A 53199-nucleotide genomic window follows, 5' to 3' on the forward strand; every position below is an offset into this window, starting at 1 on the left:
TCTTCTTCCAGGAGCTCGACATCCCCACCCCGGAGTACAACCTCGGGGTCGTCGGCCTCGATCGCGTCGAGCAGACCGGCGGTGAACTCGCGGTTGACCTTCTCCCGCTTGCGTCGTTTCGGGCTCGTCGGCATCACCAGCGGGCCGAGACCCGGGATCGCCATCCCCGGCGGCGGCGAGGAGACCACCCGGAGTCCCGCGACGCGGCGAACGAACAGGGGGATCATCCCCACGAGCTGTTCGCCGCGGTAGCCGCCGACGAGGAGTCGGTCGCCCGCGGCGTGGCGGTCGAGGACGTCGAGGGCTTCGGGGGTGTGAAAGACCTCGAAGCCCGAGGCGGGGAGTCCCGATTCCCAGCTGTCGAGGTCGAGCCGCTCGAATCTCATGGCCGGATCGGAGCGAGGGAGCTACTGTTCATCGTGGAATTTTCACTCCGGCGGCCCGATAAAGGGTTTCCCTTTCGCCGCTCAGTCGGTGAGTTCCGGTGTGGCGTCGCCCGGTGTCGTATCGTCGGAAGCTCCGTTCACACGATCGAGATACGCACCCGGCGAACCGACCCAGGCGTCCATCTCCAGGGCGCGCTCGATGAGGCGCTCGTAGAGCTCGCGGTAACCCGGGAAGTCGGGGCCGACGTAGCGCGGATGCCAGAGCACCGTCATCACGGCGTCGTTCGCGGCCGCCTCCTCCAGCAGCCGCTCGCACTCCCGCCACGCCGCATCGAAACTCTCGGTCCCCTCGACAAGCGCGACCTCCATGACCGTCAGCGGGAAGACGGCGAACTCGTCGTCGAACGGGTGGTGGAGGTCGTAGCCGTGTTCGAAGCCGTAGGTGGTGCTCGACCCGAGCGAGCTGTCGTACTCCAGCCCGAGCGCACGGTAGTGGGCCCAGGTGTCGGGGCCGCGGCGCAGGAAGTGCTGTCGGCCGCCCCGCACCGGATGGCCGACGACGCCCTCGATACGCTCCTTTTCCACTCGCAATCGCTCGCGGTCGTCGGCGGTGTCGTAGGAGCCGTGGAGGCCGACCTCCCACCCGCCCTCGTCGAGCGCGTTGATGACGTTCGCCATCCGTGGGGCCTCGACGTCGTACCGGCCGAGGTGTTCGAGCCAGTAGCGGGGTCGGAGCCGTTTCGAGGGGGCGTGCGCCCCGAGACCGGGTTCCGAGAGGAAGTAGAACGCGGAGCGCACATCGAAGTCCTCCTCGATCCCCATCAGCGTCTCGAACTGCCAGTAGGGGTCGTTGCCGGGCCGGAGCGCGCCGAGACGGCTCGGGTCACGTTCGCGGATCGCGTCGTAGACGGCCTGATAGGTCTTGTACGGTCGGTCGACGTCGTGGGTGAGACAGAGCGCGAACTCAGCCATCCGCGCCGTCCGTCGACCCCGCGTCGCGCTCGATCAGCTCGACCATCCGCTCGGCGGCGTCGCCGTCGCCGTAGAGCTCGGGCTTTTCGGGCAACGACACCGGTGCGGTGAGCTCACGGATGATGGCCTCGCGGTCGGCCCCGACGAGGACGTTCCAGCCCGCGTCGATGGTCTCGACCCACTCGGTCTCCTCCCGGAGGGTCACACAGTGGGTGTCGAGGAAGAACGCCTCCTTCTGGACGCCACCGGAGTCGGTGGCGACGCGCTCGGCCCCGTCGAGCAGCCGGACGAAGTCGAGATAGCCCACGGGGTCGATCAGGGTTATCGACGACTCGACCCGCTCGCGCAGGCCGTACTCGTCGAGACACTCCATCGTCCGCGGGTGGATCGGGAAGACGACCTCCCGGTCGAGCTCACAGAGCGCGCCCATGATCGCCCTCAATCGGTCCGGGTCGTCGGTGTTGCCCGCGCGGTGGACGGTCGCGAGGACGTACTCGTCGTCCGCGAGGTCGTTCGCCGCGAGCACCGCGGAGTGTTCGGCGGCGCGCGACCGCGCCCAGCGGATGGCGTCGTACATCACGTCGCCCGTGAGGTGGACGTTCCCGACGCCCTCCTTCCGGAGGTTCTCGACGCCGCGGCGGGTCGGTGCGAACAGCAGGTCGGAGACGTGGTCGGTGAGCTCGCGGTTGACCTCCTCGGGCATCTCGCGGTTGTAGCTCCGCAGGCCCGCCTCGACGTGGGCCAGCCGGGCGTCGGTCTTGGCGGTCACGACCGCGCTCGCGAGCGTGGAGTTGGTGTCGCCGTAGACCACGACCGTGTCGGGGTCCTCGCGCTCGACGAGCTCGCCGAACCGGGTCACGATCCGGCCGGTCTGCTCGCCCTGGGTGCCCGAGCCGACCCCGAGGTTGTACTCCGGGGTGGGGATGTCGAGCTCCTGGAAGAAGACGTCCGACATCGACTCGGAGTAGTGCTGGCCGGTGTGGACCAGCACCTCCTCGTGGCGTTCACGGAGCACGCGCGAGACCGGGAAGGCCTTCACGAACTGCGGGCGCGCGCCCACCACCGAGACGACCTTCATCGTTCGACCTCGGTTCGTCGCGGGTCGTCGTCGGCGAACCGGTCCTCGTGCATCACTTCGAGCCCCGCGTTGGCCTGGAGGTCGTAGGCCATCGCCACCGAGACGGCGATGCCGCCGACGACGAGCAGGAGCATCGAGAGCCCGCCCCGGAGGAAGACCTCCCCGGGACCGAACGCGCTCGCGAGCGTCACGAGGACGCCGAGCAACCCGGTGAGCCCGCTCACGATACCGAAGAAGTAGAGCAGGACCAGCGGGTGGAAGCTGTAGATGACGTACTGCAACACCAGCCGCCGGACGAAGTTGCGGGCGAGCAGCGTCGAGAGCTTCGGGATGAAGGTCGAGTAGCGGATACCGCTCTGTTCGTCACCGTAGACCGCGGGGTGAGAGACGTCCGCGACCCGGAAGTCGTGTACGTTGAGGGTCGTGAGCATGTCGTTGAGGAACCCGTAGTCGTCGTAGAGCGAATCGAGGTCGATCCGCGAGAGCGCCTCGTAGGAGACGGCGGTGAAGCCGTTCTGGGGGTCGCTCATCCGCCAGTAACCGCTGGATATCTTGGTGAGGTACGTCAGCAGCGAGTTGCCGAAGAAGCGCCAGTTCGACATCTCCGAGCGGTCGCGATGGAGGAGTCGAGTTCCCTTCGCGTAGTCGGCTCGGCCGTCGGCGACGGGTTCGATGATCCGGCTCAGCATGTCGGGGTTCATCTGGCCGTCGGCGTCCATCACCGCGATGATATCGAGGCCGTCCTCGAGGGCGTGGCGATAGCCCGTCTTGACCGCGCCGCCGCGGCCCCGGTTGGTGTCGTGGCGGATCGCCTCGACGACGGTGTCGGCGTACGCGCCGCCGTCGGTGAGCGGCATCCCGCCGGCGCGTTCGCGGTTGGCGCGCTCGGCGTGGCGTTGGATCTCCGCCCAGGTTCCGTCGGTCGAACGGTCGTCGACGGCGTAGACCCGGTCGACGAACGCGGGCATCGTCTCGATGACGCGACCGACGAACGTCTCCTCGTTGTGGGCGGGTACCACGACGCCGACTGTTTTCCCGTTATACATCGAGTCCGCTCCCTATCGTATACATCCTGTGGGGTGTCCGGGATAAATCAAGCGTTCCGCGACCGTCGATGACGACGATCCCCGACTCGAAGCCCTGCCAGTCGACCGCGTCGAACGCCTCGTGCGGGGTCACCATCACCGCCGCGTCGAGGTCGTGGTCAGGGAGGTCGTCGATCCCGATCGGGGTGGCGTCGAAACGCGAGAAGTCGTCGAGCAGTGGGTCGACGCAGAACACCTCGGCACCGGCCTCGCCGAGGCCGTCGATGATCGGTTCGGCCGGCGTCTTCGCGAGTTCGTTCACCCCGGGTCGGTAGGTCAGCCCGAGCACGGCGACGCGTGCGCCGTCGAGGCTCCGGCCCTCGGCCTCGAACTCCTCGTCGAGTTTTCCGACCACGAACCCCGGCATCGAGTCGTTGACGGCGCGGGCGGTCCGCAGGAGCGGCGCGTCCTCGGTCCGGCCGTGGGCGAGGAAGTACGGGTAGTAGGGGATGCAGTGGCCGCCGACGCCCGGGCCGGGGTCGTGGATCTCACAGAAGGGCTGTGTGTTCGCGGTCGCGATGGCCTCGGTCACGTCGATCCCGAGGTCGTCGGTGAACCGCGCGAGTTCGTTCGCCAGCGCGATGTTCACGTCGCGATAGACACCCTCGAATAATTTGACTGCTTCGGCCGTCGCCGCGTCGGAGACCGCGAGCACGCCCTTGGCGTTGATCGCCTCGTATATCGCGGTCGCGGCACGCGTGCTCGCCTCGTCGACCCCGCCGACGACCTTGGGGTAGGCTCCGCGGATGTCCTCGAGGGCGCGCCCGCTCGACGTCCGTTCGGGACAGAACGCGAGACCGAACTCGCCCATCGAGAGGCCCGTCTCGCGTTCGAGCAGGGGGCCAACCACCTCGCGGCAGGTCTTCGGCGGCACCGTACACTCCACGACCACGAGGTCGCCCGCCGCGAGACCGGTCGCGACGTCCTCGACGACCGATTCGAGGATCGAGAGGTCGGGCGCGTTCCCGGCGTCGAGCTTCGTCGGCACGATGAGGACGTGGACGTTCGCCATCGCCGCGGCCTCCTGGTTGCTGGTCGCCCGGAGCGCGCCGTCGGCGACGAGGTCCGTGACGAGGTCGTCGAGCCCCGGTTCGCCCGTGACGTGACACTCGCCGCGGTTCACCGACTCGACCACGGTCTCGTCGACGTCCGCCCCGACGACGGCCCCGGAGGTCTCGGCGTAGACCGCCGCGAGCGGCAGCCCCATCTTCCCCAGCCCGTAGACCGCGACCGGGAGGTCGCCGTTCTCGAACGCCGTCCGGCGGTGCTCGACGGACGCGTCGTCGCCGTAGGCGGCGGGCGAGCCGGACGAGCTCATCGGGGGTCGGCCTCTACCGGGTTCGGCTCGGCGAGGCGGTCGATCCGTTTGGCGATCCGGAGGGCGCGGAGCCCGTCCGCAGCGGAGACCACCGGCTCGCGCCCGGTGCGGGCGCACTCGACGAACGAGGCGATCTCCTTTTTGAGCGGTTCGCCGTCGCCGACCACCGGCTGTTCGATGATCCCCTCGTTGCTGTCGATACCGCGCCGCCACACCCCCGACCGGAACTCCGTGTACGGCGCGTCGTCGGGTTCCGGCGGGGACTGTCGGTGGACGTCGATCGATCGGTGGATGTAGTCCACGACTATCCAGCAGTCCCGGGCGGTGATCGTGAGTTCGCGGATCTTGCGCTGGGTCACCCGGCTGGCCGTCAGGCTCCCGACGGCCCCCTCGGCGAAGCCGAGCTGGGCGTCGACGTACCGCCCGCCCTCGGTGCTGACCGCGTTGACGCGGTCGATCTCGTCGTCGACGAGCGAGCAGACCACGTCGATGTCGTGGATCATGAGGTCCATCACCGCGCCGTCCTTGATGTCGCGCTCGCGGGGCGCGCCGAGCCGACGGGCGTCGAACGCGAGGATCTCCTCGTCGGCGAGCACGCTCGCGACCGCCTCGACGGCGGGGTTGAACCGCTCGATGTGACCCACCTGGAGCGTCACGTCACGTTCGTCGGCGAGGTCACAGAGCTCGCGGCCGTCCTCGGGGTCGGCCACGAACGGCTTCTCGACGAGGACGGCGACGTCCGCCTCGATGCACTCGCGCGCCAGGTCGTAGTGGTAGGCGGTCGGCACCGCGATCGAGACCACGTCGACCGCCGTGAGGAGGTCGGTGCGCGCCCTCGCGTCCGTGTCGTGTCGCGTGGCGACCTCGTTCGCCCGCTGCTCGTCGGTGTCCGCGACGCCGACGAGTTCGACGTCGGGGAGTTCGGCGTAGACCCGCGCGTGGTTCTGTCCCATGCTCCCGACGCCGATGACGCCGGCCCGTGTGGTCGCCGTGGCGCTCACGCCTCGACCCCCGCCGCGGCGACCGCGGCGACGATCTCGTCGATGTCGGTCGACGAGAGGGCGGGGTGGACCGGCAGCGAGAGCACCTCCCGCGCCGCTCGTTCGGCGACCGGCACGTCGGGGTCGACGTCGTCGTAGACGGGCTGTTCGTGTATCGGAACGGGGTAGTAAACCCCGGTACCGACCCCCCTGGCTTCGAGGTGGTCGGCGAGCGCGTCGCGGTCGTCGGTACGGATCGTGTACTGGTGATAGACGTGCCGCCGTCCCGCGGGTTCGACCGGGGTGTCGACCCACTCGGGGAGCTCCGCGGTGAGCCGGGCGGCGTTCGCGCGCCGCGCCTCGTTGTGCTCGGGGAGGTCGCCGATCTGGACCCGCCCGATGGCGGCCAGCAGGCTCGTCATCCGGTAGTTCTGGCCGAGCCTCGTGTGTTCGTAGGCCGCGCCATCGGCGGTCCGACCGTGGTTGATGAAACTCCGTGCGCGGGCGGCCGCATCGGGGTCGTCGGTGAGCACCATGCCGCCCTCGCCGGTGGTCATGTTCTTCGTCGGGTAGAAGGAGAAACACGCGACGTCGCCGAAGGTGCCGACGCGCTCGCCGTCGATCGCGGCCCCGTGGGCCTGGGCGGCGTCCTCGATCACGAGGAGGTCGTGCTCGTCGGCGATCGCCCGCAGACGAGGCATATCGGCGGGGAGGCCGAACAGGTGGACCGGGAGGATCGCGTCCACGTCCTGTTCGCGAACGACCCGCTCGACGGCGTCGGGGTCGAGGTTGAACGTCTCGGGGTCGATGTCGGCGAAGACGGGTTCGGCACCCGCGAGCCGTATCGAGTTGGCGCTCGCGATCATCGAGAACGGGGTCGTGACCACGCGGTCGCCGGGCCCGAGGCCGAGCGCCTCGACCGCGGTGTGGAGGGCGGTCGTGCCGTTGGTGGTTGCGATACCGTGTGTCGCGCCGCAGAAGTCCGCAAACTCGTCTTCGAACGCGCGGACCTCTGGACCGTCGGCGAGCTGACCGGAATCGATCACCTCGCCGATACGTGCTTTCTCGCGGTCGCCGAGCTGTGGGTTGGCTATCGGAATCATATGGAGTTCTCACCGGAAAGGGAGTCGGGGAGCGGTTCGTGGCGTGCGGGGACGCCGAGTGCGAGGGTCTCGGGCGGGACGTCGCGGGTGACGACCGCGCCGGCGGCGACGAATGACCCCGACCCGACCGAGACGCCGGGGAGGATGGTGGCGTTCGCACCGACCGAGACGCCGTCTTCGAGCGTCGGGCCGGCGAGGTCGGCCTCGCGGCGCACGGGATGGGGGTCGTTCGTGAGGACGGCTCGCGGGCCGACGAACACCTGAGACCCTATCGTGGTGTTCGTCGGGAGGTAGACGCCGGTCTGGAGGCTGACGTGCGAGCCGATCGTAGTGGTGCCGTCGACCACGGCGTCGGTGCCAACGAGGACGTCGTCGCCGATGCGGGTGGCCTCGCGGACGAGGGCGTTGTGGCCCGTAGAGAAGCCGTCGCCGACTTCGACATCGGCGTAGACGATGGTGCCGGCGCGAACGGTCGCGTCGTCGCCGAGTCGGGCCGGCGGGGCGTCGGGGTCGTGTGAGTAGCCGACGGTCGCGCCGTCGTCGATGGTCGCGTTCCGCCCGGTGTGCGCGCGTGTCTCGCCTGTCACGGCCGTACACCTCGGTCGGAGGCCGTGCGAACCGGGTCGGCGATCCGTGCGGGGACACGTGGCTCCACCGGGACGAGTACCGTCGTTGGAGGGGGTGAGTGGTCGGTCATCGGTGGGCGGATTCGGTCAGGACGATCGGATGACTATCACTGCGTGTGGTCTCATCCGGGTAGAGTCCGTTCTCACATATGTGTTTTCCCATCCGATAGCCGGCACCGACCGGTTCGGGGCACCGAGACGGCGCGGACCCGCCGGGGAGCGGCGGTTCGGTTCGACGGGTCGTTCCCGTCGGATCGGTAGATTCACGGCCGGCGACCGGATTAGGGCGCACAACCGACGCATGGCCACGGACCACACCCCGACCGACCCCGCCGGCGGACGGACCGACGGATGAAGACGCTGCTCGTCGGGCTGGACGCGGCGTGCGAGCCGGTGTTCGAGACGCTCGCGGCGAGCGGTGCCGACCTCCCCGCGATCGACGGGATCCGCGCCGACGGCGCGAGCGGGCCGCTCGAATCCCAGATCCCGCCGTGGACCCCGAGCGCGTGGCCGTCGCTCTACACCGGCGCGAACCCGGGCAAACATGGCGTCTACGGCTTTCTCGACTTCGAGGGCTACGACTGGGACGTCGTCAACGCGACCCACGTCCGCGAGCGCGCGCTCTGGGAGCTCCTCGATATGGAGGGAACGAGCAGCGTGGTCGTCAACGTGCCCGTGACGCATCCCCCACGGGCGTTCGACGGGGCGTTGATCCCCGGCTACACCGCCCCCGACTCGCCGACGTGCCAGCCCGAGGGACTCCTCGACGAGGTTCGAGACGAGGTCGGCGGCTATCGGGTCTACCCGCGCCACACCGGCGGCGGGGAGACCACCACCGACGAGAAGGTCGCGGAGTACCGCGAGACGGTTCGAATGCGCGGCGAGGCGTTCCGGTACCTCGCGAACCGGTTCAACCCCGAGTTCGGCTTCGTCCAGTTTCAAAATACGGACACCGTCTTCCACGAGTGTCCGGGCGACCGCGACGCGCTTCGAGCCGTCTACGAGGCGGTCGACGACCAGATCGGCGCGACCCTCGAATCCTGCGACCCCGACGTCGTGGTGCTGGCGAGCGACCACGGCATCGGCCGGTACGAGGGCTACGACGTGCGGGTGAACACCCTCCTCCGTGAGGAGGGGTTCGTCGAGACGACGCGCGGCGGCGGGATGCCGTCGTGGGACGTCATCCGGAACGAGGAGTTCCTCGACGACCGCGGCGAGAGCGCCGACGGGAACGCGCTCCTCGAACGCGCGATGGGGCTGGCGACCCGTGCGGGGGTCACCAGCCAGCGAGTCAATAGCGTGCTCTCGCGTCTCGGCCTCGCGGAGTTCGTCGTGCGTCACGTCCCGAAGTCGATGGTCCGTGCCGGGACCGAAGGGGTCGACTTCCCGCGTTCGACCGCCTACGCTCGCTCACACATCGAGTGCGGCGTCCGACTCAACGTCGCCGGACGCGACCCCGAGGGCGTGGTGGCTCCCGAGGAGTACGACGCGGTTCGGGAGCGGCTGATCGAGCTGCTGTCGGGGATCGAGACACCGGACGGAGAGCCCGCCTTCGACGACGTCGCGCCGCGCGAGGCGTACTTCGAGGGGCCGCACGTCGAGCACGCGGTCGACATCGTGCTCGTCCCTCACGAGTTCGACAACTTCCTCTCGACGGGGCTCCGCGAGTCGGCGTTCGGGCCGCCGACCGAACCCTACAACCACAAACGCGACGGCTTCGTGGCCATCTCGGGGGCGGGTGTCGATCCCGACGCGTCGCTCGACGGGGCCCACCTCTTCGACGTCGCCCCGACGGTGCTCGCGGCGCTCGGCCGCCCGCGCGGCGAGCACATGGATGGCAAAGTGCTGCCGGTGGTCGACCCCGTCGGGGAGCGGACGTACCCGGAAGCCGAACCACGGACGCGCGAATCGACCGACGAGCGGGCCGTCGAAGCACGACTCTCGGATTTAGGATACCTCGAATGAGCATCACCATCAGAAACGCGACGGACGACGAGCTGGAACAGTGGGATTCGTACGTGGACCGGTCGCCGGGGACCAACCCCTTCCACTACCGGGGGAGCCTCGCGGCGCTCGCGGAGTACGCGAACGCCGACTGTCACCACCTGGTCGGCTACAAGGGCCAGGAAGTCGTAGGGATCTTCCCCGTCTTCGAGGTGACACGGTTCGGGGTTTCGACCGCCTTCTCGCCCCCACCGAGTCTCCTCGTTCCCTATCTCGGTCCCGCCCTCCTCAACATGGGGAAGCTCAAGCAACGCAAACGCGAGCGCCGCCACGAGCGCTTCGTCGACGGCTGTTTCGAGTGGATCGACGAGGTGATCGAGCCGCGCTACACCCACGTCCGGAGCGACTACCGCTACACCGACCTCCGGCCGCTCGAGTGGAACGGCATGCGGGTCTCGCTCGGGCACACCTACACGGTGGACCTCTCCGTCGGTGAAGACGCGCTGTTGAAGCGGTTCAGCTCCGACGCGCGAAGCAACGTCCGCGACGGCCCGCCCGAGAACTGCGTGGTCGAGGAGGGCGGCGAGCGCGCGGTCCGTCGGATCGTCACCCAGGTCTACCGGCGCTACGAGTCCCAGGGCAAGTCCTACGGCGTCACACCGGGGCTCGTGCTCGCCCTCCGTGACGGGCTCGACGAGGGTCGCCTCCGGCCCTACGTCTGCCGGGTCGACGGCCGATTCGCGGGCGGGATGATCACCCTCGAAGACGACGACACGATCTACCGGTGGCAGGGCGGCGCGAAACACGACGCGGGCGTCCCGGTGAACGACCTCGTCGACTGGCACATCATGCGCGACGCGATGGACCGCGGGATCGAGTCCTACGACCTCGTGGGGGCCGACGAACGCCGGTTGAACCGGTACAAAGCGAAGTTCGACCCCGAACTCCGGACTTACCACGAAGCCGAGCGCGCGGGCCCCGCGATGGCGCTGGTGCGCGAAGCGTACACTCGGTTGCAGTAACGCGGTCGCTGGGGGACTGACGAGTGTTCAGTAGCGCTACGAATCGTCGTCGTCCGTGCCGTCCTCAACTTGTACTGTTATATGGCTAAAAACGCCCTGTTGGTTCGGTATGAGCGATTCGAGGAGAGGATTCAGGAACTCCCGCCTCTCCAACGTGGTTTCACATTGGGCAGTGTCTGGTTTCTCGTTTGGTTTGGAATGAGTCTCTGGTTCGGTGGCTCTCCGCTCTGGTCCGCAATACTTCAGGCAATAATTGGTGCAGTCATGTTTGGTGGCATAGAATACTGGCGGCACCGATAGCCTCCTTCGCTCGTTTTGCACATGGGGCCAAAAGCGTCTCTAAGTGGGTGACTCGCTCGGAACATTACATAATGAGCATCGGTGCTGGATCGTTCGTGGCCCAATTCAGCGTGAGTTAGCACCCTTGAGCGAGAAATCTTGCGTACGGTTTCGTCGATCCTGTGTGCAAGACGAGGATCGGCGCTCTGTGTTCATGCAACCCCGAGTAGTTGCCCTAGACCCATGTTGTCTCGCGCTAATATCACCCATTCCAATAGATATCACTCGGAAAAAGTGTGCTTCGCACTGACTACACCGGAGCGTTGTTTGTACTATAACGTCGCGCACATCCTTATAGCCACAAGGGGGCAATTTCTAGGAGTACGATTGAAAAGGATGGCTAGAATTGCAGAACTATGGCTCCTACGAGGACTGCGATAGATCTTGCTCCGTTTGAAAAGCCTCGTACATATAGACCGTACAGCAGACTTGCACCGGTCCAACTAGGATAGATTGGATAACACTGCCATAGGCAATTTGCTGTGAGAGCCTCTGCAAAACCTCGCCAGTTGGCCCGGTCGGAACACCGCCAGTCGCAAGAATCGAACCGCCCCAACAGACCAGCGAGACAACGAAAAACACAGATCCAACACCGAAAATCGTCCAGAGGTTCCCCTCGCTGATCGCCAAACTCCGGCGCAGACCACCGAATGGCCCTTGCTCTTCAAGCATGACTGCCGCCGTCGTGAACTGGAATCTGAGCGTGAGGTAGATGCCGGGGATCACCAGCATAAAAATACCAACTAGACCGAGAAAGTCTGCGATCAACCCTGCCAGATACGCGTACACAACGAGGACTACTAGTGATCTCTCTGTGTCGATGTCCTTCCCCATCCCCCTGTAAACGACCAGGGTTCCAAGTGCTGTGACGATGAGTGAGACAACTCCACCCACCGAACCCCAGATCACGAATCCGAGACCTATCATCAGGTAGAGCCCATACAGGACTGGGAGGTCAATTGCAAGCGAAACTCCCTCTCTAAGAACCTCAGCAACTCCAGGATTCCGCACGCTCCCTTTCTCATCCTCCGACACGTTCGACATGCTCATAGCATACGATTTCTTCTCGGATCAATCTCATAAATACATCAGGGTTTCTCGATTTCCGGCATGATAGGAATCGCTCCCTGTAGGCAATCAAGAGTCTACCTACAGGGCGAGATGAATTTGAGAATCCACAGAACTAGTACTTGGAGAGACGTCACGAGCTGTTCTACGCGTTGAGAGCGCCAGTCTCAACGTCCGAGATCCTACGACAATCGTTTCGGTACTCGATTTGCTGAGGTACGGCTCTGAAGTCTGTAATTTCCCGTCACCGATCTTCGTTCCGACACGGAGATTTATTCGCTGGCGAACGAAGCACGAACGGGCGAAATACCGCCGGACTCGGCGTACTCACTGATCAGGTAGACGAGCGTGAGCGGATACGTGAAAAATTGGAGCAGCAGTCGTGTTCAGCCGAACATCTGCCGCATCACGGGATGCATCTCCATCAACTGCTCTTCGGCGATCTCCTCGTAGAGCTTATAGGTGATCGACACCGTGAGCAGGAGCCCCGTTCCCGAGACGAGCCCGATGGTGCCGAGCATGTTCGCGCCGACCGCGAGCACGCCCACGAGCGCCCCGCCGATCACGGTGACCTGCGGGATGTAGCGTTCGAGCACCTTCTCGATCACGCCGGGGTTCTGGCGGAAGCCGGGGATCTGCATCCCGGAGTTCTGGATCTGCTTCGCGGTGGATTCCGGGCCCATGTCCGCGGTTTCGACCCAGAAGATCGCGAAGATCGCGCCGCCGACCACCATGAACGTGAGGTCGACGCCGACGCGAATGAGCACCTGCCAGACCTCGGCACTCACGCTGCCGGCCCACCACTGCCAGTCCTGTGGCTGGTAGATCGGCGCGAGATAGTAGAACAGCCCGCCCGTGGGCTGACCCTGGCTCCCGTAGACCCCGAGCCACGGTGGCAGACCGACCTGGGAGTTGAGGATGCGCCCGATGAACTGGATGTTGGCCTGGAGCGCCCGCACGAGGATCATCGGCAGGACGCTCGCGTAGATCAGCTTCACCGGGAAGCGCCCCCGCGCGCCCTTGACGCGGGCGTGCGAGAGGGGGATCTCCACCCGGACGCTCTCGGCGTAGACGACCACCACGAAGATCAACACCGTGGTGAGGAGCGCGACGATCTGTCCCTGACCGAAGAGGATCGTCTGGAGCCCGTCGGCCGTCAGCGGCGAGGCCTCGATCGACCCGGTGAGGATCCCGAACCAGCCGGCGAGGAGCTGTCCCTGGCCGAAGATCCCGAGCATCAGCTGCTCGCTGATGCCCGCGATGATGAACAGCCCGATCCCCGAACCGACACCCCACTTCGAGACGACCTCGTCCATGAACAGGATCAGGACGCCGCCGACGAAGATCTGGGCGAACAACAGGAGTTGAACGCCGAACGTGCCGATACCGAGCGAGGCGGCGACGTCGCCACTCGGGGGCAGAAAGCCCGAGAAGACGATCGGGAGGCCGGTGATACAGATCATCACCACCACGAGGAACTTCTGGAGCCCCTGATAGAGCACCTGGTCGCGTGGGTCGTTGGTGTCGAGACCGAGCAGGTTGGCACCGCCGAGGAGCTGGAGCACGATGCTCGCGGTCACGATCGGCCCGATCCCGAGCTGGAGGACCGTCCCCTGACTCAGCGCGAGGATCGACCCGAACTGGCCGAACGGGTTGCTCCCGGTGCCCTGGAGCCCGTACAGCGTGACGTTCGTCAGGAAGAAATACAGTACGAGCACGCCCGCGGTCCACGCGAGCTTGCGTCTGAACGGGATGTGACCCTCGGGCTGTGTGACCGAGGGCATCCGCGTCAGAACCGGTTCGGCGGTCTCCTTCCAACCCATTTAGCGATTACTCGGACTCCGCGTTTGTAGCTTCTTCGTCCGAGTCCTCGTCGGCCTCGTCCTCCGCGTTGCGTTCCTCGCCGCGCTCGCTCAGGGTCGCTTCCCCGCCCGCGTCGGCGAGCAGGTCGCGCGCGCTCTCGGAGAACGCGTCGGCGGTCACGTCGAGCGACTGGCGGACCTGCCCGCCGCCGAGCACCTTTACCACGTCGGCGTCGTGGCCGTCCTCGACGATGTCGCGGGCGTCGAGCGCGAACCCGTCACCCGTCTCCTCGGCGAGACCGTCGGCGGCGTAGAGCGCCGCGTCCTCGTCGAGCTCGCGGACGTCGACCGTCCGGACGTCCTCGGTGGTCTTCTCGGGCCGGCTGAAACCATGTTTGCCGAGCGGCCCGTAGTTGTGCTTTTCGTGCTTGTCGCGTCCCGCACGACCGCGCCCGCCACGGTGGCCGGCCCCACGTCGGTTCTTGTGGGTGCCGCCGCTGTGGGTGCGCGAGCCGCGCTGGCGTCGTTTTTTGGAAGTCATCGTCGTGTGGTCACCGCATCGCGCTCAACAGCGCGTCGATCTCGTCCGAACTGTGCTTGCCGAGTTCGCCGCCCTCGACGGCCGGGTGTTTCACGCCGTTGTGCCCGCCGCGCGGCGGGTGGAGCCGGAGCGAGGGCGAGAGCCCGGCGTCCTGGAGCGTGGTCTCCTCGGCGAGCAGCGCCTCCGCGAGCGCCGAGACGTCGTCGTAGTCGGTGTTCTCGCCGACCCACTCGTCGTCGACGTCCCCGTCGCCCTCGGCGGGTTCGCCACGGGTTTCGAGCACCGTCGCGAGCACGCCCGGGCTGGGTTCGCCGTAGGCCACGTAGTCGTTGACCTTCGTGATCATGCCGCGGTAGGTGTCCGTCTCAGGGACGAACGTACAGTGGTTGGTGCTGTGGATGTTGAGCATCGAGAGGGTGTCCCGAACGCCCTGTTCCATGTTGACCTCGCCGCGGACCTGCACGAGCGCTTGCATCACTCGACCACCTCGCGTCGCTTCTCGCGGGCACGCTGTGGCATCCGTGACTGCGACCCGTTCCGGAGCGCGTTGTACGTCGCCTTCGCGAGGTTGACCGTCGTCCGGGTGTTGCCGTTCGACTTCGTCCAGGCGTCCTGGACGCCGGCGAGTTCGAGGATGTGCCGAACCGTTTCGGCGGCCGCGAGACCGAGCCCCTGCGGAGCGGGGATGACCTCGACGGTGACCGAACCGGCCTTGCCCTTGGTGCGACGGGTCAGGGAGTTCACCCCGCCCGCGCGGTCCTCCCAGGAGCCCGAGCCGCGGTCGACGCTGATGATGTTGAGCTTCGCGACCTCGATGGCCTTCTGGATCGCCGAGCCGACCTGGTCGTCGCGGCCCTCGGCGTAGCCCACGTAGCCGTTCCGGTCGCCGATCACGACCACACACCGGAACTTCACCCGCCGACCGGAGTCGGTCATCCGCTGGACCATGTTGATGTCGAGGACCTCGTCCTCGAGCGAGAGCAGCTGGTCCGTGATCTCCGGTTCCTTCAGGGGGAGCCCCGAGTTGAGGGCGTCCTCCATCGTGGTGATCTCCTCCTCGGCGACCAGCTTGCCGAGCCGTGTGCGCGGCTCCCAGCCGCGTCTACTCATCGTCGCCTCCGAGTTCGTGGTCGAATTCGTCCATGATGGTCTGTCGTGTCTCCTCGAAGTGCTCGGGGAGGTCGGTCGCGTCGAACTCGCCCGAGTAGAGCGGCTCGTCACGCGATTCGGCGTAGTCGGCGATGTGCTCGCCGCTGGTGCGCTCCCAGTCGGCGAACACCGATTCGTTGTGCGGCACGTCGAGGCCGGCGTCGATCGCGCCCTCCTGCATCGCGAACAGCTTGTTGCCGGGCGTCGCGGTGTTGAGGCCGATGTCGAGCACCGCCTCGCTCACGTCGTTCTCTCGCGCGCGCAGCCCGGCGAGCAACCCCGTGAGGTACGCGCTCGGGAGGTTCCCCGTGGGGGCCTCCCAGCCGTACTCGGCGAGGTCCGCCGAGCTCGCGCCCGCGTGCGTTTCGTCACCGTCGGGACTGGGGCTCACCAGCTGCGCCCTGACGTGGCGGTTGCTCTTGCGCGCAACCAGTCGGGGTTTGCCTGATTTCAACAGGCGCAACCGCTGATGGTAGTCCGTCCGGACCTCGCGCCGGCGGCGCATCGGTACGTTGTATCGTGGTCCTGTGGCCATTAGTCGTCCTCCGTCTCGATGTCGATGTCGTAGCTGTTCTCGGCGAAGGCTTCGAGCCGCGCCACGCTGTCGAACTCGCCCCCGCCCGCCTTGTCGTAGAGCGCGCGGTACTGGGTTCGGTCGAGCGTGCCGTCCGCTCGAAGCTCCTTCAGCCGGCGGCGCTGGGCGCGGATCCGCGAGACCCACGCGTCCTTCGCGTTCTGCCGTGCGCCGGCGGTCCCGCGTCGCGTACCGGGGCCGCTGCGGTGGCCGGCGGCACGCTGTGCGTTGCGCTCGCGCGCTCGCCCGCGGGAGTTCGTCTTCGCGTCCTTCGATTCTATCGTGCCGTCGGCGACCAGCTCGCGGACGTCCTCGCGGGTGATCGCTTCCGCGATCTCGCCCTGGCTCTCGGGGTCGAACCAGACGCGGTTCTCCCCGACGTCGAGGACGTCGGCGGCGAGCCGGCGCTGTGCGCTGAGGTCACTCATCTGTTTCCACCTCGACTTCGACGTAGGTCGGGTTCAGCACCCGGATCCCGTCGCTCTCGGCCTGCTCCTCGATACGTTCGCGCTTCCGACCGCCGACCGACGACCCGATCCGCACGGCCTGGGTGTCGCCGTCGACACCCTCCAGGTCGTCGGTGTTCTCGACGCGAACCTCCTCGAACCCGCTTGGGTGGAGACCGCGAACGGCCTCGGTGGTTCGGTAACCCGCCGAGACCTTCGCGCCCTTGCCCTTGATACCGCGGCGCTGTTTCGAGAGCGTTCCGCGCGGTCGTCGCCACGAGGTCCCCACTCGTTTCTTCTTGTGGTGGTCCTGGCGGTTGAACTGCGGCTTCGACTTCCGGCGACGCCGCGTCAGCAGCCGCCCGGTCTCGTCGTCGAGGTCGGGCGTCTTGTCCACGAGCCCGCGCGGTTCGAGTTCGGTCTCGACCGCTTCGTCCTCCGTGGTGTCGGTTTCGTCCTCGACGTCCGCCTCGGTCTCCTCCTCGACTTCGAGCCCGCCGACGTCGGCCTTGATCCGGGCCGCGAGCGCGTTGCCCACGCCCTCGACCGCGGTGAGGTCCGACTGCTCGGCCTCGCGGAGGTCCGCGACCGTCTCGAAGCCCGCCGCGCGCAGGGCGTCGGCCTTCTCCTCGCCGACACCGCTGACGTCGGCGAGGTCGTCGGGGGTCTCCTCGGACGCCTCGTCCTCGGCGTCGGCGGACTCGTCGTCCGCGTCCTCGTCGACGTCGAGGTCGTCGACGTCGGCCTTGATCCGCGCGGCGAGCGCGTCGCCGATGCCCTCGACCGCGGCGAGGTCGTCCTGGTCGGCGTCCTCGAGGTCCGCGACCGTCTCGTAGCCCGCGTCGACGAGCGCTTCGGCTTTCTCCTCGCCGACGCCGTCGACCTCGGTGAGCTCCTCAGCTGCCACCGGCGGTCACCTCCCGCTGGGGTTTCTCAGTGATGTAGACGCCATCCTGGAACACCCGGACATCCTTGCCGCTGACGCGGGTGAGCTGTTCGATGTCCGCGGCGGTCTGGCCGACGTCGTCCTTGCTGGGACCCGAGAGCGTGAGCTGCTCGTCGTCGACGTCCACAGTCGTGTCGCCGTGGATCTTCGTCCGGCGTGGTGCGCGCTCGCCGAGGAAGTTCTGGATCACAACCTCATCGTCCTCGACACGCACCTGCATCGGAAAGTGCGAGTAGAACACTTCCATCTCGTAGGTCCAGCCCTCGCTGACACCGTGGAAGGCGTTCCGGATGTGGCTGGTGAACGTGCCGACGATGGCGTTGGTCTTCGCGTCCTCGGCGGCGGTCTCGATGACCACTTCGTCGCCGTCGACGTCGACGGTGACGTTCGGGTACCAGAGTCGCCGCGTGACGGAACCGTTCTCGCCGGAGATGGTGAGGTCGAAGCGCTCCGTCTCGGCGCTTGCCCCCTCCGGTATCGTGAATCGTTCTTCTGTCATTGGTCTAGTAGACGTAGGCGAGCACCTGCCCGCCGAGTCCCGCTTCGCGGGCCTCGTAGTGGCTCATCACGCCGTGGCTCGTCGTGACGATCAGGGTGCCGTAGTCCCGTGCCGGGAGGAACCGCTTCTCCCACTTCTCGTAGCCGTCGGCCCCGGTGGAGTACCGGGGCTTGACGACGCCGCACTGGTTGATGGCACCGTTGAGTTCGACCTCGAACGTCCCGGCCTTGCCGTCGTCGACGAACTCGAAGCCGGAGATGTAGCCCCGGTCGTAGATGACTTCGAGCACCGAGCCGATGGTGTTCGAGGCGGGTCGGACGGTCAGATCGAGCTTCCCGACGCTCTCGGCGTTGTCGAGACCGCTGAGGGCGTCGGCGAGTGGGTCGTTGTCGGTCATTGGTATTTCTCGAACCCCATGCCGCGGGCGATCTCGCGGAAACACTGCCGGCAGAGCCAGATGTTGTACTTCCCGACGAGGCCCTGCTTGCGGCCGCACCGCTGGCAGGCCTCGAGCTGGCCCGTTCGTTTCCCCGTGTGCTCGCCCGTTTCGACGTCGTTCCCGCTGTCGGTTTCGCTTTCGCTCATTGTACCTCCATGTCGTACTCGGCTTCGAGGAACGCCACCGCGTCCTCGGTGTCGAGCCGGTGACGGCTCGGCAGCTTCCGCGTGACCTTGGTTCGTTTCGCGACGCGCGAGCCCGGTCGTGTGAGGTTGACGGTCACGTCGAGACCGTAGATCCCGATGTTCGGGTCGTACTCCTGACTCGGGAACTCGGTGTGCTCCTCGATGCCGAAGCTGAAGTTGCCGGTCTGGTCGAACTGCGAACGCGAGACCGACGCGAGCCCCAGCGCGGTGTCGAGGAACGTCTCGGCGGGCTCACCACGGAGGGTGACCTTCGCGCCGATCGGATCGCCCTGCCGGATGCCGAACTCGGGCTCGGTGGCGTTCGCGCGCGTCCGGACGCCCTCCTGGCCCGTGATGGCTTCGAGGATGTCCTCGGCGTTCGCGAGCTCGCGCCCGCCCTGGCCGACGCCCATGTGGACGACGACCTTCTCGACGACGGGTTCGCGCATCTCGTGGAACTCCGCCTCGCTCATTCGTCCTCACCTCCGTCGGTGGCCTCGTCGGCGTCGGATTCGGGTTCCGGCTGGTCCTCGCCGGTCGTGGTGACGGTCTCCTCGTCGTCCTCCTCGACGAAGTTCTCGTCGATGACGACCACGTAGTCGGCGATCGTCTCGAAGCCCTCGCCGTCGTCCTGGCTCACCAGGACGTTGTTCGGGGAGCTCCCGGGGGTGACCTGGATCTCGTCGATCTCGCCGATCTCGCCAGCGTGCTGGCCGCGAACCGCCGTGACCAGCGCGCCCTCCTCGTAGGGGAAGTGCGCGAGGATCTCGTTGTCGGTGTCGACGACGATCGAGTCGTTGCCGGCGTAGTCGCCCTCGGCGATCTCGAGGGTGCGACCGTCGTGGAGCGAGAGCTGCGTGTTGCCGCCCGGCACCTGTCGCTTGCCCTCGATCTTGCCGAGCTTCGAGTCGGCGTCCGCGGCGTCGATCGGGGTGAGCGCCAGCCGGCCGCCCTCGTCGGGGAACACCCGATAGTGCTCGTCGCGCTCGGCGAACTCGACGATGTCGAACATCCCGATCGGCCGCTGTTCGTCGCTGAGGGTCTCGTTGTTGACCAGCACGGAGCCCTGGTTCAGCGCGTAGCGCGCCTCCTTCCGGGAGTCGACGTAGCCGAGGACATCCCGGAGCAGGATGAGGAGCGGCACCCCGTCCTCGCCGTGCGGGCCGGCGGTGGCCTTCACGGTGAAGGTGGCGGTCTTTCGCTCGACCGGCCAGGAGTTCGGCACCGAGAGCCGCTTTTGGTGCTTACTCATCGTCGTCGGCCTCCAGTCGGTCCTCGCGACGCGAGTCGTCGAGGTCGAGGTCGGTGATCCGGAGGTTGCTCGCGTCGAGCGAACGCGGAACGTCCTCGCCGTCGGCGGTCTCGACGGTGACGTCCTCGACGTCGACGGTCGTGTTCCGAAGGTCGACGCTCATGACTTCGCCCTCCTCGCCGGCGAAGTCCCCGCGCATGACCTCCACGGTGTCGCCCGCGTTGACGCGGGCGCTCCGTTTGCCGTACTCGTCACGGAGGTCGCCCGAGAGCGTCGCACGGACCTGTCGGTGCTTCTCGTGGAGCGGCGCGCGCTCCGTTCGTGTGCGTTGTTTGTGTGGTTGCTTGCTCATGGTTGTCTCAGACGATCATCGTTGCCGCGCTCGCGATCGAGCCGAACCGTTCGGCGACCTCGCGCGCGATCGGCCCACGGAGTTCGGTCCCCCGAGGGTCCTCGTTCTCGTCGACGATGACCGCGGCGTTGTCCTCGAACTTCAATCGAGTGCCGTCGGGTCGTCGGATCGGCTTTCGCTGGCGGATCACGACGGCTTCGAGCACCTGGCGACGCATCTCGGGCGTCCCCTTCGTCACCGACACCGTGATCTTGTCGCCGATCCCGGCCTTCGGGTGGCGGTTCTTGGTGCCGTGGTAGCCCGAGACGCTGATCACGCGGAGCTGGCGTGCGCCGGTGTTGTCGGCACACGTCACCAGCGAGCCCTTCTCGAGGCCCTGACTGACGTCGGCCGAGAGGGCTTCCATCAGGCCTCACCTCCGTCCTCGGCCTCGGCGACGCTCTCCTCGATGTCGCTCATCGCGGCCTCGCTCTCGGCGTCCGAGGGCCCCGAGAGGCTGGTCGCGCCGAGGTCGCGGTCGGTGTCGATCCGACCGACCACGACGTGGGATTTCGTCTTCGAGAGCGGGCGGGTCTCGGCGATCCGCACCGGCTCGCCCACCTCGATCTCGAGGCACTCGGGCGCGTGCGCGGGCGTCCGCGAGCGCCGTTTCATCGCCCGGTCGTACTTCGGGACCGCCACGTCGTATTCGCGTTCGACGACGGCCGATCTGTCCATGTCCGTCGAGACGACCACGCCGTCGACCGTCCCGCCGCGCACGGACAGCGTGCCGTGGAACGGACAGTTCGGGTCGTCGCAGGTCGCCTCGGGTTCGTCTACGTTGAGTCCTAACGCCATTTCGAATCACTGCTCCGTTCGGTCCGCCGTGCCGGCGGGGCGACCAGCCGTTCGCCCTCGACGGTGACGAACGCCGAGTCGGTCGACTCGGCCCCGTCCGTGAGGTCGAACTCGAAGGTCGCACCGGCCTTCGGCACCTGTTTCGTCCGCGTCGAGTCGGTCTCGACTCGGAGGGTGGATCGCGTTTCGCTCACGACACGACCGGCGGTCCCGACGAGCGACGGGTCGTCCGCCGCCGCCACTCGCGCGGGGAGCCCGCAGAGTTCGTGTCGTGCGACCGTCTCCGGCGTCACCGCCATCAGGAAGCCTCCTCGTCCTCGTTCTCGTCGAGGTCGCCTTCCTCGTTCCGGATGGTCTTGAGCCGCGCGATGGTCCGCCGGAGCTCCCCGATACGGCCGGGGTCCTCGGGCGCGCCACCCGCCGCCTGCACCGCACGCGAGTTGAGCAGCTCGGTTTCGAGCTCCTCGAGTTCGGCCTCGCGCTCGGCCGGCGTCATGTCGCGGATCTCCGCGGCGTAGAGGATGGCCATCAGTTCTCCGCCTCCACGAGGTCGTCGGCACCCTGCTTGATGCGTTCGGCGAACGCCGCGCCGATGCCCTCGGCCTCGGCGAGGTCGTCCTCGCTCGCGGCCTGGACGTCCTCGACCGACTCGAAGCCGGCCTCGCGAAGCGCGTCGGCCTTCGCGTCGCCGACGCCGTCGATGGCGGTCAGGCCTTCGACCGACTCCATCTCGTCGAGGAGCGCCTCGGCGTCGGCCTCGGTCTCCTCGGAGAGGTCCTCGTCGACGTCGGGTTCGGCCGCCGAATCCGGCGGCGACGTCTCGGACGCACCCTCCTCGTTCTCGACGGCCTCTTCGAGGATCTCCTCCTCGGCGAGGTCGTCGGTCTCGGGGGCCTCCTCGTCGGTGAGCTCGAACTCCTCCTCGGAGTCGGACTCCTCGGGGCCCGCGACGGGTTCGCCCTCGCCCTCGTCGAGCAGGGCGTCGACCTCGTCGCCGGACTCGATGTCCTCGGGCACGAGGTCGGAGACGTCGACGTCCTCCCGGATGCGGAAGTCGTCGGGGAGCTCGGCGTTCGGCGGGATGATACGCACCGTGACGCCGATCGTCCCGAGCTTCATCACCGCGACGCCGTTGCCGCGGTCGACGATGTCCTTCGAGGGCTCGCCGTTGTGCTTGATGTAGCCCCGGTTGAACTTCTCGTCGCGCGAGCGCGCGCCCGTCACCTTCCCGTTGAGGGTGATCTCCGCACCGCGTGCGCCCGCGTCCATGATCCGGTCGATCGTGGTGTGGCCGGCCTTCCGGAAGTACCAGCCACGTTCGAGGGCGTTCGCGAGGCGGTCGGCGACGATCTGGGCGTTGAGGTCGGGTTCGTCGACCTCCTGAACGTCGATCTGGGGGTCGTCGAGATTGAAACGGTCCTCGAGTTCCGCCGTGACCTTCCGGATGTTCTTGCCGCCCTTGCCGATCACCATGCCGGGTTTCTCGGCTCGGAGGACGATCTGGGTGCCCATCGGGGTCTTGGCGAGTTCCATCCCGCCGTAGCCGGCTCGACCCAGCTCTTCGGCGAAGAACTCGTCGATCTGGGTGCGCTGCATCCCGTCCTCGATGAACTGCTGTTCGGTCGCCATCAGTTCTCGACCTCCTGGTCTTCGACGATCATCTCGACGTCGACCTCGGGGGTGTTCCAGGCGGTCGCCCGCCCCATCGCGCGGGGTTTGCGACCTTGGGACTCGCCGACCTTGTGGGCGGCGACGTGGCTGATGACCATGCCGTCCGGCTCGAAGCCACCGTGTTCGGCGTTCGCGCCGACGTTTTCGAGCAGGTCGAGGAACGCGCCCGAGGCCTTCTCGGGGTAGCGACCCGCGTCCCAGCCGTCGACGTCGCTGCGGTGACCGACACCGGTGTTGTGCGACCGGAACGGCACGGATCGAGTCCCGTCGATGACGGCTTCGAGGTACTCGCGGGCGTCCGCGATCGTCATCCCCTTGATCTCACGGGCGATCTCCTTGCTGTGCTTGTGGCTCATGTGGCGCTCTCGGAGCATGGCTTTCGCCGTTTTCTCCGGGTCCGCGTCCACGCTGTAGCTGATTCCCATTGTGTTAGTTCCCCATCATTTGAGCGGTACGAACTTCGAGGACCGCGTCGCCCCGATGCCCGCCTGGCCGTGTTCGACCGACGTCCGGGTGAGCTGGAACTCGCCCAGGTAGTGGCCGAGCATCTCGGGTTCGATGCGTACTCGCTCGAACTCCTGGCCGTTGTGGATCGCGAAGGTCTTGCCGACGAACGCCGGGAGCACCGGCATGTCGCGCAGGTGCGTCCGGATCGGGTCGTTCGCGGTGTCCTCCTCGTCGGCCTCGCGGGCCTTCTCGAGGAGTTTCTCCTTCTCGATCGAGAGCCCGCGCTCGATGCTGCGGCGCTTGCGGGCCGGCAGCAGCTCGGCGACCTCGTCGATCTCCATCGCGTTCAGTTCCTCCATCGTGTGGCCGCGGTAGGTGAACTCGCCCTCACGGCCGGTTCTGTAGTCCGAACTCATGTTTACTTCCTCCCGGTTCGCCGCGAGGCGATGTCACCGACCTTCCGGCCGGGCGGTGCGTCCCGCGAGATGCTCTTCGGCTGGCCGGGGTGCTGACGGCCACCGCCACCGAACGGGTGGTCGGCGGCGTTCATCGCCACACCGCTCACACGGGGGTACTTCGTCCCGCGCGAGCGCATCTTGTGGTGTTTGTTCCCCGCCTTCACGAACGGCTTCTCCGTCCGGCCGCCGCCCGCGACCACGCCGATCGTGGCACGACACTGCGGGCTGAGGCGTTTGATCTCGCCGCTCGGCAGTTCGACCACCGCGGCGTGGCGGTCGTGGGTGATCAGCTGGGCGTTCACGCCCGACGACCGGGCGAACTTCCCGCCGTCGCCCGGGTGGCTCTCGACGTTGCAGACCGGGATCCCCTCGGGGATCTCGGCGAGCGGGAGCGTGTTGCCGGGTTTGATCTCGGCGGTGACGCCGACCTGGAGCTGCTCGCCGACGCCGATGCCTTCCGGTGCGAGCACGAGTCGGCGGTCGCCGTCGTCGAACTCGACCGCGGCGACCGGCGCGCTCCGGGCGGGGTCGTGTTCGATGTCCACGACGGTGCCCGAGACCACGTCGTCGCCCTCGACGGTCGGGTGGGAGAGTTCGGCCTTGTAGCGGTGCGAAGGCGCGCGGAACGTCGGGGTCCCGCGACCACGTCGCTGACCCTGGATCCGTCGTCCCATCTCAGAACACCCCCAGCCGCGAGGCGACGTCCTGTGCGTCGTCGTCCTCACTGAGCGTGACGGTCGCCTTCTTCTGCCCCCGCGGGGTGACCTGGGTGGTCACCTTCGTGATGGCGACGTCGAACTGCTCCTCGAGGTCCGACTTGACGTCGGCCTTGGTGGCGTCGGTCGCCACCACGAACTGGAGCTTGTTCCGGTAGTCCATCTCGTTCATCGCCTTCTCGGTGACGTAGGGGTATTTCATTACGCTCATCGGCTGGCTACCTCCTCGATGGCGCTCTCGGTCCAGATCGTCAGCCGGCCCGCCTGCGTGCCGGGCGCGAGGTCCTCCGCGTTGACCTCCTGTGCGGTGGCGACGTCTGCCCCGGCGAGGTTGCGCGCCGCGCGCGAGGGCTCGCCGCTCGTGACGAACAGGATCGATTTGGCTCGTTTGTACTTCCGGCCACGGGTCGTCCCGCGGCCCGCGCGGACCGTCCGGTCCTCGGCGCGCTCGATGTCGCCGGCGACCCCGAGCGAGTCGAGGAGGTCGGCGACCTCGCGGGTCTTCTCCAGGTCCTCGAACTCGTCGCTCACGACGAGCGGGAGGTCGCCCTCGAAGACGTGCCCGCGCTCTTCGACCAGTTCGGGGTCGGCCGTGGCCGCGATGGCGCTCCGGGTCGCGAGCTTTCGTTCCTTCGTGTTGACCTTCTGCGAACGGTCCTGTTCTTCCTTCGGCGGGTGTGCCGCACGGCCGCTGACGGCCTGGGGGACACGCCGTGCCTGCCCGTTCGACTGGGGGACGTGGGCCATCCCGCGGCCACTCCCCATCGATTCGGCGGGGGTACGCATCCCGGCGTAGTCGTCGGCCCCGTGGGCCTGCGACCGGTTGGCCTGGGCGGCGCGCACCGACCGCGCGATGAGGTCGGGGCGGTACGGCGTCTCGAAGACCTCGGGGAGGTCGACCTCGCCCGCGTCCTCGCCGTCGGTGTCGAATTTGGTTACACTCATTGTCCTTGGTTGGAGGCGGTCGAGACGTACCGGACCTCGGGGTCGAGGCGCGGCTGGTCTCCGGGTCGGATCGCCGGTCGGAAGCGAACGAGTCGCTGGTCCGGACCGGGAAGCGATCCCTTCACGAGCGCGTAGGGGCCGTCGACCTCGCCGTAGCCGACGAAGCCGCCCTCGGCGCTGGCGTCGTCGCCGTCGCCCACGCTCACGAGGCGCTTGTTGAGCTCCGTCCGCTGGTGGTAGCCCATCTGTCCCTGCTGGGGGACGGTCGAGCGCACGCGCGAAGGGTTCCACGGGCCGAGGTTACCGATGCGGCGCCGCCACCCCTGCCGGGCGTGTTTGCCCTTGCGTTTCTGGACGCCCCAGCGCTTGACGGGGCCCTGGGTGCCCTTGCCCTTCGTGACGCCGGCGACGTCCATGTACTCGCCGGGGCGGAACACTTCGGTCATGTTGTGTTCGCCGCCGCCGGCGATGAGGTCGAGACCGAACTCGAGGCGGTCGTCGACGTCGCCGCCGCCGATCCGGGTCTCCATCACGTCGGGTTTCTTCTTCGGGATGTTCGCCATCCCACCCGGAACGGTGTGGGTGATGGCGCGGATCTCCGAAACGTCACCCTCGGAGACGGCCTCCTCGAACGCGTCGGGGTCGGATTCGCCGTCGGGGACGTCGAGCGCTCTGTCGAGGTCCGCGTGGAACTCGTCGGTCCACGTCTCGGTGAGCGGGCGGAGTCCGTAGGGGGTCTGTTCGTAGGCACGCAGGGCGACCGCGCGCATCGGGGGCGTCTCCACGACGGTGACAGGAACCGTCTGTTCCATCCCCTCGCGTGGCGAGTTCGCCGCGTCGTCGATCATCACGACGTGGCTCATGCCGGCCTTGTAGCCGGCAAAGCCCTGCAGCCCGGGCTGTCCGTCGTCGTCGGGCCACGACCCGAAGCGCGCGACCTCGCTGGTCGCACGCTTGCGCGGGCTGTAGCCCATCGAGCCTTTTCGTGGTCTGTTTGGTTGTACCATCTTGTGTGTTCCCTCTGTTACGGCAGGGTCAGGCAGGCGAGGGTCGCGAACACGGCTTCTTCCGTGCGGACCACCTCACTGCCCTGGTTCGGAACCGTGTTGAGCCAGCGGTCGAACCCGCCGTCCGGTTCGGCGCTCGTCACCGACGCGACGTCGATGTCGAGCATTTCCGGCAGCCCTCGTTCGGGGGCCCCGAAGGCGACTGTCAGGTCGCCGGGCCCTCCGGCCAGTGCTCCGAGTCCGTCCGTCGTCAGCGCCTCACCGTGGCGTGACGTGGCGACCCGGAGCCCGGCATCCTCACGGCCGAGCGCCGCCGGGAGGTCCGCGCGGTCGACGGTGAACCCGGGTGCGGGTTCGTCGACGATCCGTGCGCGGACCGGTTCTCGCGAAGATATCCTGACGGTCACGCGTTCCCCCTCGCCGACCTCCATCGCGGGAGGCACGACGAGCGAGACCGGGTGTTGCAGTCCGCAATTGACCCGAACGCGCCCATCAGGGCCGACCTCGGTCACGATTCCCTGTCTTAACGACCCCGAACTCTGTGGTCCGGAGCCGGTCCGTGGGACGGGGCGAAGCGGCGGCAGGACACCGACGTACTCCAATTCCTCGCGCGTGCCCCAGGCCTCCTTTCGGAGGTAGGGGGCCGTCGCGGCGTACGCGAGTACCGTGGCGACGAATCCGCCACCCCATCGTCGGTTCCCACCGTCGTCCGGGAAGACCGTGACGCGGTCGACCCGGAAGACGGTGGCCGCACGAGCCACGAGGCCGACCTTGTGGGTCGCCTCGCGTTTGTCGCTCGCCTCCCGACAGAGGGATGACGGCACGAGTACGCTGCGTGTCATGCCGGCGCTTTCGCGCCGTGCCACTAGACTGTGGCGCTTTTACCGTATTGGCTCGTAAAAGGATAGCGCTTCGCTGGACGCGTGCGCCGCGTTCACAGGGCGCGACGAGCCCCGTAGAGCGGGTCTCCGTCCGGTGGTTCGGATTCGATTCGGAACGCTTTTACCTTCCAGCGGGATACTGAGAGTGCAGGGCGCTGGTAGTGTAGTGGTATCACGTGACCTTGCCATGGTCACAACCCGAGTTCAAATCTCGGCCAGCGCACTTCTCTCGACGTAACCCGCGAGCAGTCGCTTCGTGATGGCGACGGCAGTGCTGTGACGGGAGACTGTAGCCGCCATACATTATCGGATTCACGAGTGACGACGAATGGGACCGTCCAAGACGTTTCCAATTCGACCCGCATTGTGGGAAAACGACCCTATCCGCGGAGCGTTTACATAGGTTTAGCCACTACCTCACCTATGGACGTGGACGCAGAGGACGGCCGTGTCTATCTCCCGAAACACCTCCGAGAGAAGTTCGGCGACCGGTTCGAACTCGTCGACCGCGGTGACCGGCTCGTACTGATCCCCGTCGACGAGGACCCACTGGCCGCGCTCCGTGAGGAGTTCCGCGACGTAGACGCTTCGGTCGAGGAACTGAAGCAGGGGGCACTGGACGAGGCGCTCAACGAGGCCGGCCCGTGATCTACGTCGAGGTGGATTTCCTGCTCGCACTTATCAAAGAAGACGACTGGCTTGGAGAGCGGGCCGTGACACTGTACGAGGAACATCGCGAGGAGCTATGGACCTCGCAGTACGCCCTACTCGAACTCATGCTGGTCGCCTATCGTGAAGACAGAGACGTCGAACGGGTCGTCGTGAACGCGAGTCGACTTGTTGAGGTCCGTGGCGACGTCGAAACCGTCCTCGCGGCGGCGAGTCACGTCGAAGAACACGGACTCACGCCGCTCGATGCGCTCCACCTCGTGTCCGCCGGCGACGACGCGATCCTTTCGAGCGATTCGGCGTACGACCCGTTCTCGGAGCGCATCCGATTGGAGGAGTAACTGGAGGCGGGAGCGCTCGGTGTTCTTTCAGATGATCTCCGTCTCGATCTCGTCCGCTCCCTCGAAATCGGGATCGCCCGAACACAGGGTTTCACAGCCGGTCATCATCGCGAGCGCGAGATGGATCGCGTCGGCGTAGGAGAGCACGCGCTCGCCGCGCTGGTAGTACTTCTCGCGGAGCCGTGCGGCGGTCAGCGCGGCGTCGGCGGTGATCGGCACCACCTCCTCGAATCGCTGGATGATTCCGACCACTCGTTCGGCGCGTCCCGCATCGAACGTCTTGCCGATACGGTAGCGGACCTCCATCAGAACCGTCGGTGCGACCACGCCACTCGGAGATCCGTTCGAGCACCGCCTCGGCGTCGCGCCAGCGGTCGTCCGCGGCGAAGAACTCGATCCAGACCCACGAGTCGACGAATATCACTCGACGCTGCTCCAGCGCCGCTTCGATTCGCGTTGCATGGCTTCGATGTCGGTCTCGGTGAACTCGATCTCGTCGCGGAGTCCCCGGAGTTCGTCAAGCGGCGCGTCCTCCTTCAGAGTCGAACCGTGCCGTCCTCCGCGACCTCGAAGGAGACTTTCTCGCCCCGTTCGAGGTCCAACCGGTCGCGGACCGCCTTCGGGATCTGCCCCTTGCTCGTGACGGTCGCCTCGTGGACACTCATCTCGGACTCGTTTTCGTCGTCACGGAGGATCAAGATTCTCCTTACTCGAACGGTCGACCACCCGTTCCGAAACCAGCGGGAGGGTTCCGAAGCCGGTGGGAAGGAGCGGTCAGTTCCGCTCGTACTCGACGAGTTCGACCCGCTGGCTGAGCGTCCCGTTCTCGTCGTAGATGGCGACGTAGGGCGCGCTGGAGAAGGCCTGCTGGGTGCAGACCTCCTGGTTGAGCGTGCCGTTGATCCGGGTCTCGACCACGTAGCAGTCGATCCCGGCGTACGAGTCGGTGCCGGTGACTTCGATCTTCGTCGAGCCCTCGGCGGACTGTTGGGAGAACTGGTCGCCGACCGTGAGGTCCTGACCCCCGCCGACGGCACCGGCCCCGATGCCGCCGAGCTGGATCGCGATGAGGTAGCCGTAGATCGGCGACATCACGAGCTGGGACTCGACCTCGCCGACCGGTCCCGTGACGGTCGATTCGGCCGAATCCCCGCCGATCTCGTAGTTGGTCGTCACCGTCGACTGGCCGTCCTCGACGTTCGTGACCTCGAAGGCCATCCGTCCGGTGCCCTCCTCGGCCGATTCGATCTCGAAGACGTACCGACCGGGCTTCGAGAGGTTGAACCACTCCTCCTCGGCGTCCAGCGCGCCGTCGTTCGACGAGCCGCTCTCCGCACCGCCGGACGAGTCGCTCTCGCCGCCGGCGCTCGAATCGCTACTATCACTACTATCACTACTATCGCTACCACCACTGGCCGCAGCGGTGTCGGCATCGTCGGACGAACCGCTCGCCGAGCCGCCCGACGAACCCGCGTCGGCGGCCGTGGCGTTCCCGCCCCCGCTCGCGGCGGGTTCGGAACCACCGTCGCCACCGGACCCGGCGTTCGAGGCTGTCGATGTTTCATCGCCCCCCGAGCCGCCGAGGCCACCGAGGCCGGTACAGCCCGCGAGGACGACGACGAGGCAGACGAGTATCGTCGAAGCTGCGTGTCGTCTCATTGATTTGGTTTCCGTGATCGGTCGAGCGGTTCGAGCGCGAACGAGGCGACGATCCGCTCGGCGGTCGCCTCGAACCCGGTCGTGTCGTTCCAGTCCACCCCGAGGGTGTAGCCGGTGCGGTCGTCCCGAGCGAAGAGGTACGAGAGCCACCATCGGTCGCCGGAGTCCCCGACGTAGGTGCAGTCGACGACGACACCCTGGTGGTCGTCCCCCGGCTCCCGTTCGCGGTGACCGCGGAGTTCGAGCGAGTGGACATGGTCGTCGTTGGCGAGTTCGGCCAGGAACGTCGCGGCACACGTCGCGGGGTCGAACGGGCTCGTCTCGACGAACACCGCCGCCCCGGCACCGCTCCGGCGGCTCTCGAGGACGACGCCCGAGGGGTCGGGTTCGACCGACCAGTCGGCCGGGCACGCGAGCCGGTAGCCGTACCGGTCGTCGGTGTAGACGGCGAACTCGGGCTCGTCGTTCGACCCGCCGTCGGTCTCGACGGAAGCGGGTGTTCGATATGGCTCGTCCGCGATCGTCCCGGCCGGGGTGAGCGTCACCGGGAGGAACGGGTCGAGCGCGGTCGCTTTCATCGCCCGCTCACACCAGCCGGTCGGCGAGGGTCGCCACGACGGGAAGGCGGACCGTCTTTCCCTGGTAGGCCCTGACGATGAGGTAGAGCCACACGGCGACGGCCCCGACGGTGACCACGAGCCAGACCAGCCCGAGGACGAGCGAAACCAGGCTTCCGACGAGGAACAGTCCGGAACTCCCGCTGAACGTCGCCACGGAGATGGCCGTGCCGACGAAGCTGAGTGCGATGGAGACCACCGCGACGACGGCCGACAGTGCGATGCTCTGGGCGGCGTGCCAGCGAACGAACTCGTCTTCCTTCTCGATAAGGTAGAATATCAGCCCCGAGACGAAGCCGAAGACGTACGAGAGCGCCCCGGCGACGTTACTGTCCAACCCGGATTCGTTCTCGACCGCCGTGGTGGTCGTCGTCTCGGTCTCTCCGTCGAACTCTGTGGTGCTGCTTGCCATTGGTCTGCTCCGGCGGCGGCCGTTCCGGCCGTACGCACGACCGCCGCTCGACCACCGACGGATGGAGAATAGTGTGGATCCTGGTTATAGGCTCCGAGCGGTACGATTTCAGTCGACGGGACGGTCTCAGGTCGTGAAACGGCCCCCGGATTCGGGCGTCGTCGGGCCGTCGAACCTAGCGGCGAGCACTGGTCGGCCACGATCGGTCTTCTCTCGACGGTGAACGCACGTTGAAGCAACAGTTAAGACGTTGTGAGGGAGACACACGATCGAGGATGGAGACCGAACGGCTCATCGACCTCGTCAGGCGAGCGCCGGTGCTCGACGCCCTCCGGTCGACCGGCGGGATGGACCGGCGGGAACTGGAACGACACCTCGGGGTGTCGAAGTCCACGGTCCACCGGTTCACCCGAGCGCTCCGCGATGAGGACCTGGTCGAGCGGTCCGCGGGCGAGTTCGTGCTCACCCCGCTTGGTGAGGTGAGCGCCGAGACGCTCGCCGAGTTCGAGACGACCATCGAGACGGCGTGGGCGGTCGCGCCGGTGTTGGAGGCCGCCGCCGCCCACGACGTCCAGTTCGACGTCGCGGCCTTCGCCAACGCGACGGTGACGACCGCCGAACCCGGCAACCCCTATCGCCCGGTGAGCCGGTTCATGTCGCTGGTGAACGAGACCGAGACGCTCCGCGGGCTCGACCCCGCCTCGATCAACCCGCTCCATCTCGACGAGATCTACGAGCGCATCGTCGACGGGATGCGGACGGACGCCGTCTTTCCACCTGAGGTGGTCGAGGAGCTCCTCAGAACCAACCCTGAGCGGGCGGAGCACGCCTTCGCGAGCGGGAACCTCGCGCTTCGGGTCCACGACGACCTCCCGTTCGGGCTGACGCTCTGTGACGACCGGGTCGGGGTGGGCGTCTACGGCGACGAGACGGGGCTCCTCCGGACGTACGTCGACACCGACGCACCCGCCGCTCGCGAGTGGGCGGAGGCGGTCTACACGAGCTATCGCGAGGAGGCCGCCGAACTCACGGACCACGCCGACCTCGCCGACCTGGAGTCGGTGGCGGCGCTCGTCGGCGATACGTAGCCGTCGAGGTCGTGTACTCAGTCGTTCTGGACCGAGAGCTGGACCATCGCCTCGGCGATGTTCCCGCCGTACTCGGCGGTCCGGCGAGCGCTGTCGAGCACGAGCCCGAGGAGGTAGGTGTCGGGGGCCGAGCCGTCGTGGAGCGCCCGGTCGAGCGGGTCGAGGTCGTCGAGCAGGCGGTCGCGGGCGGTGAAGGCGTCGTAGGCTTGGTCGACCGAGCCACCTCCCAAGAGCACGCTCGCGGCGTCGGTCACCACCTCGCGGGACTCGTGGGCGGCCGTCGCGAGGTCGTCGAGCGAATCGACGGTCGTCGGGTCTTCGAGCCGCCGGGCCACGCTCGCGGTTCGTTCGGCGTGGTCGGCGACACGTTCGAGCTGGCGGGCGGTGGTGTAGTAGGCGAACAGCGTCGGGCGGTCGAAACCAAGCTGTTCGACGGCCTGCATGCTCCGGAGCGCACGGTGGAACTGGCGATTCACCAGGCCGAACAGTCGGTCGGCCTCGTCGTCGCGTTCGATGACCTGTGCGGCGCGGTCGACGTCGGCGTTCGCGACCGCGGTCACGGCGTTGCGGTGCATCCAGACCGTGACGTATTCGAGCTGGAGCACCGACTGGCGAACCGATTCGCCGTCGTTGCCGAGCATGTTCGTCAGAACGATCCGGGCGTCGGTCTCCTCGAGGACTTCGAGCCCGACGAGCTTCGCGGTCGCGGCGGTGACCGCTCGGCGTTCGGCGGTCGAGAACCCGCCCGAGGAGCTGAGGGTGAACTCGTCGAAGCCGACGGTGTACAGTGCCTCGACGGTCCGCTGGAGGTTCGGGTGGGTGTAGCCGTCGACCCCGATCCGGGCGGTGGCCCGGCGGTCGTTCCGCGGGGCGGTGGCCCGGACGACGAGCGAGGCGTCGCCGTTGGGTTCGAGCGAGAGCTCCCGGCCCGCCTCGATCCCGTGTTCGTCGGCCCACCGCTTCGGGAGCGATATCGTGTAGGTCGAACCGCCCGTGAGTTGGACTTTGCGTGTTTCCATGGTTGCTGATTCAGATGAGTGATTCGTCGCTTTCGAGCATGTAGAGCGTTCGTGCGGCGATGTTGACGGCGTGGTCGCCGATGCGTTCGATGTCGCGGAGCGCGAGCGCGACGCTGAAGACGGTCTCGACCAGCCGGTCGGTCGCCCTCGCCGTCGTGGCCTCGGTCTCGACGAGGTCGTGGAGCACCGCCCGCCCGGCCCGTTCACACAGCGCGTCGAGTTCGTCGTCGGTGTCGGCGATCTCGTGACACGCCCAAGCGTTCTCCTCGGCGTACGCCGTGACGGCGTCGTCGAGGAGTTCGGCCGCGACCCCGCCGGTCTCCCGGAGGTCCACCCCGGGGAACTCGGCGTCGTCGGCCGCGAGCGTGTACTCGGCGAGGTTCACCGCGAGGTCGGCGACGCGTTCGAGGTCGGTGCAGATCTTGAACGAGGCCGCGACGAACCGGAGGTCGGTGGCGACGGGCTGTTGGAGCGCGAAGAGGTCGATGCACTCGCGTTCGATATCCAGGTATCGTTCGTTGACCGCGTCGTCGCTCTCGACGAGCTCGCGAGCGCGGTCGTGGTCGCCGGATTCGAGCGCGTCGAGCGCCGTTTCGAGCCGGTCCGTGACCAGTGCCGCCATCGACAGCACGTCGCCACGGAGCGTATCGAGCTGGTCCCGATAGCGTTCGCGCGCCATCACCCGAACTTTCCGGAGATGTAGTCCTCGACGCGCTGGCTCTCGGGGTTCTCGAAGATCGCATCGGTGTCGCCGTACTCGACGAGCTCCCCGCCGGTGAGGAAGACCGCCGTCTGGTCCGAGATCCGAGCCGCCTGCTGCATGTTGTGGGTCACGATCACCACGGTGTACTCCTCCGCGAGGTCGTCGATCAGGTCCTCGATCTTCGAGGTCGCGATCGGGTCGAGCGCCGATGCCGGCTCGTCCATCAGGATCACTTCGGGGTCGGTCGCGAGACAGCGAGCGATACAGAGGCGTTGTTGTTGCCCGCCCGAGAGCCCGAGTGCGTTGTCGTCGAGTCGGTCCTTCACCTCGTCCCAGATCGCCGCTTGCCGAAGTGAGCGCTCGACCAGTTCGTCCTCCTTCTCCTTCGAGTCGTTGTCGAGCAGTCGGGCGAGCAGCCCGGTCTTGATGTCGCCGTGTTTTCGCGGCCCGTAGGCGATGTTGTCGCGGATCGACTTCGGGAACGGGTTCGGCTGCTGGAAGACCATTCCCACCCGCTTTCGGAGCTCGACGAGATTGGCCCCGTCCTGATAGATCTCCTTGCCGTCGAGCGTCACGGAGCCGTCGACGCTCGCGCTCCGGATCCGGTCGTTCATCCTGTTGAGACACCGCAGGAACGTGGACTTCCCACAGCCCGACGGTCCGATGAAGGCCGTCACGCTCTTTTCGGGGATCTCCATCGAGATGTTCTTGATGGCGTGGTCGTCGCCGTAGTGGACGTTGAGGTCCGTCGTCGTGACCTTCGCCTCGCCGTCGAACTCGTAGGTGACCCACGCCTCCTTGGTCTCCTCCGCGGTCTCGCCCGAGACCGTCGTGCGGGACGTCGATCCCTGGCCCCCGGTGGCCGACCCGCGTGGGGTTCCCGACCCCGATGTCGGCGTCGAATCGGGTTGCTGTTCGGCCTGTTCCGCCGTCTCGTCGTGTTCTTCGGTTGTCTTGCTCATTGTCAGTCGCTCCGTAGTTTCCTGCTGAAGTATTTTCGTGCGATGATCCCGACCAGGTAAAAGGAGAGCACGACCAGCAGGAGGACGAGCGCCGTCCCCCAGCCGAAGGCCTGTGCGTCCTGGGTCCCGACGCCGGCGGTGATGCTCGCGTAGATCTGGTAGGGCAACGCGCTCGTCGATTGGAGCAACACGTCGTTCGAGATGAACGGCGGTGCCATCGTGAACTCGAAGCCCTCGATCACCCGCGGGACCGTGCTCGGGAACGGTGTCCCCCCGAGCACGAGGATGAGCGGGGCGGTCTCGCCCGCGATCCGGCCGATGCCGAGGATCACGCCGGTGATGACGCCCGGCAGCGCGGCCGGGAGCACGACGCTTCGGATCGTCTGCCACTGGCTCACCCCGAGCGCCGCGCTCGCGTCACGGTAGTCGCTGGGGACGCTCTTCAGCGCCTCGCGGCTCGTGATGACCACCAGGGGCAACAGCATGAAGCCGAGCACCAGCATCGCGATGAGGAGGGACTGGTTGTTGCCGAAGCGGGGCACCAAGAAGGCGTAGCCGAAGAGCCCGAAGACGACGCTCGGAGTGCTCCAGAGCCCGTTGGTCGTGATCTCGACGACCCGCGTGAAGTTGCCCTGTTCGGCGTACTCGGTGAGGAAGATCGCCGCGCCGACCCCGAGCGGGATGGCGAACAGCGATGCGCCGATGATGATCCAGACGGTCCCCATGATCGCCGGGAGCACGCCGGGAACGTCGACGTAGATCCCCTGCGAGACGTTCATGAGGAACGGGATGTCGAGGTTGAGTCCGGGGCCGATCTGCAGTCCCCGGGTGAGCGCCGGCCAGCCTTTCGAGAAGACGAAGACCACGAGCAGCAGGAGAATGGCGATCATCGTGATCGCGTTCAGCCCGATCAGGAGGTAGGCCCCGTTCTGCCGGCCACGACTCCCGAAGCCGGCGTACGCCTTCGCGCCGGTCCAGGTGAGGAGCAGGCTCGAAAACGAGACCAGAACGGCGACGACGACCAGGGCGTTGAACGTCGCCGAGAAGTCACCGGGGGCCCACGACCACTCCGGGCCGATGACTTCGAACAGGAGGACGAGCCCGACCGCGATGGCGACGCCGCCGGGGAGCACCGTCGAGCCGACGTCCTCGCGGGTGAACAGCGCGACCGCGGCCATCGCTCCGCCGAGGACGAGGGCGGCGAGCAGCCAGCCGACGAGCCCCAGCCCGAAGGTCTGGGAGGCGGTGAGACCGCCGATGACGACCCCGATCAACCCGAAACCGACCGCGACGCCGATGCCCGACGTATCGCCCGGCATGGTGTCGACGGTGTCGGTCCGGGACGCAGCGCCGACCGCGAGCACGGTGACACCGACGACCGTCAGCCCGAGGCCGAAGAACTGGACCAGTTCGAGCCCGAGGATCCGCGTGTCGAGGCTCGCGACCTGAAAGAGGGTGGTCAGCCCGAAGACGAACAGCAGGAAGCTGACGCCGACGATACCACCGCAGAACCGCTCGAACGTGGTCGTGTCCTCGCTGACGAGCTGTCGGTCGTAGGCGTCGCTCATTGTTGGCCTCCGAGTTTGTGTTCCATGCGTGCCTCGATGACCTGCGAGCCGACCGAGATCGCGAGCACGGTCACGAACAGCACGACGCCGGCTGCAAACAGCGCCGTGAGCTGCACCTCGCCGGCGTCACCGTACTGGCTCGCGATGGCGCTCGTGAGCGTGATCGAGTTCCCGAAGACGTCGTAGATCGGGTCGGGGAACTCGACGATGTTGCCGAGCATCACCGTCGCGGCCATCGTCTCGCCGATCGCCCGCCCGACACCGAGCAGCACCGCGGCCGAAACGCCCGAGAAGGCCGCCGGGATCGTGATGTCGGTCATCGTCTGCCAGTCGGTCGAGCCGAGCGCGAGCGAACCGCTCTTCATCGATTCGGGGACGCTCGCGAGCGCGTCCTCGGCGACCGAGACCACGGTGGGCAGCGCCATCAGCCCGATCATCAAGCCGACGGCGAAGAGGCTCCCGAGCCCCGCGAGCCCGAGGATATCGCTGTCGGCGAAGTAGGTGTTGATGACCGTGAGCCCGAGGAAGCCGTAGACGATCGACGGGATCCCGGCGAGGATCTCGATGCCGGGCTTGACGACCTCCCGAAGCCAGCCCGGCGCGATCTCCGAGATGAAGAGCGCGCCGGCCACGCCGAGCGGACCGGCGACCGCCATCGCGATGACCGTCGTGACGAAGGTCCCCCACATCAGCGGGGTGAGTGAGTACACCGCGTCGCTGGTGTCCCACAGCGGCGGGGAGGTGTCTATCACGAGGCTCAACCCCTCCTGTTGGATCATCGGCAGCGCCTCCCGGAAGATGAACACGACGATCAGTCCCATCGTGACGATCGTCGACGCGGTCGCGACGAACGTGAGGCTCTTCGCGGTCTCGGCCTGGTGGGCGTACCACCCGTAGGCGACCACCAGCACCAATCCGAGCAGGAACACCGCCGTGAGGCCCGTGTTGAGGAGGAAGCTCCCGAACGCCCCGAGCAGGCAGACCAGTCCGATACCGCCGGCAACGAGCGCGCTCAAGTCGGTCGACTCCTCCGTGTCGGACGCGCCGAGGGACTGTCTGAGTTCGTCTATCGTCGACATTGTGCTCCGTTCATGAAAAACATTGAGTCGGTATGAGCCGCTTAACCGCTGGTCGTCCCGGGCATGCCGGTCGTACCCGTCGAGCTGGTCGAACTGCTCGAACTGCTCGAACCGTTCGAGCTGCTGGAGTTGGGTGCGCTGCCGAGGTTGAAGTCGCCGGTCGGCTCCGGAAGCTTGCCCAGTTCCTCCTGGATCCGGGAGTCCGGCAGCGGGAAGTAATCGTTCGGCTCGACGAAGTTCTCCTGACCGTACGGGCTGAGGAGCATCCGAAGGAAGGCGGCTTCCTTCTGCGAGGTGTCCTGCCAGGTGTAGCAGTGCAGGTCGCGGGCGAGCGGGTAGCCCCTCTCGCCGAGGTTCTCGCCGGGCGTGTAGGTCGTCCCGTCGAGTTCGAGCGAGATCGCGGGGGCCTGGCCGCCGACGAACGCGAGCGCGGCGTAGGCGATCGCGTTGTCGGAGTTGAGGACCGTGGTCCGAACCTGCTGGTTCTGGCCGATCCGGGCGTCACAACCGTCGATCGGTGCATCGGCGCTGCCGTAGAGGTTCGAGCGGAACGAGGTGTCGGTCCCCGACCCCTCCGAGCGGCAGATCGCCTGGATCTCCTTCTCGGGACCGCTGTAGGCTTCCACCTCGCTCCACTCCTGGATGTCGCCCTTGTAGATCCCCTTGAGTTCCTGGCCGGTGAGCGTATCGACACCGGCGTCGTAGACCGCCTGGCTGACCATGATCGGCTGGCCGTCGACGCCAACGACGTGGTCGACGAACTTGTCGAGGGTCGACTTGTCGGCGTCCGGGAGCTCCTCCTTGGCCGTCGCGCTCGCGTCGCCGATGTCGACCTGGCCGTTCATCAGCTTCTCGATGCCGGTGCCCGAGTGGCTCAGACCGACGTTGACGAGGTACGGCGGCTGGCCCTGGTTGTCGCCCCCATCGAGACCGTACGCGCTCGCGAAGTAGCTCGCCATCGGCAGGTCGGTCTCGATGCCGTAGTCGCTCGGCATCCAGTAGTCCTCGTCGCCCGCCGGTGGGTTCGAGTTCCAGACCGACGCGCCGTTGCTGGTGATCGGGTAGACCGTCGAGGACCCGTCGGCGGTCAGGGGCTGGCTCGCCTGTTGGCTGCTCCCGCCGGACGAGTTGCTCCCGCCGGACGAGTTACCCCCGCTCTGATTGCCCCCGCCGCTGCTGTTACTACCGTTGCTCCCGTTCGAACTCCCGGAACACCCCGCGAGTGCGACGGCTCCCCCGGCTCCGATCGTGGCGATGGCATCCCGCCGTGTGAATTCTCGCGTCATCGCCAGATGATGACCGTGATAACAATATAGTATTTTCGAATTCTATATATATTGTAGCTTGTACCAGTATATTCGTCTCTATACCGCTATACCTCGGTCCGTTCGAGTCCATATGGATCGTTCGATACAGAATCGAGCGGACGCAAAAAGTGGCTTTTGGGCCGCTCTGTCCGACTTTCGATATCGTCGACCTCGTGGAACGGTCGTTTCGTTTTCGAGCTGGCATCAGATATTTATCAATTTGTCTATCTATATATCTATCAGTAGCGCGTGGTAGTGAGTTCGACGACCGCGGGGTGAACACACCGACCGTGTCCGCTCGTTTCCGATGGGTTAACCCCGGGGACCCCGAAGCAGGCGGCGAGATGGGAGACGAGCCGAGCCGGCGCGACGTGCGCGAGACCTACGACCGCATCGGTGGGCACTTCTCGCGCACGCGCGAGCATCCGTGGCCCGCGGTCGAGCGGTTCGTCGAGGCTACGGACCGTGTCGACCGCGGGCTCGACCTCGGCTGTGGCAACGCGCGCCACGCCGAGGTGATGACCGAGCGCGCCGAGCGGGTCGTCGGGGTCGACCTGAGCCGGAGCGTGCTCGACGCCGCACGTGAACGCCGCCGGGAGCGCGGGTTCGCGGTCGACCTGTGTCAGGGCGACGCGACGGCCCTCCCGCTCGCCCCACGGAGCGTCGGGCTCGCGGTCTACATCGCCGCGGTCCACCACCTCCCGAGCCGGGACGCGCGCCTCGCGAGCCTCGACGAGCTCGCGCGGGTCCTCACGCCGGGCGGGCGCGCGCTCGTCAGCGCGTGGAGTACGACCCACGACCGATTCGACCGTGAGGAGGGGTTCGACACCACCGTCGACTGGACGCTGCCCGGCGGCGAGACGGTGGCCCGCTACTACCACATCTACGACCCCGCGGAGTTCGCGGCCGACCTGGAGCGAAGCCGGCTCGACGTCGAGCGGACGTTCGAGGAGCGCGGGAACTGCTACGGGGTGGTCGCGGGGCGCGCCGAAGGGAAACCGACTTAGTGACCGCGGTGGGAAAGGGCGTTGGGAGCGCCAGTGTAAGGCGGATACCATCCGTCGAGAAACGGTGCGGACGTGGTAAGCGCCGGTGGTCTAGCGGTAGGACAATGGCCTTCCAAGCCATTAGCCCGGGTTCGACTCCCGGCCGGCGCAGTACCGTTCCACTTCGGAGACCGCTGTCGTCTCCGGAGGACTAAGTGCGATCGCGCAGTGAGTCGACGGTAGTGAGTGGTACGACGATGAACACCGGGCAGAAAGGGGACATCGCCGAAACGCGAGCGATTGCAGAGCTGGTGGAGCTGGGTTATCGGGTCTCGGTTCCCACATCCGGCCACTGTCCATACGACCTCGTTCTCGATACCGATGACGAGCTGCTGAGGATACAGGTCAAACACGCGACGCTCCGCGACGACGAGCGAATGCTCCGGTGCTCGTTGAAACGTTCGAATCCGAACGCAGCCGGGACGAACGATAGCTACTACGGGGCGAACGAGGTCGATGCATATCTCATTTTCTGTCCTGAAAAGGAGACGTTGTACTGGATCGATTTCGACGACGCACCCGCTGCGAACGTCGTTCTCCGATTCGAATCATCGGTCGATCACCCCGATATTCGATGGGCCGATGAGTACGAGCTGTGACCGCTGGTCCGGGTTCGACTCCCGGCTGGCGCATGGTTCGTCGGGAGGCGAGGGGTTCTCCGGATCGCTCGAAACCCGGATAAACGGCCGTTTCGAGCCTCTCTCCCTCCGATGGCGGAGTTCACAAAACTTATCTCCACGCCCGTCCCTCGTTCATTCGATTCGTCAGGATCAGCATGGGATACAACACCGGATGGCGATATCGCATCGCGAGTAGCGTCGGTACGTGCGTCCTCGTCGTCCTCTCGGTCGTCGTCGCGGACCACCCGCTCGCCCAGGCCGCGATAACGGCGATCCCGCCGTTCGACCGGCTCGACCCGACGGTGCTCGTCGGACCGGGTCTGCTCTTAGCCGTTGCGACGACGCTCCCGATCGTTCTCATCGCCATGGTCCCGCTGTTCAAACCACAGCCACGCCGGATCCTGGATACGATCTCCATAACCCTCAGACGGGTGCTGACCGCCGCGCTCGCGCTCGCGGCGATCGGCTACTTCAACTACACCTACCGATTGCCGCGAACGACCCTCCTCCTTTCGACCCTGCTGTTGTGTATCGGTCTGCCGGCGTGGTTCGTCGCCATCCGCCGCCGACCGGAGACGACGACCGACCGCGTGTTGCTCATCGGCGACGACCCCGACGCGATGGACGAGGTGCTCCGAACCGCCGACCTCCCCGTCGTCGGCTACATCGCGCCCGCGATGCGCTACGAGACCGGACCCGACCGGGCGACGATCGAACTCGCCGACGGCGGCACCCGGATCGGAACGCGTCTCGACGGGATCGAGTGTCTGGGGGGACTCTCGGACCTCGACGACGTGCTGGTCGAGCACGACATCGACACCGCCGTGCTGGCGTTCGAACGCTCCGATCGAACCGAGTTCTTCGGGGCGCTCGCGACGTGTTACACCCACGGCGTGGTCGCGAAAGTGCACCGAAAGCACGCCGACAGCGTCCTCACGAGCGAGGCGAGCGGGGAGACGCTCATCGACACCAACCTCGAACCCTGGGACCCACAGGACCGCGCGGTCAAACGCGCCTTCGACGTCTGCTTCGCGTTCGTCGGGCTCGTCGCACTTCTCCCCATCATCCTCGTCATCGCGGTCGGGATCAAACTCGACGACGGCGGCCCGCTGTTCTACGCCCAGGAACGGACCGCGGAGTTCGGCGAGACGTTCCAGGTGCTCAAGTTCCGGAGCATGGTGCCGGACAGCGAGGACGCGACCCCGATAGACGACCGCGAGAACACGCGGATCACCCGCGTCGGCCGGCTGCTCCGACGCACCCACTTCGACGAGATCCCACAGCTGGTCTCGATCCTCGTCGGCGACATGAGCGTGGTCGGACCCCGGGCGGTCTGGGTCGACGAGGAGCCGAAACTCGAAGCCGAGATCCGGACCTGGCGCAAGCGCTGGTTCGTCAAGCCCGGCCTCACGGGACTGGCCCAGATCAACCGGGTCTCGAGCACCGACCCCCAGGCGAAGTTCCGATACGACATCAAATACATCAACGAACAGTCGTTCTGGTTCGACCTCCAGATCGTGGTTCGACAGGTCTGGCAGGTCGTCACCGACCTGGTGCAGGTCACGCGGGTCTGAAGCCTCGAACCGTCCGACAGCGCCTCCGACTCGAAACGACACGAATCAGGGACCCGAGCGACGGACACCCCGTGAGAGTGCCAATATATATCAGACTTACATGATAGACCAATACTGATTTATCGGAACCCATATTACACTCCCGAGACAACCCTATTTCCACGGTAGAATCGAGGACAGCCATGACTGGATCAGAACTCATCTGGCGGATCGCGGGCGGTTCCGGCGACGGGATCGACTCGACCAGCCAGAACTTTACGAAGGCGCTGATGCGTGCCGGACTGCATGTATTCACACACAGACACTATCCCTCCCGGATTCGAGGTGGGCACACCTACGTCGAGGTACGCGCCGCCGACCACCCGGTGAAGTCCCGGGGTGATGGCTACGACTTCCTGCTCGCGCTGGGCGACAGCTTCGCCCGCAACCCGCAGGCCAGCGGCGAGGCCTACTACGGGAACGAGGAGGCCAAACCGCTCGCGGAGAACCTCGACGAGCTCCGCGAGGGCGGTGTGATCGTCTACGACGAGGGGCTGCTCGACGCCAGCGAGATCGAGGACTTCGACGAGCGCGTCGAGGCGAACGACTGGCACGTCTACCCGCTCGACCTCCGGGGGCTGGCACGCGAACACGGCCGCGAGATCATGCGTAACACCGCGGGCGTGGCCGCCACCGCCGCCCTCATCGGGATGGAGACCGACCCGTTCGAGGAGCTGATGAACGACCGGATGAGCGGCGACATCCTCGAGACCAACATCACCGTCCTCGAAGAGGCCTACGAGGAGGTCGACTCGAAGGACTTCTCGCACGACATCGAGGTGCCGACGGGCGAGCACGACGAGGAGCAGGTCCTCGTCAACGGCAGCCACGGTGTCGCCTACGGCGCACTCGACGAGGGCTGTCGGTTCATCGCGGGCTACCCGATGACCCCGTGGACCGACGTCTTCACCACGATGACCCAGCACCTCCCCGAGTTCGGCGGGATCGCCGAACAGGTCGAGGACGAGATCGCCGCCGCGGCGCTCGCCATCGGCGCGTCCCACGCGGGCGTGAAGGCGATGAGCGGCTCCTCGGGCGGTGGCTTCGCCCTGATGAGCGAACCGCTCGGGCTGGCGGAGATGACCGAAACGCCGCTCGTGCTCGTCGAGGCCATGCGGGCGGGTCCCTCGACTGGGATGCCGACCAAACCCGAACAGGGCGACCTCGAACACATCCTCTATACGAGTCAGGGCGACTCGAACCGCGTCGTCTTCGCGCCCGGCACGGTCGAGGAGTGTTACGAGCAATCGCGCGAGGCCTTCCGGATCGCCTACGAGTACCAGATCCCGACGATCATCGCCATCGACCAGAAGCTCTCGGGCGAACTCGTGAGCATGCCCGCGAGCGTCTTCGACCGCGAACCGAACCCCGACCTGGGGAGCGTCCTCACCGAGGAGGAGATCAGCGAGGCGGCCCACCACGAGTCGGGGAAGTACAACCGCTTCCAGCACGACCCCGAGAACGGCGTCAGCCCGCGAACGATCCCGGGCCAGTCGGGTGGCCGGTTCCTCGCCTCGGGCAACGAACACACCCCGCAGGGCCACATCGAGGAGGACCCCGACAACCGCGTGGCGCAGGTCGACCGCCGCACCCGGAAACTCGAAGCCATCCGCGACGACCTCGACGGGAAGGACACGTCCCAGCAGACCCCCTACGGACCCGAGGACGCCGAGCACGGCATTCTCGTCTGGGGGAGCCAGCAGGGCACGGTGGAAGAAGCCGTCGACCGCCTCAACGACCAGGGTGAGTCGGTGAAATCGCTCGGCGTCAGCGACATGATGCCGTACCCCAAGAAAGAGGTCACGGAGTTCCTCGAATCGGTGGACGAGGCACTCGTCGTCGAGATGAACATCACGGCGCAGTTCCGCGGCCTCACGCAGAAGGAACTCGGGCGGTTCGGCGAGAAGATGTCGAGCCTCCTGAAGTACAACGGCAATCCGTTCGAACCCGCCGAGGTCGTCGAAGGGTTCGAGATCCAGATCAACGGCGGGGACGAGCCACCCAACGCACAGGTGCGCATCGAGCCCGCAGCAGGTGACTAACATGAGTGCATTCAGCGCCATCGGCAGCGGGGAACAGGACGAGGAGATCGACCGCGACGCGTTCACACCGGGTATCGAGCCCCAGCCGACGTGGTGTCCGGGCTGTGGTGACTTCGGTGTCCTCAAGGCCCTCAAGGGCGCGATGCCCGAGGTCGGCCGGTCGCCGGACGAGACGCTGCTCGTCACGGGGATCGGTTGCTCGGGCAAGCTCTCGAGCTACTTCGACTCCTACGGGATGCACTCGATCCACGGTCGCTCGCTCCCGGTCGCGCGAGCGGCGAAGCTCGCGAACCCCGACCTCGAAGTCGTCGCGGCGGGCGGCGACGGCGACGGCTACGGCATCGGCGGGAACCACTTCATGCACACCGCCCGCGAGAACCACGACATGACCTACATCGTGTTCAACAACGAGATCTTCGGGCTCACGAAGGGTCAGACCTCGCCGACGAGCCCGAAGGGTCACAAGTCGAAGACCCAGCCCCACGGCTCGGCGAAGGACCCCGTGCGACCGCTCTCGATGTCGCTCTCGGCCGGGGCCTCCTACATCGCCCGGACCGCGGCGGTCAACCCCCGCCAGGCCACCGAGATCATCACCGAGGCCATCGAACACGACGGCTTCGCCCACATCGACTTCCTGACCCAGTGTCCGACCTGGAACAAGGACGCGAAGCAGTACGTGCCCTACACCGACGTCCAGCAGTCGGAGGACTACGACTTCGACGTCACCGACCGCCGCGAGGCGGCCGAGATGATGCACGAGACCGAGGACAAACTCCACGAGGGCGAAGTCCTCACCGGCCGGTTCTACGTCGACGAGGACCGCCACTCCTACGGCCAGGAGAAGCGCTCGACGGGCGAGATGCCCGAGGAGCCGCTCGCCGAACGCTACTTCGACGACGACTACGAGTGGGAGCGCAGCTACGACCTGCTCGACGCCCACAAGTAACACCGCGCGCCGAACTCCCGGAATTCTTCGCTCCGACCCGGCTGCACCGGTTCGTCCCGTTACCGTATCACGATTCGAGCGGAGGCACCGTGTCGAGAGCCGGCGGTCGCGTCGGTGAGAGGGTGCGCGACTCCTGCGGAGCGGTGAGGGCGTGTTCCCGAGGGGTTATCCCGAACGCCGCGGATCGGTATTCATGAGCGTGCTCGACCGCCTGTACCAGCCGGCGTACGTCGGCGAGAACCGGTGCTTCCCCTGCACCACCGTCAACGTCGGGATCGCCCTCCTGCTCTCGACCGGGTTGCTGCTCGTCGCCGGTGGGGTGGTCGTTCCGGTGGGCGTCCTCGTGGCCTCGATCGCCGCGATCCACTTCCGCGGCTACCTGGTTCCGGGCACGCCGGAGCTCACGAAGCGGTATCTCCCCGACGGCGTGCTTCGGTGGTTCGACAAAGCACCGACCCCGGCATCCGCCCCCGGGGACGATAGCGACGGGGTCGACGTCGAGGGGCTTCTCGTCGCCGCCGACGCGCTCGAACCCACCGCGGACGGCTCCGACCTCCGCCTCACCGAAGGGTTCCGAGCCGCGTGGCACGAGCGCATCGGGCCACGGCGATCGACGGCCATCGAGGAGACCCACCTCGCGAACGCGCTCGGCATCCCAGAGCACTCCGAGACCCGTGTCGTGCCGGACGACGACGCCTTCGTCGCCACCACCGCGACCACCCTGATCGCACAGTGGCCGTCCCACACCGCGGCGCTCGCCGACGTGACCGCCGCGGACGCGCTCGACGAACGGCTGCCGGGATGGGAGCGGCTCGAACCCGCCCGACGGGCGGACGTCCTGGCCGCGCTCCGCCTCTTCCTCGACCGATGTCCGGCCTGTGAGGGACCGATCGACACCAGCGAGGGCCACGTCTCCTCCTGCTGTCGCTCCTTTCAGGTGCTCACCTTCTCGTGCACGGAGTGTGGCTCCCGACTCTACGAGATGGACCTGGACCGCTTCGAGGCCACGGCGGCCGAGTGAACCACTCCGAACACGACCCGACGAACCGCGACCGTCGGGAGTCTCAGGGAAGTCGGTAGCGAACGGTCGTCCGGCGACACGACTGCGAGGATCCGGAAGCCGAGGGGTGTGTTTCGGCCAAAAGACGGGTTTCCGATTCGGAAGATATTTTTTCACCGACGCCAATTACTACTCATGAGCGTCGATTCGACCGAGGACCGCATCCTCTCCGTTCTCGAAGAGGATGCCCAGGCCTCCTATGCGGCTATCGCGGACCGAGCGGGGGTCTCGAAACCCACGGTTCGAAAGTACATCGACAAACTCGAAACCGACGGGGTGATCACGGGCTACTCCGCCGACATCGACCCGAAGAAGCTCTCGGGACGTTCGATCGCGCTGGTCGGCATCGAGGTCGAGAGCGGGCGGTACGTCGAGGCGGTCCGCGCCATCGAGGCGCTCGACGAGGTCGAAACGCTCTACTCCTCCAGCGGCGACCACATGCTGATGGCCGAGATCCGCGCCCCCGACGGCGACGCCGTGGGACGGGTGATCTCGGACAAGATCCTCTCGGTCGAGGGCGTCACCGCCGCTCATCCCTCTTTCCTCCAGGAACGCCTCAAGTAGCGAATTTTTCCGTCGGCGAAGTCGCTCTCACTCGTCCTCGAACAGATCGTCCACCGCCGACTCCGCCGCGAGCACCGCCTCCTCCGCGACCAGTTCCGGATCCGGGTCCGCGGGCGCGTCGAGGTAGACGTCGACGTCGAGAACGCCGTCCTCGAAGCGCACCGTGACGTCGAGGTCGCGGATCGCCGATTGTTTGTAGCGCGAGAGAACCAGTCCCTCGGCGGCGTCGCTGGCCGTTTCGACCACTTCCTCGTCGGTCGGCATCTATCCGCCGGCGCTCGGGCCGGGCCCCATCCCGCCCGGGCCGCCGGGACCGCCCGCACCCGGACCGCCACCGCCGCTCAGCATCTCCTGGAGCTCGCTCTGGAGGTCCTCGAACTGCTCGCGGACGCGGTCCTCCTGCTTCTGGAGCGTCTCGACGCGGACTTCGAGGCTGGAGACCTTGTCCTCGAGGTCGTCTTTGGCTTCGTCGTACTCCGTCTCGATGAGGAGTTCGCCGACCTCGCGGTACATCGTGGCGTCGCCGTCGAGGTCGTCGAGTTCGTCGAGCGCGGTCTGTGAGGAGGTGAGCGTGCTCTCGGCCTGCTGTTTCTGGGCTGCGACCTGCTGGGCGCTGTCCTGAAGGTCCTGGAGCTGCTCGATCTTCTCCTGTGCTTCCGGCGGAAGGTTACCCTGCATACTGCCTCCGTGGCCGTCCGGAGGGAAAAACCCCTGCTTTCGGGACCACGCCGCGTCGCGAGAGCCGGATCGTGTCCGGACCGAATCACGGACGTATATACCGTCGGGCATCCGTTGAACACCGAGAGCGTCGTGAGCCCGGACCTATCCCTCGTCGTAGCAGTCGTCATTCTGTTCACGCTCAGTATCACGAGTATCGTCCTCGGTTTCACCGGGGAGCGTGTGCGGACGGCCAGCGGCAAGCGAGTCGCCGGCTTCGGGCTGATCTTCCTCGCAGCTGGGATCCAGTTTTCCGTCGCCAACGGTTTGCTTCGCTCGTCGCTCCTGACCAACGGAGTCGCGGGGGTGAGCCTCGTCGCCGGCTGCGTCGTCGCCGGCGTCGCCTGGTATCAGACCAGGGACGAGAGTCGGATCCGAAGACGAGAGTGACCATCGACCCGTGTGCAGAGGGACAACGGTACTCGGGAGGAACGGCGGTGTCCAGGAGAAACAGCGGCGTTAGCGAGATCCCGACGCATCCGCTCCGGCCGCCGCACACCGCTCGGCGACACCGACCAACGAGAGCCAGGTGTTCTGGCCCGCCCGGAGCGCGACGAGGTCCGCCGCGTCGATGGTGATCCGGATCTCGTCGCCGTCGCGCGCGAGCGTCGCCGTCGTCCGGTCGCCCTCGATGTCGCCGACCTCGGGCGCGAGGCTCCGTTCGACGAGAGCCGCGTCGCTCGCGGCGTCGTAATCGAGCGTCAGAACCGTCTCGTGGCGCACGCTACTCGACGTCGACTTCCTTGACGTCGCGGGCGCGCTCCTTCAACAGGACGCGGTGTCCGCAGTAGGGACATCGAACGCCGCCGTAGTCGTCGAGTTCGACGTCGCGCTTGCACCGCGAACACTTGTAGCTCACTCGTCGTTCTCCTCGGCGAGCGCCGCCCGGATCGAGCGCTTGACGGTGCGGCCACCGGGCGTCTCGGGGCGGTAGGCCCCGCCGGCGAACGTCTCGCCGGTCTCCTCGTTCTTCCAGATGCCCGTCCCGACGCGGGTCACGTCGTCGCCGTCGACCGTCGCGTCCTCCATGTCGGCCTCGATCTCGGCGACGCGTCGCCGCGAGACACGGCCGTACCGCGCGCCGAACCGACCCGCACTTCCGGCTTTCTTGTTGACCATAGTGGATCCCGGTAGACCGGCGCGCGGCTAAAACCCTTCGTGTTCGTCGCGGTGGCCGGTCTCACGCCGCCCGAAAGCCCGCCTCGTCGAGGCCGGCGTTCAGGTCCCCACGAACCCGCTCGCCCTGGGCGCGGTCGGCGGCGGTCGTCACCACCCGCACCTCCTGGACGCTCGAACCGTCCCGAACCAGTAATCGGACGTTTCCCGTCCCATCCGCCCGGGTCGCCTTCGCTCGGACGCCCGTGCGCGACCCACGACCGCCGGCGTCGATCGGTCCTGGAATGACTTTCTTGACGTGGGGATGGTCCGCGGCGAGGCGCACGATCCGCTTGCCCGCCCGGCCGCCGACCAGCGTCGAGTGGCTCCCGCCCACCTTCTCGCGCGGCGGGGTCTCGACCACTTCGAGCGGGACCTCGCCGCTCCGCTCGACCACCGCCCGCACCGGGTCCCCGTCGGGGTCGGCCACCCGCCGGAGGTCGTAGTGGAGCTGTGCACGCAGGGCCCGCAAGACGTCGCGGTCGCCGGTCGCGTACACCTCCTCGGGTCGTTTTCGATGTATCTCGTCGGCGAGCCGACCCGCGAAGTTCCGGCGCTCGCGCTTCTCGTTCTCGCCCGATTCCTCGACCGTGGTCACCGTCCACGTCCCGACGCGCTCGCCGTCGAGCAGACTGGTGACGGTCGCGCGCTCGCGACCGACCTCACAGACCACGCAGTCGGCGTTGGCGGTGTCACACGCCAGACAGAAGTCGCCGGCGCGGTCGAGCGAGCCCCCACACCGACGACACTCCATGCTCGAACTGGATCACGAAAACGGATAACCCGGTCGTTTCAGCCCAGGTTTCGTGGGTCCGTCTTGCAGAACTCGCGGAGCACCACGGTCGCGTAGGACCCCTTCGGCAGCCGAAAGCCGAACGTGAGCGGGTCGCGCTCGATCGCCAAGTCGGTGCGGACCAGTATCGCCCGCCGGGTGCCCGTCGAGTGAAACTCCCCCGGACGGTCGAAGTCCCCGGGTTCGATCCCGACCTCGTCGAGCACCCGGCGCTCGATCTCGCCGGGTTCGCCCTCGGCGAGGTCGGTCTCGGTCCCCACCAGCGGCGCGGTGACGAACGCCCGTCCACGCGCCGTGTGGCGGTTCACGGTACCGACACGGTCCGACGTGACGCGCTGCTCTCGGTCGGGGTCGGGCACCGCGAGGTCGTCCCGCCCGCCTTCGTCCGTGAAACACACCACGTCGCCCGCCACCGCCGCGTCGAACGGCAATCCAGCGTCGAGCCGCGCCGAGAGGATCCGGTTGAAGACGAATGACTGCGCGGCGTTGACGAACAGCCGCTGGAGGTTGGTGGGGGCGGTTTCGAGCGCCGCCCGGTAGTCCGTGGGACCGTCGGCTCCGTCCTCGGCCAGCCGGTGGAGCATCGCCCGCTCGAAGCCCAGCCGCCGCGGGAACCGGTCGAGCGCGCCGGCCCAGTCCTCGTCGCCCGCCGCCGCCACTTCGTCGTCCACGAACCCGCGCGCCTCGCGGGTGCCGGGGGGTTCGGCGTCGTCCGGCCTCCCAAGATACGCCACCACCGCCCCCTTCCAGTCGTCGCGGGCGACCGCGAGCCCCACCTCGTGGGTCACCGGCCGGAGGCTCCCGAACCGCTGCTGGCCGAAGTAGTTGGGAAGGCCGACCGTCCCGTCGTCCCCCCCGCCGAACGCCCGGAGGTCGTCGGCGATCGCCGCGACGGGGTCGGTGTCGGCGTCGCGAACGACGACCTCGAAGGCGTTGCCCGCGAGGTCGCCGAACTGGAGCCCGCGGCCCGCCCGGCCGACCATCTCGAGTTCCACCCCGTCGAAGTCGACCTCGTCGAGCGCCCGAGGATCGCCGTTGCGCACCGAGAACAGCTGAGTGGTCACCGCGCGTTTGTCCTTCGTCCCCGCCCAGTCGACCCGCTCGCGGCTGATCTCCAGTCTATTCGAGAGCGCCCGTGCGAAGTCGTTGGTGTCCCAGTTTTCGAGCGTGGCACGGACCACGACGTGCGGATAGGGACCGGGGTCGGCGTCGAGCGGTTCGAAGCCCGTCGTTTCGAGTTCGCGCACCCGGAAGTCCGCCGGTTCGGCACGGATCGTCCCGCCGACGCCGTCGGCGTCGCTGACGTAGTGGGCGATGCCGACCGCGCGTTCAGTTGGGTGGGCCGGTCGCATCCAGCGCTCAGAGCGCCGCCGCGACCTCGTCGAGGTCGTCGGTGTCGACGAAGGCCACGACGTGGTCGCCGGTCTGGATCACGGTGCCGCCACGGGGCGTCCGGAGCGTGCCGTTGCGCACCACCGCGCCGATCACGAACCCGTCGGGGAGGTCGAGCGCGACGTCGCTGAGCGAGTCGCCGGCGAGCGCGCTCCCGGACTCGACGGTGATCTCGAGGACCTCGGCGCTGTCCTGTTCGAGCACCGCGGCCTCGTCGGTGTAGCCCCGCGTCACGCGGGTGGTCTGGCGCGCCACGACGGTGTGGGGCTGGACCACCACGTCGACGCCGGCGGCCTCGAACAGGTCGCCGTAGTCGGCCTCGTCGACCACCGCTGCGGTGTACTCGACACCCATGTCGCGCGCGAGCAGCGCCAGCACGTAGTTGGTCTCGTCGTCGAGCGTGCCGACCAGGAGGTCGGCGTCGCCGACGTCGGAGTCGGCGAGGAACGAGAACGACCGCACGTCGCCCTCGACCACGGTGGTCCGGTCGAGGCGCTCCTCGAGCGCCGCGACACGCTCCGAGTCGTGGTCGATCAGTCGCGGTCCGTACTCGCTGCGCTCGAACGCTTCGGCGACCTGGATGCCGACCTCGCCACCGCCGACGATCACGATATCGTCGTCGGTATCGAGCGAGTCGCTATCGGTGAGCGCGTGCGCGAACCGCCGCATGCTCGATGGGCTCCCGATCGCCACCACGCGGTCGCCCGCCTCGATCGTCGTATCGCCGCTCGGGATCACGACCTCGTCGCCGCGGAGCACGCCCGCGAACGTCAGCGAGGGGTACTCGTCGCCCTCCTCGACGGTCTTGCCGGCGATCGGCGCGTTCTCGTCCACCTCGAACTCCGCCATCTCGACCTGGCCCTCGACGAACATGTTCGTCGCGAGCGCCCCCGGCAGCGAAACCGTCCGGACGAGCGACTCGGCGGTGAGTCGGTCGACGGAGAGCATCATGTCGACCCCGAGCGCGCCCTCGAAGTGCTGCCAGGTCTCGTAGAGGTCGGGCGATTTCACCCGGGCGATCGTGCGCGCGTCGGTGACGTTTCGCGCCGCGCCACAGACCATGACGTTGACCGCGTCGTCGTCGGTGCTCGCGATCACGACCTCGGCGTCGCGGATGCCCGCCTCCTCGAGCGTATCGAGCGACCGGCCGTCGCCCGTCACACCGGTGACGCCGAAGTCGGTCACGAGACGCTCGATGTCCTCCTCGTCCCGGTCGACCATCGCGATGTCGTGGACGTCCGCGAGGTCCTCGGCGATGTGGGTCCCGACGTCGCCGGCCCCGACGATCACTATCCGCATACGAACTCACTCATGTGTGGCTCGTCCGGCGGGTGTCATTAAGTGCGTTGTGTTCGTTGGGGTATCGAACCAGGGAGGCTCGTCCCCGCTCGACGGTCGTCGCTTCAGGACGCGCCGCTTTTCGCATTCGGCGTCCGAACCCCGACCATGCACGTCACGGAGGGCGAGGTCGAGCTCGTGGTCCCCGAACAGCCCGAGTCGGGCGTCGGCGACGCGGTGTTCTTCAACCCCGTCCAGGAGTTCAACCGCGACCTCACGGTCGCCGTGCTCCGAGCCCACGAAAGCGAGGCCGACCGCGACCGGCTGTCGTACCTCGACGCCAACGCAGCCACCGGGGCTCGCGGGGTCCGGGCGGCGAACGCGGGCTACGACGCCACGCTCTGCGACCACGACACCGACGCCGCGGCGCTCTGTCGGGAGAACCTCGCGCGTAACGACCTCGACGGCCGGGTCGAGGAGCGGAACGCGAACGCGCTCATGCACGAGGAGCGCTTCGACGTCGTGGACCTCGATCCCTTCGGAACGCCGATCCCGTTCGCCGACGCGGCCTTCCGGAGCGCCGCGGACCTCGTCTGTGTGACGGCGACCGACACCGCGCCGCTCTGTGGGGCCCACCGCGAGAGCGGGGTCCGGTCGTACAGCGCCCTCCCACAGAACACCGAGTATCACGCCGAGATGGGACTTCGCGTGCTCCTCGGCGCGTTGGTCCGCACCGCCGCCCGCTACGACGTCGCCGCGACGCCCGTACTGAGCCACGTCACGAACCACTACGTCCGGACCTACCTCTCGATTTCGCGCCGTGCGACCGACGCGAACGCCGCCGTCGAAAAACTCGGTTATATCCACCACTGCTTCGCGTGTCTCGACCGTGAGTCGGAGAGGGGACTGATCGCCCATCCACCCGACGCCTGTCCGACGTGCGGGGAGTCGGTCGCCACCGCCGGCCCGATCTGGCTCGGACCGACCCACGACGCCGAGTTCGTCGATCGGGTTCGCAAACAGGTCACCGGCGAGCTGGGGACCGCCTCGCGGGCGTTCGACCTGCTCGCGACGCTCGACGACGAGCTCGATATCCCCACCCACTACGACCAGCACCGGCTCTGTCGGCGGTGGGGCCGGTCGGCGAACGCGATGGACGAGTTCCTCGGGTCGCTCCGCGAGGCGGGCTACCGGGCCTCGCGCGCGCAGTACGGCGGCACGACGTTCAAGACCGACGCGACGGTCGAGGAGATCGAGGCCGCGACCGACGGTGCGTGAGCGGCGGGCGGACGGACCGCGAGAGCGGACCGTTCATACCGTCGGGCTCTGAAGCCGGGGTGTGCAGGTCGAGGCCAGTGGACCGAGAACCGAACGCCTGACGTCGGTCGCGAGGACCGTCATCGCGGTGGCCCACCAGCGGCAGGTCACGCTGATGGCGGCGAGCCTCGCGTACTACCTCTTCTCGGCGCTCCTCCCGTTGC

67 protein-coding genes, 2 tRNA genes and 1 pseudogene (1 of these 70 only partly in view) are annotated in these 53199 nt (G+C 67.2%); 17 read left to right on the plus strand and 53 right to left on the minus strand.

Annotated elements, in window-relative coordinates; genetic code table 11:
* The 8 genes and pseudogenes from D3261_RS12480 to D3261_RS12515 form a co-directional block, all read right to left on the minus strand.
* A pseudogene (locus D3261_RS12480) lies at window positions 1-386 on the minus strand (GNAT family N-acetyltransferase); the annotation flags it as partial.
* An 81-nt stretch (window positions 387-467) separates the two neighbouring features.
* Window positions 468-1358, minus strand: coding sequence for a polysaccharide deacetylase family protein (locus tag D3261_RS12485; RefSeq protein ID WP_120072863.1), 891 nt, complete (start codon window positions 1356-1358; stop codon window positions 468-470).
* Window positions 1351-2436 (minus strand): non-hydrolyzing UDP-N-acetylglucosamine 2-epimerase, encoded by a 1086-nt coding sequence (gene wecB / locus D3261_RS12490; protein ID WP_120072865.1) that lies wholly within the window; start codon window positions 2434-2436, stop codon window positions 1351-1353. The genes D3261_RS12485 and wecB overlap by 8 nt, the downstream gene beginning before the upstream one ends.
* Entirely contained in the window at window positions 2433-3482 is a 1050-nt protein-coding gene (locus D3261_RS12495; RefSeq protein WP_120072867.1) for a glycosyltransferase family 2 protein, read from the minus strand. Before D3261_RS12495 ends, wecB begins: the two co-directional genes overlap by 4 nt.
* Complete coding sequence (locus D3261_RS12500) at window positions 3475-4839, minus strand: nucleotide sugar dehydrogenase (RefSeq protein ID WP_120072869.1); 1365 nt, start codon at window positions 4837-4839, stop codon at window positions 3475-3477. Before D3261_RS12500 ends, D3261_RS12495 begins: the two co-directional genes overlap by 8 nt.
* Window positions 4836-5840 (minus strand): Gfo/Idh/MocA family protein, encoded by a 1005-nt coding sequence (locus D3261_RS12505; RefSeq protein ID WP_120072871.1) that lies wholly within the window; start codon window positions 5838-5840, stop codon window positions 4836-4838. Before D3261_RS12505 ends, D3261_RS12500 begins: the two co-directional genes overlap by 4 nt.
* Window positions 5837-6922 (minus strand): DegT/DnrJ/EryC1/StrS aminotransferase family protein, encoded by a 1086-nt coding sequence (locus tag D3261_RS12510; RefSeq protein ID WP_120072873.1) that lies wholly within the window; start codon window positions 6920-6922, stop codon window positions 5837-5839. The genes D3261_RS12505 and D3261_RS12510 overlap by 4 nt, the downstream gene beginning before the upstream one ends.
* Window positions 6919-7509: an acyltransferase gene (locus D3261_RS12515; RefSeq protein ID WP_120072875.1), complete on the minus strand. Its 591-nt coding sequence runs from the start codon at window positions 7507-7509 to the stop codon at window positions 6919-6921. The genes D3261_RS12510 and D3261_RS12515 overlap by 4 nt, the downstream gene beginning before the upstream one ends.
* Before the next feature lie 390 nt (window positions 7510-7899).
* Here D3261_RS12515 and D3261_RS12520 point away from each other — a divergent pair, with 390 nt between their 5' ends.
* Window positions 7900-9513, plus strand: coding sequence for an alkaline phosphatase family protein (locus D3261_RS12520; protein ID WP_120072877.1), 1614 nt, complete (start codon window positions 7900-7902; stop codon window positions 9511-9513).
* Window positions 9510-10514 (plus strand): GNAT family N-acetyltransferase, encoded by a 1005-nt coding sequence (locus D3261_RS12525; protein ID WP_120072879.1) that lies wholly within the window; start codon window positions 9510-9512, stop codon window positions 10512-10514. The genes D3261_RS12520 and D3261_RS12525 overlap by 4 nt, the downstream gene beginning before the upstream one ends.
* 702 nt (window positions 10515-11216) lie before the next feature.
* Here the strand turns inward: D3261_RS12525 and D3261_RS12530 are convergent.
* The 26 genes from D3261_RS12530 to D3261_RS12655 form a co-directional block, all read right to left on the minus strand.
* The gene (locus D3261_RS12530) at window positions 11217-11903 is read right to left on the minus strand and encodes a hypothetical protein (RefSeq protein WP_233553986.1); all 687 of its coding nucleotides are present in this window, start codon (window positions 11901-11903) and stop codon (window positions 11217-11219) included.
* Between the two features lie 404 nt (window positions 11904-12307).
* Window positions 12308-13744, minus strand: a complete 1437-nt coding sequence (gene secY, locus D3261_RS12535; protein WP_120072881.1) for a preprotein translocase subunit SecY — start codon at window positions 13742-13744, stop codon at window positions 12308-12310.
* A gap of 7 nt (window positions 13745-13751) precedes the next feature.
* The gene (locus D3261_RS12540) at window positions 13752-14264 is read right to left on the minus strand and encodes an uL15m family ribosomal protein (protein WP_120072883.1); all 513 of its coding nucleotides are present in this window, start codon (window positions 14262-14264) and stop codon (window positions 13752-13754) included.
* A 10-nt stretch (window positions 14265-14274) separates the two neighbouring features.
* Window positions 14275-14739 carry a 50S ribosomal protein L30 gene (rpmD, locus tag D3261_RS12545; protein WP_120072885.1) on the minus strand — a complete coding sequence of 155 codons (465 nt, stop codon included), beginning with the start codon at window positions 14737-14739 and terminating at the stop codon, window positions 14275-14277.
* Window positions 14739-15374, minus strand: coding sequence for a 30S ribosomal protein S5 (locus D3261_RS12550; protein WP_120072887.1), 636 nt, complete (start codon window positions 15372-15374; stop codon window positions 14739-14741). Before D3261_RS12550 ends, rpmD begins: the two co-directional genes overlap by 1 nt.
* Window positions 15367-15948, minus strand: coding sequence for a 50S ribosomal protein L18 (locus D3261_RS12555; protein WP_120072888.1), 582 nt, complete (start codon window positions 15946-15948; stop codon window positions 15367-15369). Before D3261_RS12555 ends, D3261_RS12550 begins: the two co-directional genes overlap by 8 nt.
* Window positions 15948-16415: a 50S ribosomal protein L19e gene (locus D3261_RS12560; protein WP_120072890.1), complete on the minus strand. Its 468-nt coding sequence runs from the start codon at window positions 16413-16415 to the stop codon at window positions 15948-15950. The genes D3261_RS12555 and D3261_RS12560 overlap by 1 nt, the downstream gene beginning before the upstream one ends.
* Window positions 16408-17340: a 50S ribosomal protein L32e gene (locus tag D3261_RS12565; protein ID WP_120072892.1), complete on the minus strand. Its 933-nt coding sequence runs from the start codon at window positions 17338-17340 to the stop codon at window positions 16408-16410. Before D3261_RS12565 ends, D3261_RS12560 begins: the two co-directional genes overlap by 8 nt.
* On the minus strand, window positions 17330-17878 hold the full coding sequence (locus D3261_RS12570) for a 50S ribosomal protein L6 (RefSeq protein ID WP_120072894.1): 549 nt from the start codon (window positions 17876-17878) through the stop codon (window positions 17330-17332). The genes D3261_RS12565 and D3261_RS12570 overlap by 11 nt, the downstream gene beginning before the upstream one ends.
* 4 nt (window positions 17879-17882) lie before the next feature.
* A complete protein-coding gene (locus tag D3261_RS12575) occupies window positions 17883-18275 on the minus strand; it encodes a 30S ribosomal protein S8 (protein WP_120072896.1) in 393 nt (130 codons plus the stop codon).
* Window positions 18272-18463 carry a 30S ribosomal protein S14 gene (locus tag D3261_RS12580; RefSeq protein WP_007695838.1) on the minus strand — a complete coding sequence of 64 codons (192 nt, stop codon included), beginning with the start codon at window positions 18461-18463 and terminating at the stop codon, window positions 18272-18274. Before D3261_RS12580 ends, D3261_RS12575 begins: the two co-directional genes overlap by 4 nt.
* Window positions 18460-18975: a 50S ribosomal protein L5 gene (locus tag D3261_RS12585; protein ID WP_120072898.1), complete on the minus strand. Its 516-nt coding sequence runs from the start codon at window positions 18973-18975 to the stop codon at window positions 18460-18462. Before D3261_RS12585 ends, D3261_RS12580 begins: the two co-directional genes overlap by 4 nt.
* The gene (locus D3261_RS12590; RefSeq protein WP_120072900.1) at window positions 18972-19754 is read right to left on the minus strand and encodes a 30S ribosomal protein S4e; all 783 of its coding nucleotides are present in this window, start codon (window positions 19752-19754) and stop codon (window positions 18972-18974) included. The genes D3261_RS12585 and D3261_RS12590 overlap by 4 nt, the downstream gene beginning before the upstream one ends.
* Window positions 19747-20106 carry a 50S ribosomal protein L24 gene (gene rplX, locus D3261_RS12595; protein WP_120072902.1) on the minus strand — a complete coding sequence of 120 codons (360 nt, stop codon included), beginning with the start codon at window positions 20104-20106 and terminating at the stop codon, window positions 19747-19749. The genes D3261_RS12590 and rplX overlap by 8 nt, the downstream gene beginning before the upstream one ends.
* 7 nt (window positions 20107-20113) lie before the next feature.
* Window positions 20114-20512 carry a 50S ribosomal protein L14 gene (locus D3261_RS12600; RefSeq protein WP_120072904.1) on the minus strand — a complete coding sequence of 133 codons (399 nt, stop codon included), beginning with the start codon at window positions 20510-20512 and terminating at the stop codon, window positions 20114-20116.
* A complete protein-coding gene (locus tag D3261_RS12605; protein WP_120072906.1) occupies window positions 20512-20943 on the minus strand; it encodes a 30S ribosomal protein S17 in 432 nt (143 codons plus the stop codon). The genes D3261_RS12600 and D3261_RS12605 overlap by 1 nt, the downstream gene beginning before the upstream one ends.
* The gene (locus tag D3261_RS12610; RefSeq protein WP_120072907.1) at window positions 20934-21242 is read right to left on the minus strand and encodes a ribonuclease P protein component 1; all 309 of its coding nucleotides are present in this window, start codon (window positions 21240-21242) and stop codon (window positions 20934-20936) included. The genes D3261_RS12605 and D3261_RS12610 overlap by 10 nt, the downstream gene beginning before the upstream one ends.
* Window positions 21242-21472, minus strand: coding sequence for a 50S ribosomal protein L29 (gene rpmC, locus D3261_RS12615; protein ID WP_120072909.1), 231 nt, complete (start codon window positions 21470-21472; stop codon window positions 21242-21244). The genes D3261_RS12610 and rpmC overlap by 1 nt, the downstream gene beginning before the upstream one ends.
* The gene (locus D3261_RS12620; protein WP_120072911.1) at window positions 21472-22572 is read right to left on the minus strand and encodes a 30S ribosomal protein S3; all 1101 of its coding nucleotides are present in this window, start codon (window positions 22570-22572) and stop codon (window positions 21472-21474) included. The genes rpmC and D3261_RS12620 overlap by 1 nt, the downstream gene beginning before the upstream one ends.
* Entirely contained in the window at window positions 22572-23039 is a 468-nt protein-coding gene (locus D3261_RS12625; protein WP_120072912.1) for a 50S ribosomal protein L22, read from the minus strand. Before D3261_RS12625 ends, D3261_RS12620 begins: the two co-directional genes overlap by 1 nt.
* 15 nt (window positions 23040-23054) lie before the next feature.
* Complete coding sequence (locus tag D3261_RS12630; RefSeq protein WP_120072914.1) at window positions 23055-23477, minus strand: 30S ribosomal protein S19; 423 nt, start codon at window positions 23475-23477, stop codon at window positions 23055-23057.
* A 2-nt stretch (window positions 23478-23479) separates the two neighbouring features.
* Window positions 23480-24193 carry a 50S ribosomal protein L2 gene (locus D3261_RS12635; protein ID WP_120072916.1) on the minus strand — a complete coding sequence of 238 codons (714 nt, stop codon included), beginning with the start codon at window positions 24191-24193 and terminating at the stop codon, window positions 23480-23482.
* A 1-nt stretch (window position 24194) separates the two neighbouring features.
* Window positions 24195-24446 carry a 50S ribosomal protein L23 gene (locus D3261_RS12640; RefSeq protein ID WP_007695859.1) on the minus strand — a complete coding sequence of 84 codons (252 nt, stop codon included), beginning with the start codon at window positions 24444-24446 and terminating at the stop codon, window positions 24195-24197.
* Window positions 24443-25180, minus strand: coding sequence for a 50S ribosomal protein L4 (rpl4p, locus tag D3261_RS12645; RefSeq protein WP_120072918.1), 738 nt, complete (start codon window positions 25178-25180; stop codon window positions 24443-24445). The genes D3261_RS12640 and rpl4p overlap by 4 nt, the downstream gene beginning before the upstream one ends.
* On the minus strand, window positions 25177-26187 hold the full coding sequence (locus tag D3261_RS12650) for a 50S ribosomal protein L3 (RefSeq protein ID WP_120072920.1): 1011 nt from the start codon (window positions 26185-26187) through the stop codon (window positions 25177-25179). Before D3261_RS12650 ends, rpl4p begins: the two co-directional genes overlap by 4 nt.
* A 17-nt stretch (window positions 26188-26204) precedes the next feature.
* Window positions 26205-27029: a putative RNA uridine N3 methyltransferase gene (locus D3261_RS12655; RefSeq protein ID WP_120072922.1), complete on the minus strand. Its 825-nt coding sequence runs from the start codon at window positions 27027-27029 to the stop codon at window positions 26205-26207.
* Between the two features lie 191 nt (window positions 27030-27220).
* On the opposite strand from D3261_RS12655, the gene D3261_RS12660 reads away from it, so the two are divergent.
* The 3 genes from D3261_RS12660 to D3261_RS12670 all read left to right on the plus strand — a co-directional run bounded on the left by D3261_RS12660 (window position 27221) and on the right by D3261_RS12670 (window position 28078).
* Window positions 27221-27291 (plus strand) — tRNA-Gly (locus D3261_RS12660).
* Window positions 27292-27491: 200 nt separating this feature from the next.
* Complete coding sequence (locus D3261_RS12665; RefSeq protein ID WP_120072924.1) at window positions 27492-27716, plus strand: AbrB/MazE/SpoVT family DNA-binding domain-containing protein; 225 nt, start codon at window positions 27492-27494, stop codon at window positions 27714-27716.
* The gene (locus tag D3261_RS12670; protein ID WP_394337581.1) at window positions 27716-28078 is read left to right on the plus strand and encodes a type II toxin-antitoxin system VapC family toxin; all 363 of its coding nucleotides are present in this window, start codon (window positions 27716-27718) and stop codon (window positions 28076-28078) included. The genes D3261_RS12665 and D3261_RS12670 overlap by 1 nt, the downstream gene beginning before the upstream one ends.
* 27 nt (window positions 28079-28105) lie before the next feature.
* On the opposite strand, the gene D3261_RS12675 is transcribed toward D3261_RS12670, so the two are convergent.
* From D3261_RS12675 to D3261_RS12695, 5 genes are all read right to left on the minus strand, one after another.
* Window positions 28106-28384: a PIN domain-containing protein gene (locus tag D3261_RS12675; protein ID WP_233553987.1), complete on the minus strand. Its 279-nt coding sequence runs from the start codon at window positions 28382-28384 to the stop codon at window positions 28106-28108.
* A 230-nt stretch (window positions 28385-28614) separates the two neighbouring features.
* The gene (locus tag D3261_RS20720) at window positions 28615-28743 is read right to left on the minus strand and encodes an AbrB/MazE/SpoVT family DNA-binding domain-containing protein (protein ID WP_233553988.1); all 129 of its coding nucleotides are present in this window, start codon (window positions 28741-28743) and stop codon (window positions 28615-28617) included.
* A 109-nt stretch (window positions 28744-28852) separates the two neighbouring features.
* Window positions 28853-29737, minus strand: coding sequence for a hypothetical protein (locus D3261_RS12685; protein ID WP_120072927.1), 885 nt, complete (start codon window positions 29735-29737; stop codon window positions 28853-28855).
* The gene (locus D3261_RS12690; protein ID WP_120072929.1) at window positions 29734-30315 is read right to left on the minus strand and encodes a hypothetical protein; all 582 of its coding nucleotides are present in this window, start codon (window positions 30313-30315) and stop codon (window positions 29734-29736) included. Before D3261_RS12690 ends, D3261_RS12685 begins: the two co-directional genes overlap by 4 nt.
* Before the next feature lie 7 nt (window positions 30316-30322).
* The gene (locus D3261_RS12695) at window positions 30323-30766 is read right to left on the minus strand and encodes a DUF4870 domain-containing protein (RefSeq protein WP_120072931.1); all 444 of its coding nucleotides are present in this window, start codon (window positions 30764-30766) and stop codon (window positions 30323-30325) included.
* A 275-nt stretch (window positions 30767-31041) separates the two neighbouring features.
* Here D3261_RS12695 and D3261_RS12700 point away from each other — a divergent pair, with 275 nt between their 5' ends.
* A complete protein-coding gene (locus D3261_RS12700; RefSeq protein ID WP_120072932.1) occupies window positions 31042-31854 on the plus strand; it encodes a winged helix-turn-helix domain-containing protein in 813 nt (270 codons plus the stop codon).
* 17 nt (window positions 31855-31871) lie between these two features.
* On the opposite strand, the gene D3261_RS12705 is transcribed toward D3261_RS12700, so the two are convergent.
* From D3261_RS12705 to D3261_RS12730, 6 genes are read right to left on the minus strand one after another with little or no spacing between them, the layout of a single operon-like run.
* Window positions 31872-32873 (minus strand): phosphate uptake regulator PhoU, encoded by a 1002-nt coding sequence (locus D3261_RS12705; protein WP_120072934.1) that lies wholly within the window; start codon window positions 32871-32873, stop codon window positions 31872-31874.
* A 10-nt stretch (window positions 32874-32883) separates the two neighbouring features.
* Window positions 32884-33552: a phosphate signaling complex protein PhoU gene (gene phoU, locus D3261_RS12710; protein ID WP_120072936.1), complete on the minus strand. Its 669-nt coding sequence runs from the start codon at window positions 33550-33552 to the stop codon at window positions 32884-32886.
* Window positions 33552-34538, minus strand: a complete 987-nt coding sequence (pstB, locus tag D3261_RS12715) for a phosphate ABC transporter ATP-binding protein PstB (RefSeq protein ID WP_120072938.1) — start codon at window positions 34536-34538, stop codon at window positions 33552-33554. The genes phoU and pstB overlap by 1 nt, the downstream gene beginning before the upstream one ends.
* A 2-nt stretch (window positions 34539-34540) precedes the next feature.
* Complete coding sequence (gene pstA / locus D3261_RS12720; protein ID WP_120072940.1) at window positions 34541-36106, minus strand: phosphate ABC transporter permease PstA; 1566 nt, start codon at window positions 36104-36106, stop codon at window positions 34541-34543.
* Complete coding sequence (pstC, locus tag D3261_RS12725; RefSeq protein ID WP_120072942.1) at window positions 36103-37185, minus strand: phosphate ABC transporter permease subunit PstC; 1083 nt, start codon at window positions 37183-37185, stop codon at window positions 36103-36105. The genes pstA and pstC overlap by 4 nt, the downstream gene beginning before the upstream one ends.
* A gap of 41 nt (window positions 37186-37226) precedes the next feature.
* Window positions 37227-38471: a PstS family phosphate ABC transporter substrate-binding protein gene (locus D3261_RS12730; protein ID WP_120072944.1), complete on the minus strand. Its 1245-nt coding sequence runs from the start codon at window positions 38469-38471 to the stop codon at window positions 37227-37229.
* A 365-nt stretch (window positions 38472-38836) separates the two neighbouring features.
* On the opposite strand from D3261_RS12730, the gene D3261_RS12735 reads away from it, so the two are divergent.
* The 8 genes from D3261_RS12735 to lrpA1 all read left to right on the plus strand — a co-directional run bounded on the left by D3261_RS12735 (window position 38837) and on the right by lrpA1 (window position 46383).
* The gene (locus D3261_RS12735) at window positions 38837-39499 is read left to right on the plus strand and encodes a class I SAM-dependent methyltransferase (protein ID WP_120072946.1); all 663 of its coding nucleotides are present in this window, start codon (window positions 38837-38839) and stop codon (window positions 39497-39499) included.
* A 79-nt stretch (window positions 39500-39578) separates the two neighbouring features.
* Window positions 39579-39649 (plus strand) — tRNA-Gly (locus D3261_RS12740).
* Between the two features lie 71 nt (window positions 39650-39720).
* Window positions 39721-40137 (plus strand): group I intron-associated PD-(D/E)XK endonuclease, encoded by a 417-nt coding sequence (locus D3261_RS12745; RefSeq protein ID WP_233553989.1) that lies wholly within the window; start codon window positions 39721-39723, stop codon window positions 40135-40137.
* A gap of 176 nt (window positions 40138-40313) precedes the next feature.
* Window positions 40314-41732, plus strand: coding sequence for a sugar transferase (locus tag D3261_RS12750; RefSeq protein ID WP_120072949.1), 1419 nt, complete (start codon window positions 40314-40316; stop codon window positions 41730-41732).
* A gap of 182 nt (window positions 41733-41914) precedes the next feature.
* Window positions 41915-43813, plus strand: a complete 1899-nt coding sequence (locus D3261_RS12755; protein ID WP_120072951.1) for a 2-oxoacid:acceptor oxidoreductase subunit alpha — start codon at window positions 41915-41917, stop codon at window positions 43811-43813.
* A 1-nt stretch (window position 43814) separates the two neighbouring features.
* Entirely contained in the window at window positions 43815-44759 is a 945-nt protein-coding gene (locus D3261_RS12760; RefSeq protein ID WP_120072953.1) for a thiamine pyrophosphate-dependent enzyme, read from the plus strand.
* Between the two features lie 193 nt (window positions 44760-44952).
* On the plus strand, window positions 44953-45780 hold the full coding sequence (locus D3261_RS12765; RefSeq protein WP_120072955.1) for a hypothetical protein: 828 nt from the start codon (window positions 44953-44955) through the stop codon (window positions 45778-45780).
* 174 nt (window positions 45781-45954) lie between these two features.
* On the plus strand, window positions 45955-46383 hold the full coding sequence (lrpA1, locus tag D3261_RS12770) for an HTH-type transcriptional regulator LrpA1 (RefSeq protein ID WP_120072956.1): 429 nt from the start codon (window positions 45955-45957) through the stop codon (window positions 46381-46383).
* A 27-nt stretch (window positions 46384-46410) separates the two neighbouring features.
* On the opposite strand, the gene D3261_RS12775 is transcribed toward lrpA1, so the two are convergent.
* Both D3261_RS12775 and D3261_RS12780 read right to left on the minus strand, forming a co-directional pair.
* Complete coding sequence (locus D3261_RS12775) at window positions 46411-46647, minus strand: DUF3194 domain-containing protein (protein ID WP_120072958.1); 237 nt, start codon at window positions 46645-46647, stop codon at window positions 46411-46413.
* Window positions 46648-47061: a prefoldin subunit beta gene (locus D3261_RS12780; protein ID WP_120072960.1), complete on the minus strand. Its 414-nt coding sequence runs from the start codon at window positions 47059-47061 to the stop codon at window positions 46648-46650. It lies immediately after the preceding gene.
* 132 nt (window positions 47062-47193) lie between these two features.
* Here D3261_RS12780 and D3261_RS12785 point away from each other — a divergent pair, with 132 nt between their 5' ends.
* Complete coding sequence (locus D3261_RS12785) at window positions 47194-47490, plus strand: hypothetical protein (protein ID WP_120073018.1); 297 nt, start codon at window positions 47194-47196, stop codon at window positions 47488-47490.
* 69 nt (window positions 47491-47559) lie between these two features.
* On the opposite strand, the gene D3261_RS12790 is transcribed toward D3261_RS12785, so the two are convergent.
* The 6 genes from D3261_RS12790 to trkA all read right to left on the minus strand — a co-directional run bounded on the left by D3261_RS12790 (window position 47560) and on the right by trkA (window position 51739).
* Window positions 47560-47823, minus strand: a complete 264-nt coding sequence (locus tag D3261_RS12790) for a KEOPS complex subunit Pcc1 (protein WP_120072962.1) — start codon at window positions 47821-47823, stop codon at window positions 47560-47562.
* A 1-nt stretch (window position 47824) separates the two neighbouring features.
* A complete protein-coding gene (locus tag D3261_RS12795; RefSeq protein WP_007695916.1) occupies window positions 47825-47959 on the minus strand; it encodes a DNA-directed RNA polymerase subunit P in 135 nt (44 codons plus the stop codon).
* A complete protein-coding gene (locus tag D3261_RS12800; protein WP_120072964.1) occupies window positions 47956-48219 on the minus strand; it encodes a 50S ribosomal protein L37ae in 264 nt (87 codons plus the stop codon). The genes D3261_RS12795 and D3261_RS12800 overlap by 4 nt, the downstream gene beginning before the upstream one ends.
* A gap of 61 nt (window positions 48220-48280) precedes the next feature.
* On the minus strand, window positions 48281-49009 hold the full coding sequence (locus D3261_RS12805; protein WP_120072965.1) for a DUF2103 domain-containing protein: 729 nt from the start codon (window positions 49007-49009) through the stop codon (window positions 48281-48283).
* Between the two features lie 38 nt (window positions 49010-49047).
* Window positions 49048-50400: a tRNA pseudouridine(13) synthase TruD gene (truD, locus tag D3261_RS12810; protein WP_120072967.1), complete on the minus strand. Its 1353-nt coding sequence runs from the start codon at window positions 50398-50400 to the stop codon at window positions 49048-49050.
* Between the two features lie 7 nt (window positions 50401-50407).
* Entirely contained in the window at window positions 50408-51739 is a 1332-nt protein-coding gene (trkA, locus tag D3261_RS12815) for a Trk system potassium transporter TrkA (protein ID WP_199694004.1), read from the minus strand.
* A gap of 147 nt (window positions 51740-51886) precedes the next feature.
* Here trkA and D3261_RS12820 point away from each other — a divergent pair, with 147 nt between their 5' ends.
* The gene (locus tag D3261_RS12820) at window positions 51887-52996 is read left to right on the plus strand and encodes a tRNA (guanine(26)-N(2))-dimethyltransferase (protein WP_120072969.1); all 1110 of its coding nucleotides are present in this window, start codon (window positions 51887-51889) and stop codon (window positions 52994-52996) included.
* Window positions 52997-53057: 61 nt separating this feature from the next.
* Window positions 53058-53199: the 5' portion of a YihY/virulence factor BrkB family protein gene (locus tag D3261_RS12825; RefSeq protein ID WP_120072971.1), read on the plus strand. Its footprint extends 698 nt past the window's final position; 142 of the gene's 840 nt are visible here — the first part of the coding sequence; its start codon is at window positions 53058-53060; the stop codon falls past the right edge of the window.

Source organism: Halococcus sp. IIIV-5B (assembly GCF_003602035.1).
Classification (GTDB): Archaea; Halobacteriota; Halobacteria; order Halobacteriales; family Halococcaceae; genus Halococcus; species Halococcus salsus.

Bases quoted from the DNA above. Each gene is read 5' to 3' on its own strand.
- D3261_RS12485 (WP_120072863.1), bottom strand. From the start codon at position 1,358: ATGGCTGAGTTCGCGCTCTGTCTCACCCACGACGTCGACCGACCGTAC.
- wecB (WP_120072865.1), bottom strand. From the start codon at position 2,436: ATGAAGGTCGTCTCGGTGGTGGGCGCGCGCCCGCAGTTCGTGAAGGCC.
- D3261_RS12495 (WP_120072867.1), bottom strand. From the start codon at position 3,482: ATGTATAACGGGAAAACAGTCGGCGTCGTGGTACCCGCCCACAACGAG.
- D3261_RS12500 (WP_120072869.1), bottom strand. From the start codon at position 4,839: ATGAGCTCGTCCGGCTCGCCCGCCGCCTACGGCGACGACGCGTCCGTC.
- D3261_RS12510 (WP_120072873.1), bottom strand. From the start codon at position 6,922: ATGATTCCGATAGCCAACCCACAGCTCGGCGACCGCGAGAAAGCACGT.
- D3261_RS12520 (WP_120072877.1), top strand. From the start codon at position 7,900: ATGAAGACGCTGCTCGTCGGGCTGGACGCGGCGTGCGAGCCGGTGTTC.
- D3261_RS12525 (WP_120072879.1), top strand. From the start codon at position 9,510: ATGAGCATCACCATCAGAAACGCGACGGACGACGAGCTGGAACAGTGG.
- D3261_RS12530 (WP_233553986.1), bottom strand. From the start codon at position 11,903: ATGAGCATGTCGAACGTGTCGGAGGATGAGAAAGGGAGCGTGCGGAAT.
- secY (WP_120072881.1), bottom strand. From the start codon at position 13,744: ATGGGTTGGAAGGAGACCGCCGAACCGGTTCTGACGCGGATGCCCTCG.
- D3261_RS12540 (WP_120072883.1), bottom strand. From the start codon at position 14,264: ATGACTTCCAAAAAACGACGCCAGCGCGGCTCGCGCACCCACAGCGGC.
- rpmD (WP_120072885.1), bottom strand. From the start codon at position 14,739: ATGCAAGCGCTCGTGCAGGTCCGCGGCGAGGTCAACATGGAACAGGGC.
- D3261_RS12550 (WP_120072887.1), bottom strand. From the start codon at position 15,374: ATGAGTAGACGCGGCTGGGAGCCGCGCACACGGCTCGGCAAGCTGGTC.
- D3261_RS12555 (WP_120072888.1), bottom strand. From the start codon at position 15,948: ATGGCCACAGGACCACGATACAACGTACCGATGCGCCGCCGGCGCGAG.
- D3261_RS12560 (WP_120072890.1), bottom strand. From the start codon at position 16,415: ATGAGTGACCTCAGCGCACAGCGCCGGCTCGCCGCCGACGTCCTCGAC.
- D3261_RS12570 (WP_120072894.1), bottom strand. From the start codon at position 17,878: ATGACAGAAGAACGATTCACGATACCGGAGGGGGCAAGCGCCGAGACG.
- D3261_RS12575 (WP_120072896.1), bottom strand. From the start codon at position 18,275: ATGACCGACAACGACCCACTCGCCGACGCCCTCAGCGGTCTCGACAAC.
- D3261_RS12580 (WP_007695838.1), bottom strand. From the start codon at position 18,463: ATGAGCGAAAGCGAAACCGACAGCGGGAACGACGTCGAAACGGGCGAG.
- D3261_RS12585 (WP_120072898.1), bottom strand. From the start codon at position 18,975: ATGAGCGAGGCGGAGTTCCACGAGATGCGCGAACCCGTCGTCGAGAAG.
- D3261_RS12590 (WP_120072900.1), bottom strand. From the start codon at position 19,754: ATGAGTAAGCACCAAAAGCGGCTCTCGGTGCCGAACTCCTGGCCGGTC.
- rplX (WP_120072902.1), bottom strand. From the start codon at position 20,106: ATGAGCAAGCAACCACACAAACAACGCACACGAACGGAGCGCGCGCCG.
- D3261_RS12600 (WP_120072904.1), bottom strand. From the start codon at position 20,512: ATGGAAGCCCTCTCGGCCGACGTCAGTCAGGGCCTCGAGAAGGGCTCG.
- D3261_RS12605 (WP_120072906.1), bottom strand. From the start codon at position 20,943: ATGGCGTTAGGACTCAACGTAGACGAACCCGAGGCGACCTGCGACGAC.
- D3261_RS12610 (WP_120072907.1), bottom strand. From the start codon at position 21,242: ATGGCGGTGACGCCGGAGACGGTCGCACGACACGAACTCTGCGGGCTC.
- rpmC (WP_120072909.1), bottom strand. From the start codon at position 21,472: ATGGCCATCCTCTACGCCGCGGAGATCCGCGACATGACGCCGGCCGAG.
- D3261_RS12620 (WP_120072911.1), bottom strand. From the start codon at position 22,572: ATGGCGACCGAACAGCAGTTCATCGAGGACGGGATGCAGCGCACCCAG.
- D3261_RS12625 (WP_120072912.1), bottom strand. From the start codon at position 23,039: ATGGGAATCAGCTACAGCGTGGACGCGGACCCGGAGAAAACGGCGAAA.
- D3261_RS12630 (WP_120072914.1), bottom strand. From the start codon at position 23,477: ATGAGTTCGGACTACAGAACCGGCCGTGAGGGCGAGTTCACCTACCGC.
- D3261_RS12635 (WP_120072916.1), bottom strand. From the start codon at position 24,193: ATGGGACGACGGATCCAGGGTCAGCGACGTGGTCGCGGGACCCCGACG.
- D3261_RS12640 (WP_007695859.1), bottom strand. From the start codon at position 24,446: ATGAGCGTAATGAAATACCCCTACGTCACCGAGAAGGCGATGAACGAG.
- rpl4p (WP_120072918.1), bottom strand. From the start codon at position 25,180: ATGAGTGTAACCAAATTCGACACCGACGGCGAGGACGCGGGCGAGGTC.
- D3261_RS12650 (WP_120072920.1), bottom strand. From the start codon at position 26,187: ATGGTACAACCAAACAGACCACGAAAAGGCTCGATGGGCTACAGCCCG.
- D3261_RS12655 (WP_120072922.1), bottom strand. From the start codon at position 27,029: ATGACACGCAGCGTACTCGTGCCGTCATCCCTCTGTCGGGAGGCGAGC.
- D3261_RS12665 (WP_120072924.1), top strand. From the start codon at position 27,492: ATGGACGTGGACGCAGAGGACGGCCGTGTCTATCTCCCGAAACACCTC.
- D3261_RS12675 (WP_233553987.1), bottom strand. From the start codon at position 28,384: ATGGAGGTCCGCTACCGTATCGGCAAGACGTTCGATGCGGGACGCGCC.
- D3261_RS20720 (WP_233553988.1), bottom strand. From the start codon at position 28,743: ATGAGTGTCCACGAGGCGACCGTCACGAGCAAGGGGCAGATCCCGAAG.
- D3261_RS12685 (WP_120072927.1), bottom strand. From the start codon at position 29,737: ATGAGACGACACGCAGCTTCGACGATACTCGTCTGCCTCGTCGTCGTC.
- D3261_RS12690 (WP_120072929.1), bottom strand. From the start codon at position 30,315: ATGAAAGCGACCGCGCTCGACCCGTTCCTCCCGGTGACGCTCACCCCG.
- D3261_RS12695 (WP_120072931.1), bottom strand. From the start codon at position 30,766: ATGGCAAGCAGCACCACAGAGTTCGACGGAGAGACCGAGACGACGACC.
- D3261_RS12700 (WP_120072932.1), top strand. From the start codon at position 31,042: ATGGAGACCGAACGGCTCATCGACCTCGTCAGGCGAGCGCCGGTGCTC.
- D3261_RS12705 (WP_120072934.1), bottom strand. From the start codon at position 32,873: ATGGAAACACGCAAAGTCCAACTCACGGGCGGTTCGACCTACACGATA.
- phoU (WP_120072936.1), bottom strand. From the start codon at position 33,552: ATGGCGCGCGAACGCTATCGGGACCAGCTCGATACGCTCCGTGGCGAC.
- pstB (WP_120072938.1), bottom strand. From the start codon at position 34,538: ATGAGCAAGACAACCGAAGAACACGACGAGACGGCGGAACAGGCCGAA.
- pstA (WP_120072940.1), bottom strand. From the start codon at position 36,106: ATGAGCGACGCCTACGACCGACAGCTCGTCAGCGAGGACACGACCACG.
- pstC (WP_120072942.1), bottom strand. From the start codon at position 37,185: ATGTCGACGATAGACGAACTCAGACAGTCCCTCGGCGCGTCCGACACG.
- D3261_RS12730 (WP_120072944.1), bottom strand. From the start codon at position 38,471: ATGACGCGAGAATTCACACGGCGGGATGCCATCGCCACGATCGGAGCC.
- D3261_RS12735 (WP_120072946.1), top strand. From the start codon at position 38,837: ATGGGAGACGAGCCGAGCCGGCGCGACGTGCGCGAGACCTACGACCGC.
- D3261_RS12750 (WP_120072949.1), top strand. From the start codon at position 40,314: ATGGGATACAACACCGGATGGCGATATCGCATCGCGAGTAGCGTCGGT.
- D3261_RS12755 (WP_120072951.1), top strand. From the start codon at position 41,915: ATGACTGGATCAGAACTCATCTGGCGGATCGCGGGCGGTTCCGGCGAC.
- D3261_RS12760 (WP_120072953.1), top strand. From the start codon at position 43,815: ATGAGTGCATTCAGCGCCATCGGCAGCGGGGAACAGGACGAGGAGATC.
- D3261_RS12765 (WP_120072955.1), top strand. From the start codon at position 44,953: ATGAGCGTGCTCGACCGCCTGTACCAGCCGGCGTACGTCGGCGAGAAC.
- lrpA1 (WP_120072956.1), top strand. From the start codon at position 45,955: ATGAGCGTCGATTCGACCGAGGACCGCATCCTCTCCGTTCTCGAAGAG.
- D3261_RS12775 (WP_120072958.1), bottom strand. From the start codon at position 46,647: ATGCCGACCGACGAGGAAGTGGTCGAAACGGCCAGCGACGCCGCCGAG.
- D3261_RS12780 (WP_120072960.1), bottom strand. From the start codon at position 47,061: ATGCAGGGTAACCTTCCGCCGGAAGCACAGGAGAAGATCGAGCAGCTC.
- D3261_RS12800 (WP_120072964.1), bottom strand. From the start codon at position 48,219: ATGGTCAACAAGAAAGCCGGAAGTGCGGGTCGGTTCGGCGCGCGGTAC.
- D3261_RS12805 (WP_120072965.1), bottom strand. From the start codon at position 49,009: ATGGAGTGTCGTCGGTGTGGGGGCTCGCTCGACCGCGCCGGCGACTTC.
- truD (WP_120072967.1), bottom strand. From the start codon at position 50,400: ATGCGACCGGCCCACCCAACTGAACGCGCGGTCGGCATCGCCCACTAC.
- trkA (WP_199694004.1), bottom strand. From the start codon at position 51,739: ATGCGGATAGTGATCGTCGGGGCCGGCGACGTCGGGACCCACATCGCC.
- D3261_RS12820 (WP_120072969.1), top strand. From the start codon at position 51,887: ATGCACGTCACGGAGGGCGAGGTCGAGCTCGTGGTCCCCGAACAGCCC.